This window comes from uncultured Microbulbifer sp., assembly GCF_947489355.1.
Classification (GTDB): Bacteria; Pseudomonadota; Gammaproteobacteria; order Pseudomonadales; family Cellvibrionaceae; genus Microbulbifer.
Window position 1 is genome coordinate 57,672 of sequence record NZ_CANLDD010000011.1, and the last position, 40,958, is coordinate 98,629.

The 40,958-nt window shown below is 56.3% G+C and carries 38 protein-coding genes and 1 tRNA gene (1 of these 39 only partly in view); 7 read left to right on the forward strand and 32 right to left on the reverse strand.

Annotation, left to right across the window (positions count from 1 at the left end):
* From Q1A48_RS07150 to Q1A48_RS07180, 7 genes are all read right to left on the reverse strand, one after another.
* Positions 1-687: the 5' portion of a DNA translocase FtsK gene (locus Q1A48_RS07150; protein ID WP_299942854.1), read on the reverse strand. The gene continues 1,656 nt to the left of window position 1, outside the view; 687 of the gene's 2,343 nt are visible here — the first part of the coding sequence; the start codon lies at positions 685-687; the stop codon falls past the left edge of the window.
* Positions 688-764: 77 nt separating this feature from the next.
* Complete coding sequence (locus Q1A48_RS07155; protein WP_299942856.1) at positions 765-3,914, reverse strand: CusA/CzcA family heavy metal efflux RND transporter; 3,150 nt, start codon at positions 3,912-3,914, stop codon at positions 765-767.
* A gap of 13 nt (positions 3,915-3,927) precedes the next feature.
* Positions 3,928-4,914, reverse strand: coding sequence for an HlyD family efflux transporter periplasmic adaptor subunit (locus Q1A48_RS07160; protein ID WP_299942858.1), 987 nt, complete (start codon positions 4,912-4,914; stop codon positions 3,928-3,930).
* Between the two features lie 14 nt (positions 4,915-4,928).
* Positions 4,929-6,260, reverse strand: coding sequence for a TolC family protein (locus Q1A48_RS07165; protein WP_299942860.1), 1,332 nt, complete (start codon positions 6,258-6,260; stop codon positions 4,929-4,931).
* Between the two features lie 76 nt (positions 6,261-6,336).
* Positions 6,337-6,747, reverse strand: coding sequence for a hypothetical protein (locus tag Q1A48_RS07170; RefSeq protein ID WP_299942862.1), 411 nt, complete (start codon positions 6,745-6,747; stop codon positions 6,337-6,339).
* A gap of 301 nt (positions 6,748-7,048) precedes the next feature.
* Positions 7,049-7,243, reverse strand: coding sequence for a zf-HC2 domain-containing protein (locus Q1A48_RS07175; protein WP_299942925.1), 195 nt, complete (start codon positions 7,241-7,243; stop codon positions 7,049-7,051).
* 5 nt (positions 7,244-7,248) lie between these two features.
* A complete protein-coding gene (locus Q1A48_RS07180) occupies positions 7,249-7,869 on the reverse strand; it encodes an RNA polymerase factor sigma-70 (protein ID WP_299942863.1) in 621 nt (206 codons plus the stop codon).
* 230 nt (positions 7,870-8,099) lie between these two features.
* Here Q1A48_RS07180 and Q1A48_RS07185 point away from each other — a divergent pair, with 230 nt between their 5' ends.
* The gene (locus Q1A48_RS07185; RefSeq protein WP_299942864.1) at positions 8,100-9,146 is read left to right on the forward strand and encodes a methyltransferase domain-containing protein; all 1,047 of its coding nucleotides are present in this window, start codon (positions 8,100-8,102) and stop codon (positions 9,144-9,146) included.
* Positions 9,147-9,268: 122 nt separating this feature from the next.
* Here Q1A48_RS07185 and Q1A48_RS07190 read toward each other — a convergent pair whose 3' ends face one another.
* From Q1A48_RS07190 to Q1A48_RS07270, 17 genes are all read right to left on the reverse strand, one after another.
* Positions 9,269-10,264 (reverse strand): hydrolase, encoded by a 996-nt coding sequence (locus Q1A48_RS07190; RefSeq protein ID WP_299942866.1) that lies wholly within the window; start codon positions 10,262-10,264, stop codon positions 9,269-9,271.
* Between the two features lie 510 nt (positions 10,265-10,774).
* Complete coding sequence (locus Q1A48_RS07195; protein ID WP_299942868.1) at positions 10,775-12,985, reverse strand: hybrid sensor histidine kinase/response regulator; 2,211 nt, start codon at positions 12,983-12,985, stop codon at positions 10,775-10,777.
* Between the two features lie 46 nt (positions 12,986-13,031).
* On the reverse strand, positions 13,032-13,235 hold the full coding sequence (locus tag Q1A48_RS07200) for a DUF2788 domain-containing protein (RefSeq protein WP_299942870.1): 204 nt from the start codon (positions 13,233-13,235) through the stop codon (positions 13,032-13,034).
* Between the two features lie 109 nt (positions 13,236-13,344).
* Positions 13,345-13,617 (reverse strand): acetyltransferase, encoded by a 273-nt coding sequence (locus tag Q1A48_RS07205; RefSeq protein WP_299942872.1) that lies wholly within the window; start codon positions 13,615-13,617, stop codon positions 13,345-13,347.
* Between the two features lie 214 nt (positions 13,618-13,831).
* Positions 13,832-14,317, reverse strand: coding sequence for a type II secretion system protein M (locus Q1A48_RS07210; protein WP_299942874.1), 486 nt, complete (start codon positions 14,315-14,317; stop codon positions 13,832-13,834).
* A gap of 86 nt (positions 14,318-14,403) precedes the next feature.
* Complete coding sequence (gspL, locus tag Q1A48_RS07215) at positions 14,404-15,738, reverse strand: type II secretion system protein GspL (protein ID WP_299942876.1); 1,335 nt, start codon at positions 15,736-15,738, stop codon at positions 14,404-14,406.
* A 26-nt stretch (positions 15,739-15,764) separates the two neighbouring features.
* On the reverse strand, positions 15,765-16,769 hold the full coding sequence (gspK, locus tag Q1A48_RS07220) for a type II secretion system minor pseudopilin GspK (protein ID WP_299942878.1): 1,005 nt from the start codon (positions 16,767-16,769) through the stop codon (positions 15,765-15,767).
* Positions 16,770-16,791: 22 nt separating this feature from the next.
* Complete coding sequence (gspJ, locus tag Q1A48_RS07225) at positions 16,792-17,487, reverse strand: type II secretion system minor pseudopilin GspJ (RefSeq protein ID WP_299942879.1); 696 nt, start codon at positions 17,485-17,487, stop codon at positions 16,792-16,794.
* Positions 17,488-17,492: 5 nt separating this feature from the next.
* Positions 17,493-17,876, reverse strand: a complete 384-nt coding sequence (gene gspI / locus Q1A48_RS07230) for a type II secretion system minor pseudopilin GspI (protein ID WP_299942881.1) — start codon at positions 17,874-17,876, stop codon at positions 17,493-17,495.
* The gene (gspH, locus tag Q1A48_RS07235; RefSeq protein WP_299942883.1) at positions 17,866-18,456 is read right to left on the reverse strand and encodes a type II secretion system minor pseudopilin GspH; all 591 of its coding nucleotides are present in this window, start codon (positions 18,454-18,456) and stop codon (positions 17,866-17,868) included. Before gspH ends, gspI begins: the two co-directional genes overlap by 11 nt.
* A 21-nt stretch (positions 18,457-18,477) precedes the next feature.
* Positions 18,478-18,906 (reverse strand): type II secretion system major pseudopilin GspG, encoded by a 429-nt coding sequence (gene gspG, locus Q1A48_RS07240; RefSeq protein ID WP_299942885.1) that lies wholly within the window; start codon positions 18,904-18,906, stop codon positions 18,478-18,480.
* Positions 18,907-18,945: 39 nt separating this feature from the next.
* Positions 18,946-20,163, reverse strand: coding sequence for a type II secretion system inner membrane protein GspF (gspF, locus tag Q1A48_RS07245; protein WP_299942887.1), 1,218 nt, complete (start codon positions 20,161-20,163; stop codon positions 18,946-18,948).
* Positions 20,164-20,165: 2 nt separating this feature from the next.
* Positions 20,166-21,662 carry a type II secretion system ATPase GspE gene (gene gspE / locus Q1A48_RS07250; protein WP_299942889.1) on the reverse strand — a complete coding sequence of 499 codons (1,497 nt, stop codon included), beginning with the start codon at positions 21,660-21,662 and terminating at the stop codon, positions 20,166-20,168.
* Positions 21,659-23,668 carry a type II secretion system secretin GspD gene (gene gspD / locus Q1A48_RS07255; RefSeq protein ID WP_299942891.1) on the reverse strand — a complete coding sequence of 670 codons (2,010 nt, stop codon included), beginning with the start codon at positions 23,666-23,668 and terminating at the stop codon, positions 21,659-21,661. The genes gspE and gspD overlap by 4 nt, the downstream gene beginning before the upstream one ends.
* 55 nt (positions 23,669-23,723) lie before the next feature.
* On the reverse strand, positions 23,724-24,413 hold the full coding sequence (locus tag Q1A48_RS07260; RefSeq protein WP_299942893.1) for a type II secretion system protein N: 690 nt from the start codon (positions 24,411-24,413) through the stop codon (positions 23,724-23,726).
* Between the two features lie 209 nt (positions 24,414-24,622).
* Positions 24,623-25,552 (reverse strand): FAD-binding protein, encoded by a 930-nt coding sequence (locus Q1A48_RS07265; RefSeq protein WP_299942895.1) that lies wholly within the window; start codon positions 25,550-25,552, stop codon positions 24,623-24,625.
* Complete coding sequence (locus Q1A48_RS07270) at positions 25,552-26,301, reverse strand: electron transfer flavoprotein subunit beta/FixA family protein (protein ID WP_299942897.1); 750 nt, start codon at positions 26,299-26,301, stop codon at positions 25,552-25,554. Before Q1A48_RS07270 ends, Q1A48_RS07265 begins: the two co-directional genes overlap by 1 nt.
* 365 nt (positions 26,302-26,666) lie before the next feature.
* Between Q1A48_RS07270 and Q1A48_RS07275 the strand changes: the two genes are divergently transcribed.
* The gene (locus Q1A48_RS07275) at positions 26,667-28,289 is read left to right on the forward strand and encodes an electron transfer flavoprotein-ubiquinone oxidoreductase (protein ID WP_299942927.1); all 1,623 of its coding nucleotides are present in this window, start codon (positions 26,667-26,669) and stop codon (positions 28,287-28,289) included.
* A 232-nt stretch (positions 28,290-28,521) separates the two neighbouring features.
* Here Q1A48_RS07275 and Q1A48_RS07280 read toward each other — a convergent pair whose 3' ends face one another.
* From Q1A48_RS07280 to Q1A48_RS07290, 3 genes are all read right to left on the reverse strand, one after another.
* Positions 28,522-28,917 carry a hypothetical protein gene (locus tag Q1A48_RS07280; RefSeq protein WP_299942899.1) on the reverse strand — a complete coding sequence of 132 codons (396 nt, stop codon included), beginning with the start codon at positions 28,915-28,917 and terminating at the stop codon, positions 28,522-28,524.
* Positions 28,918-29,236: 319 nt separating this feature from the next.
* Positions 29,237-29,800: a DUF1285 domain-containing protein gene (locus Q1A48_RS07285; RefSeq protein WP_299942901.1), complete on the reverse strand. Its 564-nt coding sequence runs from the start codon at positions 29,798-29,800 to the stop codon at positions 29,237-29,239.
* Positions 29,793-30,470, reverse strand: a complete 678-nt coding sequence (locus Q1A48_RS07290; protein WP_299942903.1) for a TetR/AcrR family transcriptional regulator — start codon at positions 30,468-30,470, stop codon at positions 29,793-29,795. The genes Q1A48_RS07285 and Q1A48_RS07290 overlap by 8 nt, the downstream gene beginning before the upstream one ends.
* A gap of 527 nt (positions 30,471-30,997) precedes the next feature.
* On the opposite strand from Q1A48_RS07290, the gene Q1A48_RS07295 reads away from it, so the two are divergent.
* Positions 30,998-31,846 carry an acyl-CoA thioesterase II gene (locus Q1A48_RS07295; RefSeq protein WP_299942905.1) on the forward strand — a complete coding sequence of 283 codons (849 nt, stop codon included), beginning with the start codon at positions 30,998-31,000 and terminating at the stop codon, positions 31,844-31,846.
* A 315-nt stretch (positions 31,847-32,161) separates the two neighbouring features.
* Here Q1A48_RS07295 and guaA read toward each other — a convergent pair whose 3' ends face one another.
* Positions 32,162-33,739, reverse strand: coding sequence for a glutamine-hydrolyzing GMP synthase (gene guaA / locus Q1A48_RS07300; RefSeq protein WP_299942907.1), 1,578 nt, complete (start codon positions 33,737-33,739; stop codon positions 32,162-32,164).
* 106 nt (positions 33,740-33,845) lie between these two features.
* Positions 33,846-35,333, reverse strand: coding sequence for an IMP dehydrogenase (gene guaB, locus Q1A48_RS07305; protein WP_299942909.1), 1,488 nt, complete (start codon positions 35,331-35,333; stop codon positions 33,846-33,848).
* Between the two features lie 171 nt (positions 35,334-35,504).
* Here guaB and xseA point away from each other — a divergent pair, with 171 nt between their 5' ends.
* A complete protein-coding gene (gene xseA / locus Q1A48_RS07310; RefSeq protein WP_299942911.1) occupies positions 35,505-36,857 on the forward strand; it encodes an exodeoxyribonuclease VII large subunit in 1,353 nt (450 codons plus the stop codon).
* 326 nt (positions 36,858-37,183) lie between these two features.
* On the opposite strand, the gene Q1A48_RS07315 is transcribed toward xseA, so the two are convergent.
* Entirely contained in the window at positions 37,184-38,161 is a 978-nt protein-coding gene (locus tag Q1A48_RS07315; protein WP_299942913.1) for an NAD(P)H-quinone oxidoreductase, read from the reverse strand.
* Between the two features lie 640 nt (positions 38,162-38,801).
* On the opposite strand from Q1A48_RS07315, the gene Q1A48_RS07320 reads away from it, so the two are divergent.
* Positions 38,802-38,878: transfer RNA gene (locus tag Q1A48_RS07320), tRNA-Arg, on the forward strand.
* A 121-nt stretch (positions 38,879-38,999) separates the two neighbouring features.
* Here Q1A48_RS07320 and Q1A48_RS07325 read toward each other — a convergent pair.
* Positions 39,000-39,548 carry an HNH endonuclease family protein gene (locus Q1A48_RS07325; protein ID WP_299942915.1) on the reverse strand — a complete coding sequence of 183 codons (549 nt, stop codon included), beginning with the start codon at positions 39,546-39,548 and terminating at the stop codon, positions 39,000-39,002.
* Between the two features lie 36 nt (positions 39,549-39,584).
* Here Q1A48_RS07325 and Q1A48_RS07330 point away from each other — a divergent pair, with 36 nt between their 5' ends.
* Positions 39,585-39,965 (forward strand): VOC family protein, encoded by a 381-nt coding sequence (locus Q1A48_RS07330; RefSeq protein ID WP_299942917.1) that lies wholly within the window; start codon positions 39,585-39,587, stop codon positions 39,963-39,965.
* Between the two features lie 141 nt (positions 39,966-40,106).
* Positions 40,107-40,568 carry a YccF domain-containing protein gene (locus tag Q1A48_RS07335; protein WP_299942919.1) on the forward strand — a complete coding sequence of 154 codons (462 nt, stop codon included), beginning with the start codon at positions 40,107-40,109 and terminating at the stop codon, positions 40,566-40,568.
* A 30-nt stretch (positions 40,569-40,598) separates the two neighbouring features.
* On the opposite strand, the gene Q1A48_RS07340 is transcribed toward Q1A48_RS07335, so the two are convergent.
* On the reverse strand, positions 40,599-40,958 hold a 360-nt coding region (locus tag Q1A48_RS07340), incomplete at its 5' end, for a hypothetical protein (protein ID WP_299942921.1).

The window sequence follows — 40,958 nt, forward strand, 5'->3', positions numbered from 1 at the left end:
CACCACTATGGCCTCCCGTGCCACACGCTGTTCAGCGCGTTTTTGGCGCCAGTGTTTGTAGAACCGGCCGAACAGGGCGAAAAATCCAAGCGCAATGTGGCCAATGGATTCGGCCAGCCTGAGCCAGGAAAGTCCGGTGAACACGGTGATACCAATGGCAAAAATTGCCAGCAGTAAAATGGTTGCTCCCACATAGCCGAGGCTGGCTCCGGCGGCACCGGAAAGGGCCGCACCGATAATACCGCCATTGGAAAAGGGCAGCGGGGTCTCAGCCGGCGCGAAACAGAGGGTTGCCAGCGAGGCGCCGCTGGCAAGTACCAGCAGCAGGCCAAACACCCGTAGCAGGAACAGGGGCCCGTGAAAACGGGCACTGCGATCACGCAGAATGCGATAGGCACGCCAACCAATCAGCAGGGGCAACAGGTAAGCCATCCAACCCAGCAGAGACAGGCCTACGTCGGCAAGCCAGGCCCCGGTGGGCCCAATTGCATTTTGGAACTGATCGGTTTGCCCTACATGGGACCAACCGGGGTCCTGTGCATCGTAACTCAGCAGACTGATTGCCAATAGCAACGCCCCCGCCAGCAGGGCGATCAGAGCCCCCTCTCTGATTAAGCGGGAAATCAGCGGATCCGGCAGGGTATCGCTATTCGCAGCGGTTTCCTCGGTTGCACTCTCGGCCTTCAAAGACTTTCCTCAATACAGTTTTGTTGTTGCCAATACCCCGGCAAGGGGATCGGTTGCCGGGTGAATCATAAAAGAATTTAGCCCGCAGCGGGTATGCCTTCCCGTTTGGCCGCCCTGTCGGAGTGGACAATTTGGTACAGCAGCGGCAAAACAAACAGTGTCAGCAGTGTCGAGGAGATAATTCCGCCGATCACCACCGTCGCCAGTGGTCGCTGCACCTCGGCGCCGGTGCCGGTATTGAGCGCCATGGGGACAAAGCCGAGGCTCGCCACCAATGCGGTCATGAGTACCGGACGCAGGCGGATCAATGCGCCATCAACAATGGCAGAATGCAGTGCCCCACCCGCCCGGCGCAGCTGGCGGATAAAGGACAGCATAACCAGGCCATTCAGCACCGCTACGCCGGAGAGGGCAATAAAGCCCACCCCTGCAGAGATAGACAGCGGCATTCCCCGCAACCACAGAGCCAGCACACCCCCGGTAAGTGCCAGGGGCACGCCAGTGAAAATAATCAGCGCATCCCTGAGTGTGCCAAAAGCCATCACCAGCAGGCCGAGAATCACCATTAGCGTCAAAGGTACAACGACCGAGAGGCGCTGGCTAGCGGATTCCAATTGCTCAAAAGTACCACCGTATACCAGCCAGTAGCCGGGTGGCAGAGGCACGTCGCGCTCGATCCGCGCGCGCGCTTCCTGCACAAAAGAACCGAGGTCCCGGTTGCGCACATTGGCGGTGACCACGACCCGGCGCTTGCCATTTTCCCGGCTGATCTGGTTGGGGGCCGGGGCCATCTCCAGCCTGGCCACTTCAGACAGGGGCACATAGGTGCCCAGTGGGCTGTCGGGGGGCAGGGGTACAGGGAGATCTCCCAGCTTTTCATAGTCGCGGCGCAGGTTCTCCGGCAGGCGCACCACCAGGGGGAAACGGCGATCGCCTTCGTAAATCAGACCGGCCTGCTCGCCGCCGATGGCAGTAGCCACCAGATCCTGCAGGGTTCGCAGGTCGATGCCGTAGCGTGCCAGCGCCAGCCGCTCGGGCACCACCGACAGTACCGGCAACCCTTCCACCTGTTCCATGCGGGCATCGGCCACCCCATCAATTCCGTTCAATACCCGCAGTATTGCATTGGAAGACGCCTCCAGTTGTTCCAGGTCATCGCCAAACACTTTGATCCCCAGGTCTGCGCGCACTCCGGAAATCAATTCATTAAAGCGCATCTGGATTGGTTGGGTAAATTCGTAGTTGTTACCCGGCAACTGCCGCACGGCCTGTTCGATATCCGCCACCAGTGCTTTCTGGGGCAGTTTCGGGTTGGGCCACTGGTCCCGCGGTTTCAGAATGACAAAATTATCGGCCACATTCGGCGGCATCGGGTCGGTTGCCACCTCCGGCGTACCGATTTTTGCAAAGACCTTGTCCACCTGGGGAAACGCCCCGATGCGCGCCTCCAGCAAGCGCTGCATTTCCACCGACTGCGCCAGTCCGGTACCGGGGATACGCAGGGCATGCAGGGCAATGTCGCCCTCATTGAGCTGCGGAATAAATTCAGACCCCAGGGTGGTTGCCAGCCAGCCGCAATACAGCACCAGTGTCACTGCCCCACCGAGCACCCACCAGCGCACCTTCAAGGCGGCCAGCAACAGCGGCCTGTAGAGGGATTTGGCGGCCACAATCACCCGGTTTTCCCGCGCACTGATCCTGCCGGTCAAAAACACCGCCACTGCGGCGGGCACCACCGTCAAGGAGAGCACCAGTGCGGCGAGCAGGGCCATCACCACCGTGGCCGCCATGGGGTGGAACATCTTGCCTTCCACCCCGGTGAGGCTGAACAGCGGTATGTAAACCACCGTGATAATCAGCACACCGAACAGACTCGGGCGAATCACTTCGTTGGTGGCCAGAAATACCAGCTCCAGGCGCTCCTTGAGCGGCAGCTTGCCGCCATTGCGGTGCTGGGCCTCCGCCAGGCGGCGAATGGCATTTTCCACAATAATCACCGCACCATCGACAATCAGGCCAAAATCCAGCGCTCCCAGACTCATCAGGTTGGCGGACACCCCCACCTGTACCATGCCGGTAATGGTGGCGAGCATGGACAGGGGAATGACCGCTGCGGTAATAACGGCGGCGCGGATATTACCCAATAACAGAAGCAGAACCCCAATCACCAGAAGCGCCCCTTCAACGAGGTTCTTGCGCACCGTGGAAATGGCTTTGTCCACCAGAGTGGTACGATCATAGACCGCCTCAACCCTGATACCCTCAGGCACGGTGGATTGCACCCGCTCGAGGGCTTGTGCCACATTGTGCGCGACCTCGCGGGAGTTCGCCCCCACCAGCATCATGGCCGTACCCAGCACGGTCTCGCGCCCATCGCGGGTGGCGGCGCCGATGCGCAGCTCCTTCCCAATCGCCACCTCCGCCACGTCGGAAATTTTGACCGGTACCCCGGCGCGACTGGTAATCACCACATCCTCGATATCCGCAATAGTGGCCAACTGCCCGGGAGAGCGGACCAGTAACTGGCGGCCGTTATTTTCCAGATAGCCGGCACCGCGATTCTCGTTGTTGCGCTCAAGCGCTGCGGCAATGTCCTGCATGGACACGGCAAAATTGAGCAGCTTGCGCGGATCGGGTGTGACATGGTACTGCTTGTTATAGCCGCCGATGGTATTCAATTCAGTGACACCGGGCACCAGTGAAAGCTGCGGTTTGATGATCCAGTCCTGGATTTCCCGCAATGCCGTAGTGTCGTAGGGCTGCCCGTTTGGCTGGGTGGCACCGGGCAGGGCTTCCACCGTGTAAGTGAAGATTTCCCCCAACCCGGTGGCAATGGGCCCCATCTTCGGCGCGAGACCCGGGGGGAGCGCACCCTCAATCGCGCCAAGGCGGCTGTCGATCAGGTTGCGGGCAAAGTAAAGATCGGTGCCCTCTTGAAAAATCACCGTCACCTGTGACAGACCGTAGCGCGACAGGGAGCGGGTATAGGCCAGGTTTGGCAGTCCGGACAGTGCGGTTTCCACCGGGTAGGTAATCCGCTGTTCCACTTCCAAAGGGGAGTAGCCCAGTGCCTCGGTATTGATCTGTACCTGGACATTGGTGATATCCGGCACCGCATCAATCGGCAGTTTCTGATAACTCCAAAGCCCCAGGCCCACCAGTACAAAAACCAGGGACAACACGAAGTAGCGCCGCTCAATAGAGAAGCGCAGGATGCTCTCAATCATCTCATGGCCTCACTCAATGGCTGTGCGCAGCACCGGATTTTTCAAAGTCCGCTTTGATCAAATAGCTGTTTTCTGTGACATAGCGCTCGCCCACAGTGAGGCCGCTGAGCACTTCCGTCACAGTGCCATCGCTGCGGCCCAGTGCCAGTGGGCGGACCTCATAGGTTTGCCCGACTTTGACAAACACCACCGTAGTTTCGCGCAGTGGTTGCAGCGCGCGGTTCTCCACCACCAGGGGAACCCGGTTTTCACTGGTCACCACCTGGCCCTGCACCATCAGATCCGTGGTCCACAGATTGTCCGGATTTTCAATCAGCGCGCGGGCTATGGCAAAAGGCTGGCCGTTGCCCCCGGGGGCGAGACTGATAATGGTGGAATCAAAAGTGCGCTCCCCTGCGCTGATGGACACCCTCTGCCCGCGGCTGATCTTGTCTCGGCGCCCGGGGAATACCCGCAGTTCCGCCCACAGCCGGCTGTAGTTGGCAATGGTAAACAGCACCCGCTCCCCACTGAACTCCCCGAGGCTGGCCTGTTTGTCGATAACCTGTCCGCGGATTGGCGCCACCAGGGGATAGACCTGCAGGCTGTCATTGGATTCAATGGCCGCGAGCTTTTGTCCTTTTTCCACCAGATCCCCAAGTCCTTTCTCGATGGCCACAAGCGTACCGGGATAGCGGGCGCGCACATGGCTGATACTGCGGTGGTCAATCGCGGTTTTACCGTACAGGGTGACACTTTCCCCAATGGTGCCGGGACCCGCTACGGCCGTCCTGATACCTGCTTTGTGCGCGGTTTTATCCGGGATCTGTATACGGCTTTCACGGAATTTATGCTCCCGGTGAGCCCGCTCGCCGCCGTGGGACACCTGTTCGCCAGGGTAGTTGTCGTGACGATTTTGCTCTGTTTCAGTGGTATGGGTCTGGCCCGCGACCGAGAGCCCCGGAAAGAGGAGCGGGAGTATCAATAGCACCCGCTGAATGATTTTCTTTGCTCTGCTCATTACTCAATCCAAAATTATTGACGGCTTTCCAAGCCCAGAGGCCCGAGCGGCCCGGCGGTCAGTTGTTCAATCTCGGCACCGAACAGCAGCACGGATCGCGCCGCCTCAATTCGGGCGCGCTCCGCACCGATTAACGCTTCCCGTGCGGCAATCAGATCCAAATAGGAATCCCGCCCGTGGCGATATGACCGCTCCACCTCTCCGAGTGCCTGGCGAAGGTTCGGGATAACGGAATCCTGCAGCGTGAATACTGTGTCGAGGGCCTGCTTTCGGTTGGAAACGGCGAGGTAAAGTTGCGGGTAGAGTTGCAACAGCGCGGCTTTTCGGCGCAGTGCCATAGCTTCCAGTTCCGCCGTGGCACTGATCAGGGCGCCCCGGTTGCGTTTGGCGGTAAATAGGGGCAGATTAAAACCCGCCAATGCGGTTGTCTCATCCACCGCCCTGTTGACCAGAACGCCGGCGTACCAGCCCAGGTCCGGGCTGGAGTTGGCCTGGACCAGGCGCAGTTGCGACGCCCGCAGGCGCTCTTCGGAAGCGAAGCGGGCAATTGCCGGGTTTTCCTGTGCACGGGCATAGAGTTCCTCAAAGCTGGCACCGGGTGCAAAGCGGTATAGCGCACGGGCATCCACATCGAATGCCTGCTCCGGTTGCCCCCAAAGTGCAGACAGCGCGTACTTGCGATAGACCAGCATGCTCTGCTCGGACTGCTCGGCCAGAACCGCTTTGGCCAGTGTGGATTCTGCGCGCATTCGCTCTGAAACAGGACTGGCCGCGGCAATCACCCGCTCACTGACCATTTTCAGTGTTTCCCGTGCCAACGAGACCTTCTCTTTGGCGAGCACTACCAACTCCTCGGCAGCGAGCACCTGCGTGTAGCGGCGGATCACTTCGCCGAGCAAATCCAGTGCCCTGGCCTGTTCTTCGGCAATCAGCACATCGAGTTGGGCGCTGACCACATCGACTCGCATCTGGCGCTTGCCGCCCAGCTCAATCACTGAAGACAACGCCACCACCAGCTCCAGCTCATTTGCGGCGGCGTCCTCAGGATCGGGCGCCTCATCCGGTTCATCACCGCCGAAATGCTTGCGTTCTGTCTCAAACCTGAAGTCGAAGGCAGGGCGCAAGGCCGCCGTTCGCGCGGCACCAGCCAGTTTCTTTCTCTGTAACGGGAATACCGCGAGTTGTGGGTTTTGCGCCAGCGTCCGCGCGATGGCATCCGGCAGTGTCAGCAACTCCCCCTTCTGCGCAACCACAGCCTCCGCAGGCAAGTACAAAATGGCCACCACGAGCGGCCAGGCGGCCCGGCGGCAGGTCACGCCCGCAAAGAGCCTGTGGAAAAAATCCATGAATATCTCCCAAGTCACATCCCGGTTGGCGCGAGCGGGCCTTTCGACGCTCTGTTCCCGCGCAGCAATACAGCAATCAGACTTGGGTTATAGGTGGGCGCAGAAGGGGCGCAAAGTAACCACTGGGTACAGCGACGTGTGCTAACTCGCGATAAATAATGCCGCCCCGGCGTATTGGTAGAAAGGATTGCCCCAGCAGCCCGGTAAAAGAGCTTCCGTGGCAGTGGCAACAATGATTACAGAAATCCAGAAGAGGCGCTGAGAGATCGGGCTCGCCGGCGGCAGACATGCCCTCTAATTCGGCATGGGTGTAGGCACTGCCCGGTTGATCCGCCGGGGACTCACCAGGCCCATCCACCGGGTCCAGATGGTGCAGGGAAAAATGACCGGAAACAGCCTGCAAGGCTTCGTGACTGTCATACAAAGCACCCGCCGTCTGCAAAACCAGAAGCGCAACCAGCAAAAATGACCATCGGACAACGCACATAGCAGCAGATCATAAGACTCTTACGCTGGACTCTAGCAAACAAGTCCGGTCAGCTCAAACAGATCCACCATCAGCCAATGGGCTCAACAGGTAAATGCCGGGCCGGTCATCATCAATCCCACAGCCTTATCCGCCTCCCGGTCCTTTGCCGCCACCTTTCACGAATCAATTGACTACCGTTTGGCTCCTCTTTTAGAGCTTCGCGCTCACGGTGATTCAAAGACCAGTAACCGCCGCAGGGCAGAGGCCGCTGCTGTCGGTAGCGCTACCAATTTTCTGATCATGCCCCTGAGCGGGCAGACTACTTTTTGGTGTCCTCAGGCCCGCCTTCCACATAGGATTTACTGATTCGGCGCAGTATTTTCAGCTGTTTGCCAAAGTTCCGGCATGGCGTGCACATCGCCAGATGAAACCTGAGCCTGGCCTGCTCACGCACATTCAGGCTGCGCTCCTGGGATTCGGACATCAGCCGTGTGGCTTCCCGACACGATTTCATCAAACTCAACCCTCCACGCCAAACCAGTTATCTTCAAGACATTCGCGCAAACGCAATCGTGCGCGATGGAGTGTCACATTCAGGTTGCTCACAGAAATTTCTGCCGAGGCACAGATTTCGTGGCTCTCCAGTTCTATGAACTCCCGCATCATAAAAAGCTGCGCCTGGCGTGCGGGAAGATGGCTGAGACAGGCTTCAAAGATCCTCCAGAAATGCTTGTCATAAATTGCCGACTCGGGATCGACCCACTTCTTCGGGCGCTCACTCTTTTGCCAGTGGTCGCTCTGGTCAAACAGCTCATCGTGATTGTGCGCTTCCCTATCCTTTCGCACGAGCTGGTCTGCATCGACAAAGCGCCGGCGCTGCCGCAAGATATCCGCAATCTTGTTCTTAAGGATTGCAAATACCCAGGTCTTCAGTGCCGAACAGCCGCTAAAGCTACGGGAGTTCTTCAAGGCCCCCATCAAAGCCTCCTGCACGGCGTCTTCCGAAAGTTGGGCGTCTTGCAGTTGCAAGCGGGCAAATCGCAGCATCTGCTGGCGTAAATCCACAAGAAACTGTGAATTTTGCAGAGATGCTTGCGCACTTGATCCAGGAGAGGCGTCAGGGGTAAGGTGATCGCTCAATTACGTTCCCTCATAATCTCAATGCAGAAACTGAGGATAGTAACCAAAAAACCAGAATTATCTAATAAACAGCCTCAACTGGCATCAAAAGGCAATTTTTCCCTTTTGCCAGGCACAATTACTTAGTCGTGAAAACACTGCGCTTGTTACAGGCGCCAGGCAAGGGCAAAAAGACACGCATCGGGGCGCACTGTTGTCCCATAAAAATCACCCCGACAGAGGTATGATCAATGCACGAAATTGTACAGGAATACTACGGACGCCAACTGAAAGGCACCTCGGACCTGAAAACCGATGCCTGCTGCGATGCCAGTGCAGTACCCGCCTGGCTCAAGCCATTGCTGGCAAACATCCACCCGGAGGTTCTGTCGCGCTACTACGGTTGTGGGCTCGTGTGCCCACCATTGCTGGAGGGCTGCCGGGTGCTGGATCTCGGCTGTGGTTCCGGCCGCGATGTCTACCTGCTGTCGCAATTGGTGGGCGCTTCCGGGGAAGTGGTTGGCGTAGACATGACCGATGAACAACTGGACGTAGCCCAGCGCTATTGTGCGCACCACGCCGAGACATTCGGTTACCGCAACGTCACTTTCCTGCACGGCTACATCGAACAGCTGGCGGATCTCGACTTGTCCCCCGGCAGTTTCGACGTCATCGTATCCAATTGCGTCGTGAATCTGTCTACCGACAAAGGCGCTGTGCTACGCGGTTTGCACCGGTTGCTGAAGGAAGGGGGCGAATTTTATTTCTCCGACGTCTATGCAGACCGGCGGGTACCAAGCACCCTGCGCTCGGACCCGGAACTTTTTGGTGAGTGCCTGGGCGGCGCCCTCTATTGGAATGACTTCCTGGCCCTGGCGCAGGACAGCGGCTTCCGAGATAGCCGACTGGTGGGGAGCCGCCCACTGGAGGTCACCAACCCTACCCTCTCCGAGCGCTGCGGCTCTGTGGGTTTTTATTCCGCCACCTACCGCCTGTTTAAGCTCGAACAGCTTGAGAAGGACTGCGAGGACTACGGCCAGGCGGTGGTCTACAAGGGCACTATCGCCGGCAGCCCGGACAAATTCACCCTCGACGGGCACCATACCATCGAGAAAGGCCGGGTTTTTCCCGTGTGCGGCAATACCTGGAGAATGCTGGCCGGAACGCGACTGGCCCCGCACTTTGACTTTATCGGCGACTTTTCCCAACACTTTGGGCTCTTCCCTGGGTGCGGCCGCGAAATACCATTTGGCAACGGAGGAAATCAGGATTCCGAGTCAGGGGGCCAATGCTGCTGAGGCGCTGCCAGGCATACCCCGCGAAGCTACAACCATCTGCGAAAATCAGGATTGGCACGGATCGGCGGCTTTTTTGATTAAGCCGCCGATCAGAAGCTTTGCCGGGGGACATCCTGCAGCCATCAACCCAATCTTAAAAAGTGATCCCCCTCGATCACCGAACAGAGAAAGCGAGGGATCGTCTCCTCAAGCCAATAGGTTGGGTACCAAAGACTACCACTGACAAAACCCACATGCCCCCCCTGCTGCGACACCTCAAGCTGCACTGCCGAACTGACCTCCTGCCCGGTGGGAATGGCCGAGGGGCAGACAAAGGGATCATCAATTGCGTTGATGATCAGTGTCGGTACGCGAATATCTTTTAACAGGGGCTTGCTGGAGGCCTGGGTATAGTAGTCATCCACATTGCGGAACCCGTGCAGGGGTGCGGTAAACGCATGATCAAAACACCGGAAATTGACGAAACTGCCCCCGTCATTCACATTCGGCAGGACCGCTGCCATACCTGGGTCCGCCGCCTTCTGCCTGAGTGTCATGCGCAGACAGCCCAGCAGATGGCGCTGGTACAATTTCGACAACCCGGTATTGATACGGCGACTGCAGGCGTGCAGGTCCATCGGCGAAGACACCGCAACCGCAGCTACAATTGTGCTGCAGGCTCCATCCTCCCCCAGCATCTTGAGCAATACATTGCCCCCTAGGGAATAGCCGACAACCATAATGGGCGTCGAGGGAAACGCTTTTTGCAATTGGCCAACCAACCAGCGCGGGTCTTCGCTGTCTCCGCTGTGGTAAGCCCGGGGCAAACGGTTGGGAATTCCACCACAGCCTCGGAAATGCATCACCGCAACCTGGAACTGACGTTTCAGCAGAGATGCCATCAACCCCTGGACATAGGACGACCTAACAGACCCTTCCAATCCGTGCAGCACCAATACCAATGGGGAGGCGGGGTTATCTTCCAGAGGGCGGGGAGCATGCAGTGCAAGGCAATCGCCGTCGGGGGTTTCATACCATCGACAGTCAGTGCCTATCCAGGGGGAGGGACGGTGGAAGCGGCCAAAAACCGTTTGCACATGACAATTGCCGAGGCCAGTGGCGGGTGAGAACTTCTCCATCATTTATCCGGCCCAGCTGACACTGTGGGTCCCCCGCATGCCCTTCAGGTGACGCCAGCAGTGGCGAATCCAGAAACCTGTCGCACAGATGCGGATTGAGACACCGACCCATAACGCAAACTGACCAAGCAGAACAGATTTCGCATCTATACGGGCACTCCGATTGTCCCCCCAAACCATATACGAACCCATTCAGTATATAACCCACGCCCCCGGCTGCCGCAGAGTAACCTGCAGCCGGATTGATATACCCGGCCACTATCACAGCGGGCACCAGGTACAGTGACGCCGATTCCCGATTCCCGATTCCCGATTCCCGATTCCCGATTCCCGATTCCCGATTCCCGATTCCCGATTCCCGATTCTGACGCAACTGCAGGAACTGTGTGGTTTTCAAGGTTCTGTACGGGCCTATGGCCGGCGCGGCTAAGATCCTTTGCTCCAAATCCGGCAGCCCGCTTGCATTTGGGCCAGCGTCAATCGCTCCCGTCAGGCCGGTAAGGCCAGGCCCTAGGCACTGCCGAGCCAGCGCGCCAGCGTTTCCCTCAGCAGATCCTTGTTGAGGGGTTTGGTCAGGTAATCATCCATTCCAGCCAGCAGGCAACGGCCTTCAAACTGCTCTTCCGTGGTACTGGTAAGTGCGACGATGGGCAGGCGATCGCCCGGCCTGTGTTCAGACTCCCAGCGCCGGAGCACCTCGATGATCTCCGCACTGTGGTCCGTATTCTGCTGACAGTCCACCAATACCAGGTCGTAGCGGCCATCGGAGAGCCGTATCAGCGCCTCTTCGACATTGGCGGCGACATCCACTTCATAGCCCAGCACCTGCAGCATGTCTTCTGTCACCCACTGGTGTGGGCGAGACTCCTCCACCAGCAGCAGGGAAAACTGGCGCGGTTGATCGGCACCACCGGCTAATACGCGATGGCGGGTCCTTTTTGCACCACCGAACAGACCCGCTACCACGGCGTCGTGTAGCTCCTTGTGGGTGGCAGGGCGGCCCAGGCTCTGGGCAGGCGGCAGCACCGCTTGCAGGCGGGCAAACGCCGCCTTCTGGCCAAAGCCCATCAGGCAAACCAAAGGGCATGCCTTTCCCTCCGATTGGGCCTTTGTGAAGAAACGGGTCAGTGAATCCAACAGGTGAGTGTCTCCCATGGCAGGCGCCAAAACGACCAGCCGGTTGCGCTCAATAGCCTGATCCAGCAGCTGGTATAAATCATTTTCACAGCCGGAACACCAGCGCCAGGATTCCACTTCCATGCCGAAGGAGCAGAGTATCTGTGCCAGACCAATGATAAAGAGCCCTTTCTGGTGAAGCAGCAATGCTTCACCATCCTGCAAACGCCGGTCCGGCGTGAGGTAAGTCCGCTGGTTTGGCTCCACGATAAATTTGATCACCACCTGATAGCGGTTGCCATCCGGGGTAGAATTTAGCTGCAGACAGCCGCCCATGGCCTCGGCCAGGCCTTTGGCAATCGACAGGCCCAGGCCGGTGGTCACCTGGGTGGTGTCCACACGGGAAAATGCACCGAACAGTTCGCTCTCGTCGGGGAGAATCTCACCCTGCCCATCGTCCATCAGGGAAATGTTCAATTGCCCTTCAGTCGCGGTGACCGGGGTGAAACTCACTTCACCCCAGAGTTCGCCACGCTGGGCGATACCGGTAGCGGAATCCACCAGGTTGCGGATCAACTGGGCGGTTTTGCGGTTATCCCCGGTCACCACCACAGGCAGATTGTCATCGATCTGGAAGTTGAACTCCAGATTGTGGCCGTGGGCGGCGCGGGCGGCAAACTTGAAGGACTTCTCAAGGGTTTTGACCAGATTAAACGGCCCCTCGCGCAGGCGGATATGCTTGCGCGCCACACGCGTGAACAAACCCACATTGTCCACCAGCTTGAGCTGCTGGGTGCCGGCGCTCTTGGCCAGTTTCACCCACTCCCGCTGGCGTTCGTTCAAGGGTTCCGCCTCCAGCAGTGCCAACGCCCCCAGGGCTTCCGATAACTGGCTGCGAAACTCCTGGCCGATATTGGCGATAAACTCGTTGGTCAGCTCCACCGCCGCCTCGGAGTGCGTGCGTGCCACGGCGAGTTTGCTGGCACGCTGCTGCAGTTCCTGCATGGCGGACAGCCCCTCCCAATAGTATTTCGATTGGCCGCGCGCCTGGTGTGCGGAAAGCCAGATAAAGGTGAGTGTGAGGGCGCCGTAAATGGTGCCGAGGAATAATCCAGAAATAAGCGCCACTATTGAGGCGGGCAACAGGGCGCCTGCGATAACCCAGGTGAAGACACGGTGGTAGGGAGAGAAAACCGGGAACACACTGGAGAAAAGGATAACGGTGTAAAGCCAAAGAAAGTGTGTTTCAGGCGCAAACCCCATCAGGTACACATAGCAAACCAGTATCAGTCCCCACCAGCCGGTCGCAAGAATGGTGAGAACGAAGTAGCGGTTGCGCCAGCGGCTCGGCCCGGCACTGTATAAGCGGTCGAAACCGAATACAAACCAACCCCGCACTGCCGTCAACACCACCAGGACAATTCCAAGGAACAACAGCAACTGGGGGTGCTCCAGGCGCATATCGCCGATCATGGCAGCGATCACAAAAGCGCACAGTGTCAGGATGATGCCCCGCCGGCTGTACTTGGCAATACGCACGTCGGTGGCTCGGCAGAGACGCCGGTCTTTTTGCACCTTGAGTTCAGGGCGATCAATTAAAGGCATTGCAACCTTCCCCGGGACGCTGTGTATACCGTGGCATAGCAGTCACTTAACCTATTCCGAGTACTTCGACCAGTACCGTTTTTATAATAAATCCGAGCAGTCCAAGGCCCAGCGCCAAAAACAGAATAAAGGTCCCAAACCTGCCCGCCTTGGAGTCCTTGGCCAGGCTCCAGACGATAAACGTCATAAACAGGATGAGCGCACCTATCCCCAACCAGAGAGCATAGTGTTCGAACTGCTCAAATGTCATGGGGATATCCGCTTAAAAAAGTGGCGCGCATTGTACAGTGCTTGAAAACAACTGGTAAGGCTTTTCAAAATACAGTTGACCAACGCAGTCACAACCTATGACCAACAGTTCACATCTCGCGATGGCAGTCGCCCTCCTCCTGGGCCTCTGTACCGCAGCGCAGGCGGCGAACTTCCTTCTCTCGGTAGCGGCTGTCGTGCCAACACCTGGGCAGGGGCTCACCGGACAGAAAGCACAGCTCTGTCTTGTCGAATACCTCAGGGTCCTGCACCTCCTCACCCCAGAGATAGCGGCCAACCACCGTCAGTTCATAGGGGTTTGAAAGCGTTACAACATCGGCCACCTCTACCAAATGCCTGGTGGTTACATCTTTGAACAGCATAGTGGCACCTTTTTCCACTTTCTGATTTCAGTATAGGGTTTCGGGTGACAATTTCGGATAAATGTGCCGGTATCCTCTGGCGTAAGGGCGCTGTCCATCGCGCCTTCCTGTAGAAACCAGCGCGTGACTCTCTGGTAAAAAAGCGATGTATAGGAACGGAGGCGTGTGGGAACCCGCCCCCGAGGGGCAACGGGTGGTGCTAAAAAGGCCGCGATCAGCCTTCGATAGTCAGGCGCGCAGAGACCATGCCCTGCTCGGGAAGGGCGTCCAGGTTGATGGTGCGCACGGCGAGCTGCGCCTGTATCAGCTGATTCAGCCAGGGCTGTAGGTCCTGGTAGCGGACCTCCTCGATCCACAGGCGGATGCGGTTGTCTCCTTCCGGTTCGAAACGCTTGATGGCGACCTGGTGCTGTTTGGCGGCGCCTGTCACCCGTTGCAGCAGGGTGCCGGATGCCTTGGCGCCGGCGTTGGCAGGCGTGATGCGCCCCAGTACCGGGCGCTGGGATTGCATCCATTGGACCAGCTCGCGGGATTCCTGCGCGCGGGTGTGGGCCTCATCGAAGAAAGTCTTGGCCGGCACGAACAGACCGTAGACGATAAACAATCCACCGGCAACAAAGCCGAGAATGCTTAAAGCGCGCTGGTCACTGGGGGACAATTCCCGCCATTTCTGCCGCCACTGTTCGATCTGTTCTTTCATTTTGCACTACTACCAAACATTTTCTGCATTGGGCAAGTTGCCCGCTTACCCACCCGGCAGCCAACATTTGCCGGATACATTAAAGATCAACGCAAACGCACGCGACCGGATACCCCATCTTTCAGTTCATTGGCCCCGAGCAAATCGGCGCGCAGGCCGTTGCCGGACAAACTGCTGACAAAGGCATCCAAATCCGACAGGGTGGACGCCTGCAGTTGCAGTACCATCTCACCGCGCTGTCCGTCAAAACGCAGAGACTGTATCTTAAGTTCTTTACCCCTGTGCTCGGTCCACACCCCACTCAGTTGCTGCATCTGTGTGGAAAAGGCACCGCCCTGGCTGCCGGCATTCTTGAGCAGGCCCTCGAGTTGTCGGCGCAACTGCGCCGAAGGGCGCGTATTGGGGAACAATTCCGCAAACAGGGCACGGGCTTGGCTTTCCGCCTGCTCGGCCTGCCACTGATAGTAGGCCCCGGCACCCACAAAGAAGAGCAGTTGGGCAGCAAAGCAGAAAGCGGCCACCTTGGCCGGTTTCAGCCACCAGACGCGCTCCGCATCACCGCCCGACAGTTGGTAATCCCCGCTCAGAAGATTGCCGAGTTTGCCAGGCATAAAACGCTGCAGAAAAACCGTTTCCGGCGCTGTTTGGTTGCACTGTAAACGGTCACCGAAGAGCGATTCCAGCTCGGCCACAATAAGGCCGTCGCCCTCCCCCGCGCCCAGCAGCACCAGGCTTTTCTCCCCCGGCTCCCCGGTGGTCTCCCCCTGCGTGTGCTCCGGGGCACTGTCGTCCAGAATAGAGCCGAGCAGTGGTTGCAGGTATTCGCGACGGAACGTCAGCCCCTGGCCGCTGTGCTGCCAGAGATGGGCCTGTTCATGCTCGAGCCACAGGACCAGGTCATCTCCGAGCAGATCCAGCACCTGATATTCCGCCACGGCCGCCACCAGAGGCCATTTCAGTCGCTCCACCTGCGTGTGCAGCGCAGCTATTTTATTTCTGGCAACCGCAGAGATACCGCACTGGTCGCCCTCCCTGGGGGCACAGGTAAAGTGCAGATTTTCGACGTCCTCGGCCAGGCACTCCTCCACCATATAGCCGATCGCATTGGCCTGGCGCCGCGCGGCTTTGGGTATCGTCTCAACACCACTCCAGACCCAGTTTCCAGGCAACAGCAGTAGCGCCTTGGTGCCCTCGGGAAAACTCGGCGGCGCCATCGTTTCCGGGGTGTCTGTGGCCTCATATCCGGGGTTGAACGCTGAAATAAAGGCATCATCAAGCGCCACCTGCTCCCAGGAAGCGTCTTTCCATTGAAACAGTTTCAGGCTGTTGTTCGCGCCCTCGGTGAGCCGCAGCAAGACCAGGGAGGGTGCTGGCGGGGAGGCAGGCATGCCGATTTCATTCAGGCTTTTCTTTTTAAACATACGATTTTATGGGCTATCCACTCTCTTCACTCTCGGGTGTCGTCGCCGTCGAGAAGCTCCTGCATCATTGCTAAGGAAAAAGTCCGGCGCTGGCGTTGGAGCACTTTGGCCTTTCCATCGGAGTCATCCAGCCACAGGGCCGTCTCCCAATACTGACGGTAATCGCCCGTATCTCCCAGTTGGACAGCAATACGGGCGATAAAGTACTTGCTGTGAAAGGCAAAATAGGTCGTTTTGCTGATATTGAGATCAGCCAGATCCCCGGAATCGTGCAGTATGCCGTCGGATTCACGCAACTGTTCCAGCTTGGCCATATCCACCGCTGGGTCTACCGCTTCAATCAATTCCCGGGTGGCCAGGTTGATATTAATCTTAGTGTCACTTTCCGGCAGTGCGCAGAGGAAGGGGGCCAGTTTCTGCCAGTCCTCCGCTTCCATCCCCTGCACCGAAGACAGCTCGGATATATCACTGATCAAGGTATCCGGGGTGCGGTGGGCCATTTCCCGTCCGAGGTAGCCATCATCCTCGGTGGCCGTGGAACGGGGCGTGTCCCCAGTGTCAACCCAGTCGGCGATGGCCCCGGCCAAATCCGATTTGCCAGTGACATTGCGTACCAGCTGCAGGAGGATTTTAAACTCAGCTGAATTGGGGTCTCTGCCGTCGTGCAGAGTATTGACATTGAAACATGAATTCAAGTCTTTGATATTGATACGGATTTTCCCATTATCGGGATTGAACTGCAGGGCCGGTGCGGCCCAGGCCTCCAGCGCATGGTCGGCGGAATCCGCCGCCGCTTTATCCTCTTCGAAATCCTTTTCCAGGGCGACTCTGGCCCAGGCCTCGGCACCCCCGACAAACTCCGCCAGTTGGGTGTTGGCAAGCAACGCACCACTGCGGGTGATGGCAATCTGGTCGCGAATGATGGCATGGGTGACCGCAGCAATGGCGATCACCATCACCAGCAGCACCGTGATCAGGGCAACACCCCGCTGGTGGCCAAAAGCACGCACTGGGTTAACTCCTTTTTTCACTACCGCCGCCCCCTGGACCACTTCACTGGCGACCATCCGGTGGAGAATCGGCACTGACCGTAGACAGGGGGAAGATTCTGCGGATTTCACCATGCTGACGGGTGAGCAACACAAACTCTATGGCCTTTGGCAGGCGGGCATCGGGGGGGTCGGGGCCATCCACCGGCGGCCACTGGGTAACCCAGGCATCGCTGGCGGGATCGAAATAGCGCAGAGACAGGCTCTCCACCCCCATCATCAGGGGCTCCACCAGCGGCTCCGAATCCGGGGCCCTGTCCAACACCTGCCAGCGGCTGCGCAGCAGCAGGGCACCCGGGTCCTCTTCTTCCGTAAAGGAACTGCGTTCATCGGCTTCCAGGTAGCCAATGCTGTAGGCGAGGCGCTGTAATTCACCCCGTGGCTCCGCGGTGAGGTTCGCCGCACCCAGCCGGGTAAACTCGAACTCATCCTCATCCCCACGCAGCGCCGGTTCATAGCCGCTATAGGCATTTTTGACCGGTCTTGCGGTCAGCTGACGCAGGTCGTCCTCGAGGCGATACAGGGCCATGGAGAACCGGCGCAGGGTTTCCGCACGCTGCTCAACCAGCCGGTCGGTACTGTTAAAAATATCCAGCAGTGCAAAGGAGCCGACACTGATAATGGCCACCAGCACCAACACCACGAGCACCTCGACCAGGGTAAAGCCGGACTGGCCTTTGCATAAAGGGGGGGGCGTCATACCAGCTACTCCCTTGCCGCCCAGGCATCCAGGGTGAGGGTCGGGTTTTCCGCATCGGGATGGCGCACCTGGATAATGATATGGCGCAGGCGCACTTCGTTGGTATCCTCCACCCGTGCAGCTACCGCCCACTCGCGCAGGGCAAAAGTGACCTCTTCTGTCTGCTCGCCCACCGGGGGCCAAGGGGTTTGTAAGCGCATCTGGGAAAGCACCTGTTGCGCCACCCAGTTGGCGGCGAGCCGCTCTTCCATCACGCGCTGCTGGCGCACGCTGCGCTGCGTCGCCTGCAGCACGCTGGCGGCGATGACACCGAAGATCACCAGTGCAACCAGCACTTCAACCAGGGTAAAGCCACCCTGGGGCGCACAATGCCTGCGGTTAAAATGCATCGGCCTGCCACTCCAGCTGCAAGCCGTACAGGCTACTGTAGGAAATCGTGGCCCCCCGGGCAAAGTCGCCGTCCTCCACCAGGTACACCGCAAGCTCCACCGGCAGGACCTCCCCACTGGAAAGGGCCACAAATTGGGGCCTCGCGTCCACTGCTTCGTCACTCTCCTCCTCGGCAAACTCCGTCGACTCCGCTACGGGGAGTTCCGCCTCGGCAATCACTTCCAGGCGCACATTGGGGGGGAATTCATGCATCATAAAGCGCGTTGCGCGGGCACCGGCCAGGGCGGCGTCCGGGTCCTGCCAGGCCATTGTGGCGGGATCAAAACGCACCACGCGGTAGGACTCGGCCTTGAGGACCACGCCGTAATGGACCTTGTCGATCAAGGCGCGATCCGCGACCAGTTGCAGCAGTGCGGAAAGACGCTGGACCTCGCCGGTCCAGACCCGCGCGCCGGAACTCCCCAGGGAGAGAATGGCCATCCCCGCCAATGTGGCAATGATGACAATCACTACCAATATCTCCACCAGGGTAAACCCACGGCTGTGAGCGGGTCTTTTTCGACTTTGTCTTCTGTGCATGCGGCGCTGCCTGACCTTGGCCTACAGGTCGGCGACGAAGATGTCGGCGGCTTCGCCCTCACCACCGGGCTTGCCATCAGAGCCCAGGCTGAAGAGGTCAAAGGCACCGGCACTGCCGGGACTGAGGTACTGATATTCATTGCCCCAGGGGTCTTTGGGCGCTTTTTTCAGGTAGGGTTCGGTCCAGTTCTTGACTTCCGGAAAGCCGGACGGGCGGGCAACCAACGCCTCCAGCCCCTGGTCGGAGCTTGGATATACGAAATTATCCATGCGGTACATGTCCAGTGCCGTTTCGATTGCGCGCAGGTCCACCCGGGCCGCCTTCATGCGGGCCTCACCGGTTCTGCTGAGCACATTGGGTACCACCAGGGCACCGAGAATGCCGAGGATCACGATGACCACCATGATCTCGATCAGGGTAAAACCGCTGCTTCTACGTACACTTTTCATTTTCTTCTCCTCATCACCCGGGTTCAGGGTGGCCCGTGGTTAAACAACCAGTTCATTCATGCTTAAAATCGGCATCATAATGGCCATTACGATAAACAGTACGATAGCGGCCATCACCAGTAACATAATCGGTTCGAACAGGCTCACAAAAGCGGTTACCGCCCCCTGCAAATCCTGTTCCTGGGATTGAGCCGCACGGTGCAGCATCTCGTCCAGGGTACCGGATGACTCTCCGCTGGCAATCATATAGATCATCATTGGCGGAAAATATCCGATATCCTCCAGGGCCCGCCGCAGACTGCCGCCCTCACGTACCGACTTTTGTGCGGCCTGCAAACGCTCCTTGAGAAAATCATTGCTCATCACGCCGCCGGCAATCCCCATCGCCTGCACCAAAGGCACACTGCTGCCGGTAAGGATCGCCAGGGTGCCCACATAGCGGGCACTCTGACCGCCACGCACGATCCAGCCGATCAGGGGCAATTCCAGCAGGCGGTGATGAAATCGATATCGCACTGCCGGGCGGCGCAACATCAGGATAATCCCGGCGACGACCACCCCCAGTGCAGGCGGCACCAGCCAGCCCCAGGCGGAGATAAAATCGCTCAGACCGACCAGGATGCGGGTTGCGAGCGGCAGCACCTGGCCGGTCCCGGTAAATACCTCGATCACGTCCGGCACCACATACACCATCAGACCGGTCACCACCAGAACACAGATAAATACCAGCACCACCGGGTAGATCAGCGCCAACTGCACCTTCTGGCGAAACTGCTGCTGCCCTTCGGTATAGTCACCGAGGCGCTCAAGGACGGTATCCAGGTGCCCCGAGTGCTCACCGGCCTCCACCGTGGCGCGGTAGAGCTGGGGAAAAGCCCGGGGAAAGCTGCCCAGTGCCTGGGCAAAGCTGTGCCCTTCCAGCACCTTGCCACGCACCGCCAACACCACCCGGCGAATCTTCTGGTTGCGGCTCTGGTTGGCGATGGCCCCCAATGTCTCTTCCAAGGGGATTCCCGCGCGCAGCAGGGTGGCAATCTGGCGGGTCAGCAGGGCCAGGTTTTTGATACTGAGGCCGGGACTGGCGGACAAAAAGTTGCCGGCTCCCTTTTCAGCCCGCTCAGTGGCGGGAGCCACCTCCAGGGGCACCATGCCCTTCGCGCGCAACTGCTGGCGCGCAGCACGGGCACTGTCCGCTTCCAGGGTACCACGGCTCTTGCGGCCGGAAGCCGCGAGGGCGGTGTATTCAAACGCGGCCACAATCAGGACTCCTGGGTAACCCGCAGCACTTCCTCGAGGGAAGTCCTGCCCGCCAAAACCTTGGCAACACCATCATCGCGAATGCTCGGCGCCACTTTGCGCGCCTCCAGCACCAGCTTGTTTTCGGAAGCGCGGTCGTGGATCAACTGGCGCATGACTTCGTTGAGGGGCACCAGTTCGTAGATACCGATCCGCCCCACATAACCGCTGTGGCTGCAGTCTTCACAGCCGTTGGGACGGTAAATGATCGTTTCCGTTTCCGGGTCGACGCCGAGCACCTTGAGCTCGCTCTCATCGGCCCTATGGGGCTGCCTGCACTCCGGGCAAAGCACCCGCACGAGGCGCTGGGCAAGCACACCGATCAGGCTTGAGGACAACAGGAAAGGCTCGATACCCATATCCACCAGGCGGGTCACCGCGCCCAGGGCGGTATTGGTATGCAGTGTGGAGAGGACCAGGTGGCCGGTGAGGCTGGCCTGGATGGCAATCTGCATGGTTTCCAGGTCGCGAATCTCGCCGACCATCACCACATCCGGGTCCTGGCGCAGGATAGCGCGCAGGCCGCGGGCAAACGTCATATCGGCCTTGGTGTTAACCTGGGTCTGACCAATCCCCTCCAGGTTGTATTCCACCGGGTCCTCCACGGTGAGAATATTTTTTTCGCGACTGTTGATACTGCCAAGGCCCGTGTACAGGGTGGTGGTTTTTCCGGAACCCGTGGGGCCGGTCACCAGAATAATCCCGTGGGGATGGGCGAGCAGATCGGTCATGACGCGCAGATCCTCTGCCGCCATGCCCAGATTGGTCAAGTCCATCTTGCCCGCCTGCTTGTCGAGCAGACGCATCACCACCCGCTCCCCCGCGGAGGAGGGCATGGTGGAGACACGCACATCCACTTCGCGCCCTGCCATCAACAGGGAGATACGGCCGTCCTGGGGAATGCGTTTCTCGGCGATATCCAGTTTGGCCATCACCTTGATACGGGAGGCCAGCAGCGGTGCCAGTGCGCGCCGGGGCTGCAGGACTTCGCGCAGTACCCCATCGACCCTGAAGCGCACCACCAGGCGCTTTTCAAAGGTCTCGATATGGATATCGGAAGCGCCCTGTTTCAGCGACTCGGCAAAGATCGCATTGATCAGTTTGACGATGGGTGCATCGTCTTCCTGCTCCAGCAGGTCTTCGGTTTCCGGTAAGGCATCGGCCACCGCGGCCAGATCCAGGTCCTCACCGAGACCCTCGACCCCGGAGAGGTTGCCACCCTCACGGTTCTCGTAGAGGCGTTGCAGCGCCACCTGAAACACCTCGTCCGCAACCACCTGCAGACTGACAGGGCCGCCAAAAACGCGCTGAACCTCGGCAACTGCCGCAGGGTTCGCCGGCGCCACATATTGGCACAGAGCCCCCCCCTCCTGCTCCACCAGCAGCACCCGGTGGCGCTTGGCGAAGGCGTAGGGCAGGCGGCGAACGGATGGGGCATCCAGCGCTGTTTCGACCGTCATTTCCCTTCCTCAATCTCCAGCACCTCAACCGGTACCTCGTCCAGCAATTCCACAGCCCCGCCATCGATGGAACCATCCACGGGCGCGGGGCTTTCGTTGTAGGTACCCGTTGGGGGCATCAGGTCGGGCAGCGCATCGCCGCGGTGCCAGTCCCACAGCAGGCTGGTTCTGTCTTTAAGAAAAATCTGCTTCTGCTGTATATCCATATAGCGTTTGCGGGTTTCCTCGTAACCGGCTACCTGGGTACTGAGGATCTTGGGGCGCAGAAACACCATCAGATTGGTTTTGTCGACTCTTTTTATATTGTTGCGGAAAAGGCGGCCGATGCCGGGGATATCCCCCAGTAAAGGCACCTTCTGGACACCTTCGGTCACCTTGTCTTGAATCAGCCCCCCCAGGACCAGGATTGCACCGTCATCAATCAACACCTTGGTGCGGATTTCGCGCTTGCTGGTGATAATATCCGAAGCCCCTGTGTCAGCCTCAGCTTCTCTAGGCAGCACATCTTCCACCTTCTGTTCAATTTCCAGTGTCACAGAATTGTTGTTATTCACTCTCGGAGTGACTTTCAGGGTGGTACCCACGTCTTGACGCTGAATCGTGGTAAAGGGGTCATCATTACTGCCGGAGAGCAGTTGCTCCCCGGTAATAAAAGGCACATTCTGCCCAACAAGGATTTCCGCCTCCTCGTTGTCCAGTGCCATAATCGTCGGTGTGGACAGAATATTCGCATTGGCTTCCGTGGCCAGTGCGTTAATGGCCAAACGGATATCCGTGCCACTTAAATACCCCAGGTGCAAAGCATTTTCCCCGGTAAGACTGCTAAGTGGCAGCGAGAAAGGATTCGGGTTGCCTTCTGCATCTTGGCCTGCAGTGTTATTCCACCCCGCAACCACATTGTCACCGGCCCCAGCAATCCAGCTAATACCCAGTTCATTGTTGGTGCCCTCTCTCACTTCGACAATCAGTGCCTCGATCAATACCTGGGCACGGCGTACATCGAGCTTCGCAATCACCCCCTTCATGGTTTCCAGCAGCGCCGGTGGAGCGGTTACTACCAGGGCGTTGAGGGATTCATTCACCTGAATACCTACCTCAACATCGGCGGCCTGCTGGTCCTTCTCCGCATTCTGGATACTGCCGCTCATGCCTTCGAGAATCGGTTTCAGATCTGCGGCGTCGGCGTACTGCACATAGACCACAGCGGTATTGCCATCGCCATCCAGTGGCTGGTCCAAACGGCCGATAACGGTCTTGATCTGCTGGCGGGTTACCGGGTCCCCGGTCAGGAGAATACTGTTGGAACGCTCATCCACAGCGATTCGCAGCGGCTGAACTTCCCTGCCTGCCTGCTTGCCACCACCGGACTGCAGCAGATCATTCAGTACCTGTTTGACCTCTTTGGCGGAGGCAAACAACAACGGTACCACTTCAATATCGATGGCACCAGCGCGGTCCAACTGCCGCACCAGGCGCACAATCTGATCGATGTTCGCCGCACGGTCGGCAATGATCAGGGTATTGGTATCGGCATAGGCGGCCAAATGGCCGGTTTGCGGGATAAGCGGCCGCAGCATGGCGATTAACTGGGCCGCGGAAATATTTTCAACCCGCACGGTGCGTACAACCAGGGATTCAGCGGGCGCTAGGGTATTTTCGTCGGCCACAGGAATCGCCTGCTGCTTGGCGAGCGCATCGGGCACCACTTTCCAGGTGCCGCCCTGCCCTATCAGACTGAAACCATTCACCTGAAGCACCGACATAAACACATCGAAGGCCTCATCATGGGTCATGGGGTCACCGGCAACAACCGTCACCTTTCCCTTGACGTTGGGGTGAACAATAATATTTTTTCCGGTGAAGTCCGCCGCCCAGTTAATCAAGTCACGAATATCTGCGTTGTCGAGAGAGAGCGTCACCCTTTCGGGGCCCTGAGCCAGCGCTGCAATAGACACAAAAAAACTCAATCCGACCGCAATCAGCCATCGATACAACATTTTAATCATTATTTATGGGGCTCTCGTAAATGTAAAAAAACCAAAACGATCCAGTGGGGTGGGCTCATTGTGGCTGGAGCTGCGCGCGACGCTCGCGGGCCAGTTCGCGCAGTTTTTCCATCCGCTCCCGGATGTTCTGTTGGTTTTCCCCTCTTCTGACCGTGCTCCTGGCACTGGTTTGGCTGGCCCTGCGTGCCAGGTTGGAATAATTTCTCATGGGAACATCCGGGCGGCCATCCACTTCCGGATAGGTCAATTTTTCCATCCCGCCATTACGACGAAGAACGACGTGATCCACCTCAATAGAATACAGCTCTGCCCCACCCGGCAGGACATCCCCCACAAACAGGCGCTTTGCCGGTTTGCCCTTCTCGGCCACCAGAGCACTGGCCCTGTCCTTGTTGCTATTGTCCAGCACACCAGAAAGCACGATATTCAACTGGGTAGCCGGCAGGTTGGCGAGGTCAACTTCAGGAACAACCTCTTGTTTCTTGGCTTCAGCGAGACCGAAGAAAGGGGTATTCGGAATAGAAACCGACTGGGATACGCTCGCTTCGCGGTGTGTGCGTTCTGCCAGCAGGGACACTTGCGGTTTGGCGGGAATGAGCAGGGCACTATAAGCGAACAGATTGCCGGACAGCCACAAAAGACCGACAGCAGAGGCTGCCATGGTACCTCTGGACAACACCTTGTGCGGCCCGCCCTGGCGAACCCTGGTACCAATTGAGCTGACGGCTTGCGTTAACGGGGACATGGATATACCCACTTTTAAGTCCAATTTTTTGAGTTATTGGTTTTTGGCGTCTATTTTCTTGCTTCAGCCCGGGAAAGGCAACGCCCTCACCCAATTAAACGCGGAAACCACCCCCATTTCGCCCTTAATAGCACGTCAGTTCCACCTGAAAATAGAAAAGGCGGCTCACGGCCGCCTTTTCCAATACTGGAGAGTATAGTAAATAAGGATTACAGCTTTGCTTCAAGCTCGGGAACCGCCTCAAACAAATCCGCCACCAGGCCGTAGTCCGCAACAGAGAATATGGGTGCATCCCCATCCTTGTTGATGGCCACAATCACCTTGGAGTCCTTCATACCCGCCAAATGTTGGATGGCGCCGGAAATACCGACGGCAATGTACAGGTCGGGAGCGACGATCTTGCCAGTTTGACCCACCTGCATATCGTTGGGCACAAAACCGGCATCTACTGCAGCGCGGGAGGCACCAACCGCTCCGCCGAGTTTGTCGGCCAGCTTGTTCAACATCTCGAAGTTGTCGCCATTTTGCATTCCACGCCCACCAGAGATGACCACGCGGGCCGCGGTAAGTTCCGGACGGTCGGATTTGGCGAGTTCTTCGCCGACGAAAGAAGAAACACCCGCGTCATCAGCACTGTCCATTGACTCAATGGTAGCGCTACCTCCCTCAGCGGCCACGGCGTCGAAGGCAGTGGCACGGACTGAGATCACCTTGATGGTATCGTTGCTCTGTACAGTTGCGACAACATTGCCGGCGTAAATCGGGCGCTTGAAGGTATCGGCGCTCTCTACGGTAATAATGTCGGAAATCGGCTGTACATCCAGTAACGCGGCGGCCCGTGGCAGCATGTTTTTGCCTGTGGTGGTGGCCGGCGCCAGGATATGACTGAAGTCTCTGCCCAGGTCGGCAACCAGTCTGGCTGTATTTTCAGCCAGCTGATGTGCGTAAGCGGCATTATCCGCCAGCAATACCTTGGAAACACCATCTACTTTCGCGGCGGCCTCTGCAACGGCGGCACAGTCAGCGCCGGCAATCAATACCGCAATATCACCACCGATGGCCTTGGCCGCAGCAACGGTATTGAGTGTTGCCCCCTTAAGCTCGGCATTATCGTGTTCTGCAATAACCAGTATGCTCATCAGATTACCTTCGCCTCATTCTTAAGTTTCTCTACCAACTCCGCCACGTCGGCCACTTTCACTCCGGCCTGACGCTCTGCCGGCGGCTCAACGTTCAGGGTTTTAGTGCGCGGAGCAATATCCACACCCAGTGTGTCCGGGGTGGTGATATCGAGAGGCTTTTTCTTGGCCTTCATGATATTGGGCAGGGACGCGTAGCGCGGTTCATTCAGGCGCAGATCGGTGGTTACAATGGCTGGCAATTTTAACTCGACAGTCTGCAGGCCGCCGTCGACCTCACGGGTAACCCGGACGGCATCCCCTTCCACAACCACCTCAGAAGCGAAAGTGCCCTGCCCCATACCGGTCAATGCGCCCAGCATCTGCCCAGTCTGGTTGTTGTCTCCATCGATAGACTGTTTGCCCAGAATCACCATTTGCGGCTCTTCCTTTTCAACAATTGCCTTCAGGCACTTGGCCACGGCCAGCGGTTGAAGCTCGGCATCGGTTTCCACCAGGATGCCGCGGTCGGCCCCCAGCGCCAGCGCGGTGCGGATTTGCTCCTGGCACGACTTGGGACCCATGGAAACGGCAACTATCTCGCTGACAACACCTTTTTCCTTCAGGCGCACCGCCTCTTCCACTGCAATTTCGCAGAAGGGGTTGATAGACATTTTGACATTGGCGATATCAACGTCAGAGCCATCCGCCTTGGGGCGAACTTTGACGTTGTAGTCGACAACGCGCTTCACAGCTACAAGAACTTTCATGGAAATCCTGTCTCAAATATGCGTTTTAACAGCCGCGACTGACGATTCACATCGCGAACGGATATGGCGTTCTAGTCAAACAAGTGTTTGAACGGCGTGTATGGTGGCGGTTCTATAGCGTAAAATCAATAGCCAAATAGAGGTCGCGCCTGCCATTCATGAAATCTATTTCCCGGAATAAAAACCGTCGACCCCTCTCCCCAACCCCTTGAAATACAGCGTATTTGCCATAGCAAATGAATAGTCAGGCAATTGGTAGGGATCATTAAACGCCTATATAATCCGCCATCAATAGCAGCGACAAGGCCAAGTGGCCGCAAAAGTGGAATACAACCGCCGAGGAGAGTGCCGTGGAACGGGAATCAATGGAATACGATGTAGTGATCGTGGGTGCCGGTCCCGCCGGACTGGCATCGGCCTGCCGACTCCGCCAGCTCAACGAGGATATCTCCGTATGTGTGGTGGAAAAGGGTTCCGAGGTCGGCGCCCATATTCTTTCAGGAGCGGTCTTTGAGCCAACCGCATTGAATGAACTTTTCCCCGACTGGAAAGCGCGCGGGGCCCCCCTCAATACCGGGGTCACAGGCGACGATATCTACGTACTGCGCAATGGCGAAAAATCCATCAAAGTTCCCAACCTATTTGTGCCCAGCACCATGCACAACGCCGGCAACTACATTATCAGCCTGGGCAACCTGTGCCGTTGGCTGGCTGAGCAGGCGGAAAACCTGGGGGTGGAAATTTTCCCCGGTTTTGCCGCTGCTGAAATCCTCTACAGTGCGGAGGGTGCCGTAAAAGGGATTGCCACCGGTGATATGGGGGTTGGCATCAATGGCCAGCACAAAGATGCCTATATGCCGGGTATGGAACTGCACGCCAAGTACACCCTCTTCGCCGAGGGTTGCCGCGGCCACCTAGGCAAGCAACTGATTGAGCGCTTTAAGCTGGACGCTGGCGCCGACCCGCAACACTACGGCATTGGCATCAAGGAAATCTGGAAGGTACCCACAGACAGGCACCAGCAGGGCCTGGTAATGCACAGTGCCGGCTGGCCCCTGGACCAGAGCGGCACGCACGGTGGTGGCTTCCTCTATCACCTGGAGGATAACCAGGTTGTGGTCGGTCTGATTACCGACCTGGCCTACAGCAACCCGCATGTTGATCCATACGAGGAATTTCAGCGCTACAAACACCACCCGGTGATCAGGCAGTATCTGGATGGCGGCCAGCGCATGGCCTACGGTGCACGCGCCATTATCAAAGGTGGCCTGCAGTCCCTGCCCAAAATGACCTTCCCCGGCGGCCTGCTGATCGGCGACAACGCCGGCACCCTGAACTTCGCCAAAATCAAGGGCAATCATACGGCGATGAAATCCGGCATGATCGCCGCTGAAAGTGTGGTGGAAGCCATTGCCGCTGAGCGTCACAATGCAGAACTGACCGACTACAGCACCAAATACCGTGACAGCTGGGCCTGCAAGGAACTGCACATGCAGCGCAACTTCGGCCCGGCCCAGCACAAGTGGGGTAATATCCTCGGCTCCGCTTATGCATTTGTGGATATTAACCTCTTCAGGGGTAAACTGCCCTGGACCCTGCGCGACGCCAAAGCCGACCACGCCCAGTTAAAGCCTGCGGCGGACTGTAAAAAGATCGACTACCCGAAACCTGATGGCATACTCAGCTTCGACAAGCTGTCTTCCGTGTTTATCTCAAACACCAACCACGAGGAAGACCAGCCCTGCCACCTGATTTTGAAAGATGCCGAGATTCCGCTCAACCACAACCTGCCGATCTACGACGAGCCGGCACAACGCTACTGCCCTGCCGGTGTGTATGAAGTGGTTGAGGATGCCAGCGGTAAACGTTTCCAGATCAACGCGCAGAACTGTGTACACTGTAAGACTTGTGATATTAAAGATCCCACCCAGAATATTGTCTGGGTAGCACCGGAAGGCGGCGGTGGCCCCAATTATCCAAATATGTAATCTATAGGGTTCCTATAAAATGGCGCAAATAATAGTGCGCCATTTTTTATTTGGGATTCGCAATCACAAAGACATAAACAGCCGAACAACCCACTGCAAGACAATCAAATTTATCGTTTTTGACAATAATTCACTTAACAAATTTGATCTTTGGCAAGGTAGAAAAAACGCTAAAAAGTTTGGCCCTATCCCAGTTTAGCAAAGACCGATAAGCAAAAAGTCAGATAAATCATTAGAATTTGTACTCTGCACTTAGTGCAAAAGTTTGCCCAGATTCTCGCTCAAATACGGTCACCCCCTCCCGCTCAATCTTTACCGAGTGGCCAAGCAGGTTTTGCATTTTTAGCTTAATTGTCACTTCCTCAGTGGGATACCAGAAATAAGTCATATCCAAAGAGTGAAAAGGCTGCTCGAAAGCATCGGGAGAACCAAGCCGACCCGCAAGATATAAGCGCTCGCCAAACACGTTATAACTCATAGCTGCAGAATGATTACCATCTGCAGAATCATATCCTACCAGCATATTAACAACGTAATCTGATGCACCAGCCATAGAGCGAACATCGTTCGCAGGTGCATTCGCTTCACTACCTGCTGATTGCCCGTAAATTACGTTTGATTTACTCACCTAGGTGATATAAACGCGGAAGAGTGTAGAAACGCCATGTTGCGGATTTGTTAAATTTTTATATTTTTAGTAATTCTTCCAACAAAGAATGCAAATTTTCATTTTTTGAATCTTTTATTGCAGTGAAATTTCACCAAGATTTCAAATGAATGAATGACAACGGAATGCTGCCTATCCAGCCTGTCGTAAACACAAAATTTAAATGAAAAGTGGAAAAATCAGGTTGAGAATTTTTTATGAAGCCATTAAGAAGTGGAGAATTAATGAAGAAGCCCAGAGCCAACGAAGTGCTGGCCTTAAATTAATGGATTATATAGCATCAATTATAAGACCCGAGTAGATAGTCCTTACCAGCACTTCGAACAAACAGTTTTCCCGTACCTTCGAAGTCATTTTTATCCTCTTCAGACCAATCAATTAACTGGTAGAAGACATCACGGGAAACCCTCGCTTGAAGACCGCCGCGAACTTCCAGATAGGGGATTAGTCGCGAAGGGGTACCGAACTGCTGCAGACGCCAATGACAACCCTCATTCAGCGCAATAACATCACCCACATTGGTGGTAAACAACAACATCTGCGCATCGCCATTCGGATTGCGTGCCACCTGTGTCGCCACAAAAGGCACATCTTCTACTTGAATACGCAACTTCTCCACTGGAGTTACCAGGAAGTACTCCCCCTTTTCCCGCTTCAGAATCCCTGCAAACAGCTTGACCAGCGATTGCCGGCGGATCTCGCTGCCCTCATGTATCCATCGGCCATCGCGCTTGATGATCATATCCATATCGCCGCAGAAATCCGGATTCCACTTTTCAACCGGAGGGTATCCTTGAAACGTTTTCTGCAACGCCTGCAACTGCTGGAAAAGTGGTTCAGCCAAAGGAGGGGCCCGCAATATCACCAGAGTGGCTGGTTTCCTGGGGCTTGCGGGAAGAGATATCACCGATATGGACGCCCACACCCATGATGAACTCCATCAGGCCCTCCCGATCCTCAATCACATCGGCGAACGATTTGGAATGGTAAAGCTCCACAGCCCCCTGTACCAAAGCCCAGTAGGTGGAATAGTAATAGTAAGCTGGCACCCTCTTGATCATGCCCTGCTCCATCCTGCGCTCAAATACCCGGTTCAGTGCAGAGGCAATGGCATTGCGGATTGTGTGTAGCTCGGCGATCATCTCGGGGGCCTGGTTCAGGGCGATGATCTTCTCTTCCAGGCGCTGAAAGAGCCGGTCCTTGCCGGGATCGGCCATACGGGACTCAAAGTAGGCCCGGGCTGGTGCGGTAATATCTCCCTGCTCAGCATTACCCACAGCTACCTTGAGGCGCTCAGCGAGAGACCGCTCATAATCCATCAACAAGCGCATATAAATTTCCGTCTTTGAAACAAAGTGCTTGTAGATAGTGCCTTTGCCGATATCCACACGGTCGGCAATCTGCTCAACAGTGACCTTTTCTTCACCGTGCTCCAGCAGAAGCTCCAGAGCTGCATCCAGGATGCGCTGCTCTCGTGCGCGAAACCTCTGAACCTTCTCTTTTGCCTTATCCATATTTCCAACCTTTTCTGCCCGTAATATTGGGAACTGAAATTGACTATTTGTTCATGAATAATAGGCAATTCGGGTCGCTTGGAAAAGCAAATCGGGAAATTAGTCTAGTTAATACGAGGAAAGATAGGTCATTGTGTCTAAAATTTGACCAATTCGTTCAAAAAAGTCGTAGCCCACCCCCCGACTCCCCTTTAAGGAGGCAAAAGCACACTTGGCACTCGCTGGTTTCGCAGTGCGGCGGCTGCGGTAGCGACTGATGATCCATTAGGTATGCAGCCGGACAAAACGATGACCATGGATGTTTTTTGCGTCATCGGCTGCTATTATTATAGCCGCGCTGAGTAACCTCTAAACGCCCTCCCGGCTATCCCTATTATTAACCAGTCAGCCAGCCCACTGGCAGATGAATACGACACGGGCGCCAGAGATACAAGTAACCCCGGGCGGTTACGCCATTTCTGCAAGGCGACAGCCACGCAGATCATAAAGGGCCCGTTTGATATCCCGGTTAACAGGTAACCTCGTCTATGTCTGAAACGCTGAACAAACTACTCGATGTCGAAGAGCTGGATCGCAACCTCTTTCGCAGCCGCCACCATGTGGAAAACTATCGAAAAATACTGTTCGGCGGGCAAGTGCTGGGTCAGGCCCTGACCGCCGCCAGCCGTACAGTAGAAAACCGCCTATCTCACTCCCTGCACGCTTACTTTTTACGCCCAGGCTCAAGTGAATTGCCTGTTATCTATGAGGTTGATCCCATCCGTGATGGTGGCAGCTTCACCACCAGGCGGGTTGTTGCCAAGCAACGGGGGCGGGCCATCTTTAACATGTCCGCTTCGTTTCAAATCAAAGAGGCAGGCTTCGATCATCAGACGGAGATGCCCTGCGGAGAGATTCCGGCGCCAGAGAGCCTGAAGAATACCCAGCAACTGGCGCTGGAAGCGGGCCTTGTAAGCCCGCAGTACGATCAGCGACGCTATATGATCGACTTTCGCCCCGTTGACCCCCACAACTACTTTGCTGCCGAAATCCACGAGCCCAAGTGCATGTTCTGGCTGCGCGCAGAGGGTGGGATGTCCGACGACCCCATGGAGCACCGCGCCGCCCTCTGCTATGCATCGGACATGGGCCTGCTGGGCACCGCCTTACAGCCCCACCATACCTCTCTATTCGACCCCCACCTGATGCCCGCCAGCATCGACCACGCCATGTGGTTCCACCGGGATTTCCGTTTCGATCAATGGCTACTGTATGTAACCGACAGCCCTTCGGCCAGCGGCGCCCGGGGTTACACCCGCGGCCAGATCTTCACCCGCGATGGCCTCCTTGTAGCCTCCACCGCCCAAGAGGGGCTCATCCGGAAAATTAAACACTGAGGTCCTGTATAAATCCCCAGGAGTTAGCCCGACAAACCGATTTCTTTGAACTGTAAATCTGTGAACCTAGTGCAGCATCAAATCCGCACTTACAATTGTACGGGAAGTGAAGGTTATCAGAAGCCAACCCTTTTCTTGCGGAAGTGTTCGACCATTTCTTTAAAGGAGGCTTTCGCCTTGCCACGGATTGAGACAAATCTGGATCGGGCTTCTGCTAAAGCCTTTTGCTTTTTAATGTAAAAAAAACCGTTGATAGTTGATTGAGATTCAACAAGTCATCACTTTCTACTTAAAATTCAATTGGTTATATACGACTTACTCCCACTCGATCGTCGCCGGAGGCTTGCTGGATACGTCGTATACCACGCGGGAGATTTGCGCTATCTCATTGATAATGCGATTGGAGACTTTCTCGATCAGTTGGTAGGGCAGATGCGCCCAGCGCGCCGTCATAAAATCTACGGTTTCCACTGCCCGTAGAGCCACCACATATTCGTAACGGCGACCATCGCCCACCACACCGACAGACTTCACTGGTAGGAACACGGCAAAGGCCTGGCTGGTTCTGTGATACCAATCGGCCTTGTGCAGCTCTTCGATAAAAATTGCATCTGCCTCACGCAAAATATCCGCATATGCGCTCTTCACTTCCCCAAGGATACGCACACCCAGACCCGGGCCCGGAAAGGGGTGGCGGTATACCATATCGTAAGGCAGCCCCAGCTCCAGCCCGATCTTGCGCACTTCATCCTTAAAAAGCTCCCGCAGCGGCTCCACCAGCGCAAACTGCATGTCGTCCGGCAGGCCGCCCACATTGTGATGGGACTTGATAACGTGTGCCTTGCCCGTCTTTGCGGCAGCCGACTCAATAACATCGGGGTAGATGGTGCCCTGGGCCAGGAATTTTACATTCTGCAGTTTGGAGGCTTCCTGATCGAACACCTCAATAAAGGTATTGCCAATAATCTTGCGCTTCGACTCAGGCCCATCCACACCCACCAGGCGAGAGAGAAAGTGGTCTTCAGCGTCTGCCCGAATCACTCGTACCCCCATGTTCTCGGCAAACATCTGCATTACCTGATCGCCTTCGTTTTTGCGCAACAGGCCGTTGTCCACAAATACACAGGCCAACTGGTCCCCGATCGCTCTGTGTAGAAGCGCTGCCACCACGGAGCTGTCGACACCGCCGGACAGGCCCAGCAGTACCTTGCCCGCGCCCACCTGTTCACGCACTCTGGCGACAGCGTCTTCAATAATGTTCGCAGGCGTCCACAGCTTTTCACAACCACAAATATCAATCACAAAGTGTTCGTAGATGCGCGCACCCTGCAGAGTGTGCGTTACTTCCGGGTGAAACTGTACGCCGAAGAAGTTCTTCTCGGCGTTGTACATACCCGCAATGGGGCAGGAATCCGTAGAAGCCATCCGTTTGAAGCCCCCCGGCATCTGCACCACTTTATCGCCGTGGCTCATCCAAACATCCAGCAATGCATCGCCATCATCGCTGAGGTGGTCCTTGATATCGCGCAGCAAACTTGAAGTGCCCTCAACCTTTATTTGGGCATATCCAAATTCGCGCACATGGCTACCTTGCACCGCACCGCCGAGCTGGTGCGCCATGGTCTGCATGCCGTAGCAAATGCCCAGTACTGGCACTCCCAGGTTGAAAACCATATCCGGCGCGCGAGGTGAATCCGGTTCGGGTACAGACTCGGGACCACCAGCCAGGATGATGCCTTTGGGGTTGTACTCGCGAATCTCCTCCCCACTCATATCAAAAGCGCGGATTTCGGAAAAAACACCCAGCTCGCGTATGCGGCGGGCAATCAACTGAGTGTATTGGGACCCGAAGTCCAGAATCAGAATTCGACTGGAGTGGATATCTTGGCTCATGATTGACTCGATACAATGATGAAGTAGCGGCAAACAGACCATAAGGTCTGTTTGCCGCTTATTTTTGAGGTTGTGGTTACCGTCTGGGGGCAGCTTCTATTGGTGCCTACCGTCCACTCACCGGGTAATTGGGCGCTTCCTTTGTGATCTGCACATCATGCACATGGGATTCACCCATGCCTGCAGTGGTCACCCGGACAAATTCTGGGCGGGTACGCATGGTTTCAATATCCACACTGCCGGTATAGCCCATGGCCGAGCGCAGCCCGCCCATCATCTGATGCACGATGACAGACAGCGGTCCCTTGTAGGGAACACGCCCTTCGATACCTTCGGGCACCAGTTTTTCCGCGCCTTTACTGGCGTCCTGAAAATAGCGGTCAGATGAGCCCTGGGTACGCGCCATGGCTCCGAGAGAACCCATGCCCCGGTAGGATTTGTAGGTGCGCCCCTGGTACAGTTCCACTTCACCGGGCGCCTCTTCCGTACCGGCAAACATGGAGCCCATCATGACCGAGGAAGCACCGGCAACAATGGCCTTGGAAATATCACCAGAGTAGCGAATACCCCCATCGGCAATCATCGGGACTCCGGCATCTTCCAGCGCCCTGGCAACCTCCGCAATCGCAGTCACCTGGGGCACCCCAATTCCGGTCACGATACGGGTGGTACAGATGGAACCCGGACCAATGCCCACCTTCACCGCATCGGCACCGGCCTCAACCAAGGCCCGCGCGGCTTCACCGGTAGCAATATTGCCTCCAATCACATCCACCTGGGGGTGCATCCCCTTGATCCGGCGCACCCGGTCGATCACGTTGCGAGAGTGGCCGTGGGCGGTATCCACCACCAATACATCCACGCCGGCCTCCACCAATGCTACTACGCGGTCATCGGTGTCCGGGCTTGTGCCCACTGAGGCGCCTACGCGCAAGCGGCCATCGGAATCCTTGCAGGAATTAGGGTACTGCTCCGCCTTGTTAAAGTCCTTAACCGTAATCAGGCCGCGCAGCTCGAAGTTATCGTTCACCACCAGGACTTTTTCGATGCGATGCTGGTGGAGCAGTTCACGCACCTGGTCGGGAGATGCGCCCTCCTGGGCAGTTACCAAACGTGTCTTCGGGGTCATAATACTGGCCACACTGACATCCAGGTCGGTAAGAAAACGCACATCACGGCTGGTAACAATACCCACCAGATCGCCTTTATCCATCACCGGAACACCGGAAATATTGTGGTGCGCAGTGAGTGCTATCAGCTCGCGCACAGTGGCATCAGATTCAATGGTAATGGGGTCCTTGACCACACCGGCTTCGAATTTCTTCACCGCGCGCACCTCAAGAGCCTGCTTCTCGATGGACATGCTTTTGTGAATAATGCCGATACCCCCCTCCTGGGCCAGGGCAATGGCCAGCCGCGCCTCCGTTACCGTATCCATAGCGGCGGATACGATGGGAATATTCAGGGAAATGTTGCGGGATAGTTTGGTTTTGAGACTGACATCCTTGGCGGTTACCTCGGAATAACCGGGCACAAGTAGAACATCGTCGAAAGTGAGGGCTTCGCGCGCGATGCGCAGATTGGATTCAGACATTGACACTCAAACCTCGAAATAGGCGGGATTGGGTATCGGCGCGATTATACCTCCAAGTGCCTAAGACGCAAACGACAATTTGCTGAAAAGCGAAATTATCGAGCAAGGGGCTTTACCTCTCGCGACGTTACTGCAATATTGCTGCGCCAGCCTTTCTCGTGAGTGCATCCGATGCAGCCGCTCTCCCCAACCCCAGGTGCCAAGCGCAGTGTCCTGTCAGTCAGCGAACTGAACCGGGAGGTAAAGCACTTGCTGGAGAACAGCGTACCCCTGTTGTGGGTCAGTGGGGAAATATCCAACTTTGCCAAGCCCAGTTCCGGCCACTGGTATTTCAGTCTCAAAGACGCCCGCACACAGGTGCGCTGCGCCATGTTTCGCAACCGCAATTGCAGCGTTGCCTTCCAACCGCAAAACGGTCGCGAAGTACTGATCCGCGCAAGAGTGAGCCTTTACGAGGGGCGCGGGGAGTTTCAGCTGATTGTGGAGCATATGGAAGAGGCCGGCTTCGGTATACTGATGCACCAGTTGGAGCAGCTCAAAACCAAACTTCAGGCAGAGGGGCTGTTCGACAGCGCGCGCAAGCGCCCGCTGCCCTACCTGCCTCTCAATATTGGCATTATCACCTCTCCCATCGGCGCAGCCATCCACGACATAGTCCATGTCCTACACCGGCGCCACCCGGCCGCAGAAATAGGATTATGGCCAGTGGCGGTACAGGGCCAGGGAGCAGCGCAGCAGATCGCTGACGCGATTGAAAAGGCCGGGCGCAGTCAACGCCACGATCTCCTGATCGTGGGCCGCGGCGGTGGCTCTCTCGAGGACCTATGGCCGTTTAACGAGGAGATTGTGGCCAGAGCACTGGCCGCCTGCCCGATTCCCACCATTTCCGCCGTAGGGCATGAAACCGATAACACCGTTACAGATCTTGTCGCTGACTTGCGCGCCCCTACGCCCTCGGCTGCAGCGGAAATTGCCAGTGCCAATATCGGCGAATTATACCAGCGGCTGGAAAGTGACAAGCACCGCTTGTTCCGGGCCCTGCAGCACCAGTTGCGCCACCTGCAGCAGCAGGTAATGCTGAAGCGCAACCGCTTGCGCCACCCCAGAGAGCAATTGCTGAACCGCGCCCAACGCCTGGACCATCTCGAGATACGGTTGCTCGCAGTGGGGCAACAGCAGGTCCAGCAGTGCCACACCCGACTCACTACTGCCCGGCGGGCATTAGCCCATTGTCATCCCCAGCACCATATTCACGAGAAACAGAAGCAGGTTGAGCAGGCCCAACGCAGTCTCCAGCGTGCAACCAAACAACAGCTCCAGCGCAGCCGCGATACCTTCAGCCATATTACACAACTGCTCAATAACGTGAGCCCCCTGGCAGTTTTGCAACGGGGTTACGCCATTGTCATGGACCTGGAAGGTGAGGCCCTGAAAGATAGCCGCACCCTGGCTCCCAAGCAAACAGTCAAGGTCAAGCTGGCCCGTGGGCACTTTAGCGCACAGGTAGAAGCCATCGAAGGCTGAATCCACCCCAGACATTGTGGAGTTTGCCTGTGGCTGCTTAACCGTTGGGTTTCGTTATTCCCTTCAATATTGCCACCTGCTGTTGCATGAGCGGCTGCCTAACAACCGACATATTGATGGGGAGAGAGCCTCTCGGGCGTCTGTAGTAGCGGCGCCCCTGGCAAAGCCTCGACAGGACCCTCAGCTGCGATATTACTGTACTGCCGTTATTAAAAACTGAAAAAACTTGCGACTCTGCCTCAGTCAGACAGATGCATTGCCCTATTGCGCGGGCTTCGAAAGGCTCTCACTGTAGATACCGCTTTCACGGCTAATTCAAAACAGAATTACAGAGTGAGCACGATTTTCCCAATGACTTTACCGGCTTCCAGCAGTCGGTGCGCCTCTGCCACCTGTTCCAGCGGAAACTGCGCTGCTATCTGCGGGCGGACTTTGCCGGTCGCAATCAGCGGCCAGACCCGAGCCTCAAGTGCGTGCGCGATATACGCTTTAACCTGTGCCGTGCGGTGTCTCAGGGTTGAGCCAGTCAAGATCAGACGCTTGAGCATCACCGGCAGCATGTTTACCTGTACCTTAGCGCCCCGCTGGTAGGCGATATTGACGATCCGGCCATCGTAAGCTGCCACACTAATATTGCGGTCAATATAGTCGCCTCCCACCATATCCAGGATGACATCGGCACCGTGATCTCCGGTGGTTTCTCGCACAACCTGCACAAAGTCCTCCGCCCGGTAATTGACCGCCCTTTCTGCACCGAGTGTTTCACAGGCTGTACACTTTTCTTCAGAGCCTGCAGTGGCAAAAACCCGTGCTCCCATGTGATATGCCAGTTGGATTGCCGTGGTGCCAATACCGGAGGAACCGCCATGTATCAACAGCGTTTCTCCACTTTGCAGTTTGGCCCGGTCAAACACATTGGTCCAAACCGTAAAGAAATTCTCAGGCAGAGCCGCCGCCTCAACCTCAGAGAACCCGGCCGGAATTGGCAGGCACTGGCCTTCAGCAACAGCGGCATATTCTGCGTAACCACCTCCGTTTGTCAGCGCACATACCCTGTCGCCTATCCGCCAGCGCCGCACCGCCTCACCCACAGCAACTACTGTGCCGGCCACTTCAAGTCCGAGAATTGGCGAGGCGCCCGGAGGGGCCGGATAGTGCCCCTTACGCTGAATGATATCCGGGCGGTTGACTCCGGCCGCTGCCACTTCAATCAACACCTCGTCTGCCGCAACCTCCGGTTTGGCCAATTCCACCAGCTGCATCACTGCCGGATCACCATACCCCGACAACTCAATCACACGCATCGTCCGCTCCTATAAGTATTCACCTGGCATGAAAGTCCGACATTCTCTCAGGACAGCCATCAGTTTGGTCAATATGGCACAGCAACCATAGGCGCACATTATTCATTGGCAACCAACTAAATTTGCCGGACGAATCATATTCCTACCCAACTACCGGAACATGGCTTCAGGCTCATAGTATTTCAGCCACTGGCACCGCTATTGCGCCCGCTCAAAGCACCCGGCTGCGCAAGAATCCTTTAATCCGGGCCCCTTCTGCCCTAACCGTGCTTACGCCATCGCCAGCTACCTACCGTATCGTCTTGAGCCGCCGGGGGAGTAAACCTGAATCAGCCGGAGGCTTGCGCGGTGTGATTAAAGGCCAAATAGCCCACCTCGTGGAATTGACAGACTTGGCGCCCCGCATAGTAAGATCAGGCCCGTAAGCAAAGGGAAGTTGACATAGCGCCAAGATCCCAAGCCGGCGGAGACAATTATTTTTAGATTAGGGCTTGCAAACTTCTGTCCAGCGCGGCAGAATTCGCGCCCTGTCGGTCTGCAAGGAAGTTTGGGAATCTTTCTAACTTGCGGATTTTTAAGGATTTTCTTTAAAAATCACTTGACTGGCAAAGTCCGATTCTCTATAGTCGGAAAACATAGCGCGCTCGTAGCTCAGCTGGATAGAGTACCTGGCTACGAACCAGGCGGTCGGAGGTTCGAATCCTCCCGAGCGCGCCATATAGATCAAGGGCTTACGTCAATCGGCGTAAGCCCTTTTTCATTGTGGTGCAAATTGTGGTGCAAAATAAAGGAAGAAATCACTCAAAATCTGGACATTCATCCAGTACCAATTGTTAACCTATTTCTCTTCCAAATACACCATAACCTGAGCTGATTCCTTTTCAGTTAAAGTCAACCCATACCTCTCAACAATTGCCATAAACCGCTGAACATAGATAGCCTGTACTGGCTCATAAGGTGGCATCCACTTATCAGGGCCTTTGTCCCCTTTACTCTGATTTCGTCCATCATCAACAAGCCAGAGGTTTTCAGGGTCTTCTGCAAACTGCCGCTTCAGCTCTACAGTCCAGTCGGCGCCACCGTGCCCATGCGCCCATGAAAGAGGGACGATATGTTCAACATCCAGGTCAGACGCCAGGGTGAAGAATTGGCCGGTGTAGGGATCTAGCCACAGGCCAGTATTAACTGTGCAGCTCTTGGCGTTAGTGAAGGTCACCGGGGCCAGGCTGAACTGGATCAGCAGCTCGTGACGGGTGCTCTGGCAGTCACCATCAGAGTCAGACCAGCGGGGGAGCCACTCGTGGCGGTCGTAATCTTGGGTTTCTGCTTCAACTTCCAAGCAGCCAACAAGTAGCATGGATAACAAAATAGGTATAATCAGGCGCATGACAATCTATCTCACTTTTGTTTGAAGGAGGAAGATGTGAACCTCAATCAAGTCACTTTACCAGTGAATGATATGGAATCGGCTTCAGAATTCTATCGAAATCTGGGATTCACTCAAATTGTAGATACACCACACTACGCTAGATTCGAATGTCCTGAAGGTGATTCAACCTTCTCTTTATCACTTATGGCTGAGAGTTTTTCGAATGGTGCAGTAATTTACTTCGAACATCGAGAACTCGATGAATGGATTTCTGATTTGAAAGCAAAAGGTATAGAGTTCGAACAAGGATTAACTGACGAACCCTATCTATGGCGTGAAGCTATATTAAGAGACCCCTCTGGCAACAAGATCAAACTCTATTGGGCAGGAGAAAACCGCAAAACTCCACCTTGGCGCATCGAAAAACGTGCTTAATAGCGTCAAACCCTAAAAAGGGACTCTCCTCTTGAACCTGTAAAACGGTGAAAGTTGGGGAGGTTTTGAGGTGGTGATTGGAAAATTATTCCCCAAGTGACACTCGGGAACAAAATAAAACTGATTGAAAGAAGGTAAATAATGAGATTAATTGGAAATTTTTTATGGTTTATCCTTGGCGGATTTGTCATGGGCCTTGCATGGTGGGTTGTTGGAATCATCGCGTTTATTACGATTATAGGAATACCATGGGGAAAGGCCTGCTTCGTATTTGGTATGTTCTCTTTTTTCCCTTTTGGAAGTGAGGCAATAAGTAGAAAAGAGCTTACAGGAGAAGACGATATTGGTACTGGGCCTTTAGGCATTTTTGGCAATATCGTCTGGTTTGTTTTCGCGGGAGTATGGCTTGCTATAGGTCATTTGATATCTGCTCTGTTGAATTTTATTACAATTATAGGAATACCATTTGGTATCCAACATTTAAAACTCGCAGGATTCGCGCTTGCTCCAATTGGAAAAACGGTTGTCTCTAAAGAAGTCGCCCAAGCAGCGAGAGTCGCGAATGCAGAATCCACGATCAAGAATATTAGAAAAGACACATGATTGAGGAAAGGGGGGGCTAGCTCCCCCCCATTACTCCCCAATCACCACCCGCAGATTCACCGTGCGCTGGATGCACTCCATACGCCAAGCGCCTTTATTGACCTCTTCGTTCTCCGTGCCCTCAGCCACAGCGGAGGCCTGCAGGGTTTCCACCTTGCCCGGTGTTTGCCAGGGCGTGCCGGCAGCATTGTTGCGCACCTGGTTATCCGTGGTAACAAAGGCACCGATCATCTTGTAGGCGAACTGGTCGGGACTGCCGTCCTGGTCCAGATCAATGGGGTTGCGTACCTGTGCGATGCGCACAATATCACCAACATAGATGCCGCTGGTCAGTTCGTAAAAGTGTTCGCCTTCTCCGGCATTGCTGATGCCAGTGGCTTGAATGTATTC

Coding starts and splice junctions, on each gene's coding strand:
- gspE (WP_299942889.1), bottom strand. CDS start 21,662: ATGACGGTCGAAACAGCGCTGGATGCCCCATCCGTTCGCCGCCTGCCC.
- Q1A48_RS07155 (WP_299942856.1), bottom strand. CDS start 3,914: ATGATTGAGAGCATCCTGCGCTTCTCTATTGAGCGGCGCTACTTCGTG.
- Q1A48_RS07270 (WP_299942897.1), bottom strand. CDS start 26,301: ATGAAAGTTCTTGTAGCTGTGAAGCGCGTTGTCGACTACAACGTCAAA.
- guaA (WP_299942907.1), bottom strand. CDS start 33,739: ATGAGCCAAGATATCCACTCCAGTCGAATTCTGATTCTGGACTTCGGG.
- xseA (WP_299942911.1), top strand. CDS start 35,505: ATGCAGCCGCTCTCCCCAACCCCAGGTGCCAAGCGCAGTGTCCTGTCA.
- gspG (WP_299942885.1), bottom strand. CDS start 18,906: ATGAAAAGTGTACGTAGAAGCAGCGGTTTTACCCTGATCGAGATCATG.
- Q1A48_RS07190 (WP_299942866.1), bottom strand. CDS start 10,264: ATGGAGAAGTTCTCACCCGCCACTGGCCTCGGCAATTGTCATGTGCAA.
- Q1A48_RS07315 (WP_299942913.1), bottom strand. CDS start 38,161: ATGCGTGTGATTGAGTTGTCGGGGTATGGTGATCCGGCAGTGATGCAG.
- Q1A48_RS07290 (WP_299942903.1), bottom strand. CDS start 30,470: ATGGATAAGGCAAAAGAGAAGGTTCAGAGGTTTCGCGCACGAGAGCAG.
- Q1A48_RS07185 (WP_299942864.1), top strand. CDS start 8,100: ATGCACGAAATTGTACAGGAATACTACGGACGCCAACTGAAAGGCACC.
- Q1A48_RS07335 (WP_299942919.1), top strand. CDS start 40,107: ATGAGATTAATTGGAAATTTTTTATGGTTTATCCTTGGCGGATTTGTC.
- Q1A48_RS07160 (WP_299942858.1), bottom strand. CDS start 4,914: ATGAGCAGAGCAAAGAAAATCATTCAGCGGGTGCTATTGATACTCCCG.
- gspI (WP_299942881.1), bottom strand. CDS start 17,876: ATGCATTTTAACCGCAGGCATTGTGCGCCCCAGGGTGGCTTTACCCTG.
- Q1A48_RS07205 (WP_299942872.1), bottom strand. CDS start 13,617: ATGCTGTTCAAAGATGTAACCACCAGGCATTTGGTAGAGGTGGCCGAT.
- Q1A48_RS07325 (WP_299942915.1), bottom strand. CDS start 39,548: ATGCGCCTGATTATACCTATTTTGTTATCCATGCTACTTGTTGGCTGC.
- Q1A48_RS07265 (WP_299942895.1), bottom strand. CDS start 25,552: ATGAGCATACTGGTTATTGCAGAACACGATAATGCCGAGCTTAAGGGG.
- Q1A48_RS07275 (WP_299942927.1), top strand. CDS start 26,667: ATGGAATACGATGTAGTGATCGTGGGTGCCGGTCCCGCCGGACTGGCA.
- gspJ (WP_299942879.1), bottom strand. CDS start 17,487: ATGACGCCCCCCCCTTTATGCAAAGGCCAGTCCGGCTTTACCCTGGTC.
- Q1A48_RS07170 (WP_299942862.1), bottom strand. CDS start 6,747: ATGTGCGTTGTCCGATGGTCATTTTTGCTGGTTGCGCTTCTGGTTTTG.
- Q1A48_RS07165 (WP_299942860.1), bottom strand. CDS start 6,260: ATGGATTTTTTCCACAGGCTCTTTGCGGGCGTGACCTGCCGCCGGGCC.
- gspD (WP_299942891.1), bottom strand. CDS start 23,668: ATGATTAAAATGTTGTATCGATGGCTGATTGCGGTCGGATTGAGTTTT.
- guaB (WP_299942909.1), bottom strand. CDS start 35,333: ATGTCTGAATCCAATCTGCGCATCGCGCGCGAAGCCCTCACTTTCGAC.
- gspH (WP_299942883.1), bottom strand. CDS start 18,456: ATGCACAGAAGACAAAGTCGAAAAAGACCCGCTCACAGCCGTGGGTTT.
- Q1A48_RS07260 (WP_299942893.1), bottom strand. CDS start 24,413: ATGTCCCCGTTAACGCAAGCCGTCAGCTCAATTGGTACCAGGGTTCGC.
- gspL (WP_299942876.1), bottom strand. CDS start 15,738: ATGTTTAAAAAGAAAAGCCTGAATGAAATCGGCATGCCTGCCTCCCCG.
- Q1A48_RS07195 (WP_299942868.1), bottom strand. CDS start 12,985: ATGCCTTTAATTGATCGCCCTGAACTCAAGGTGCAAAAAGACCGGCGT.
- Q1A48_RS07175 (WP_299942925.1), bottom strand. CDS start 7,243: ATGAAATCGTGTCGGGAAGCCACACGGCTGATGTCCGAATCCCAGGAG.
- Q1A48_RS07295 (WP_299942905.1), top strand. CDS start 30,998: ATGTCTGAAACGCTGAACAAACTACTCGATGTCGAAGAGCTGGATCGC.
- Q1A48_RS07210 (WP_299942874.1), bottom strand. CDS start 14,317: ATGAAAGAACAGATCGAACAGTGGCGGCAGAAATGGCGGGAATTGTCC.
- Q1A48_RS07200 (WP_299942870.1), bottom strand. CDS start 13,235: ATGACATTTGAGCAGTTCGAACACTATGCTCTCTGGTTGGGGATAGGT.